Annotated in this window: 57 protein-coding genes and 1 pseudogene (1 of these 58 cut by a window edge); 34 read left to right on the top strand and 24 right to left on the bottom strand. The window is 68.0% G+C overall.

Annotation, left to right across the window (positions count from 1 at the left end; translation table 11 throughout):
• Positions 1-529: the 3' portion of a pyridoxamine 5'-phosphate oxidase family protein gene (locus AC07OX_RS31090; protein ID WP_495261502.1), read on the top strand. 437 nt of this gene lie to the left of the window's left edge; 529 of the gene's 966 nt are visible here — the last part of the coding sequence; its start codon lies beyond the left edge, outside the window; its stop codon occupies positions 527-529.
• Here AC07OX_RS31090 and AC07OX_RS31085 read toward each other — a convergent pair whose 3' ends face one another.
• On the bottom strand, positions 530-1,693 hold the full coding sequence (locus AC07OX_RS31085) for a cytochrome P450 (RefSeq protein ID WP_495261503.1): 1,164 nt from the start codon (positions 1,691-1,693) through the stop codon (positions 530-532).
• Between the two features lie 83 nt (positions 1,694-1,776).
• On the opposite strand from AC07OX_RS31085, the gene AC07OX_RS31080 reads away from it, so the two are divergent.
• Positions 1,777-2,472, top strand: a complete 696-nt coding sequence (locus tag AC07OX_RS31080) for an ArsR/SmtB family transcription factor (RefSeq protein ID WP_070061854.1) — start codon at positions 1,777-1,779, stop codon at positions 2,470-2,472.
• 12 nt (positions 2,473-2,484) lie between these two features.
• Here the strand turns inward: AC07OX_RS31080 and AC07OX_RS31075 are convergent, their stop codons facing one another.
• The 7 genes from AC07OX_RS31075 to AC07OX_RS31045 form a co-directional block, all read right to left on the bottom strand.
• On the bottom strand, positions 2,485-3,507 hold the full coding sequence (locus tag AC07OX_RS31075) for a Bug family tripartite tricarboxylate transporter substrate binding protein (RefSeq protein ID WP_495261504.1): 1,023 nt from the start codon (positions 3,505-3,507) through the stop codon (positions 2,485-2,487).
• 115 nt (positions 3,508-3,622) lie between these two features.
• Positions 3,623-5,140 (bottom strand): AMP nucleosidase, encoded by a 1,518-nt coding sequence (locus tag AC07OX_RS31070; RefSeq protein WP_062481401.1) that lies wholly within the window; start codon positions 5,138-5,140, stop codon positions 3,623-3,625.
• Between the two features lie 59 nt (positions 5,141-5,199).
• The gene (locus AC07OX_RS31065; RefSeq protein ID WP_062481403.1) at positions 5,200-5,748 is read right to left on the bottom strand and encodes a TIGR00725 family protein; all 549 of its coding nucleotides are present in this window, start codon (positions 5,746-5,748) and stop codon (positions 5,200-5,202) included.
• Positions 5,699-6,520 (bottom strand): ABC transporter permease, encoded by an 822-nt coding sequence (locus AC07OX_RS31060; RefSeq protein WP_062481405.1) that lies wholly within the window; start codon positions 6,518-6,520, stop codon positions 5,699-5,701. The genes AC07OX_RS31065 and AC07OX_RS31060 overlap by 50 nt, the downstream gene beginning before the upstream one ends.
• A gap of 9 nt (positions 6,521-6,529) precedes the next feature.
• Positions 6,530-7,606, bottom strand: a complete 1,077-nt coding sequence (locus tag AC07OX_RS31055) for an extracellular solute-binding protein (RefSeq protein WP_495261505.1) — start codon at positions 7,604-7,606, stop codon at positions 6,530-6,532.
• Between the two features lie 22 nt (positions 7,607-7,628).
• Positions 7,629-8,657: an ABC transporter ATP-binding protein gene (locus AC07OX_RS31050; protein ID WP_495261506.1), complete on the bottom strand. Its 1,029-nt coding sequence runs from the start codon at positions 8,655-8,657 to the stop codon at positions 7,629-7,631.
• Positions 8,654-9,421: an ABC transporter permease gene (locus tag AC07OX_RS31045; RefSeq protein ID WP_070061918.1), complete on the bottom strand. Its 768-nt coding sequence runs from the start codon at positions 9,419-9,421 to the stop codon at positions 8,654-8,656. Before AC07OX_RS31045 ends, AC07OX_RS31050 begins: the two co-directional genes overlap by 4 nt.
• A gap of 187 nt (positions 9,422-9,608) precedes the next feature.
• Here AC07OX_RS31045 and AC07OX_RS31040 point away from each other — a divergent pair, with 187 nt between their 5' ends.
• Together AC07OX_RS31040 and AC07OX_RS31035 are read left to right on the top strand one after the other, a co-directional pair.
• Positions 9,609-10,523, top strand: a complete 915-nt coding sequence (locus AC07OX_RS31040; RefSeq protein ID WP_070061858.1) for a LysR substrate-binding domain-containing protein — start codon at positions 9,609-9,611, stop codon at positions 10,521-10,523.
• A gap of 52 nt (positions 10,524-10,575) precedes the next feature.
• On the top strand, positions 10,576-11,484 hold the full coding sequence (locus AC07OX_RS31035; RefSeq protein WP_495261507.1) for a ketopantoate reductase family protein: 909 nt from the start codon (positions 10,576-10,578) through the stop codon (positions 11,482-11,484).
• Here AC07OX_RS31035 and gorA read toward each other — a convergent pair.
• Positions 11,481-12,839 carry a glutathione-disulfide reductase gene (gene gorA / locus AC07OX_RS31030; protein ID WP_369630487.1) on the bottom strand — a complete coding sequence of 453 codons (1,359 nt, stop codon included), beginning with the start codon at positions 12,837-12,839 and terminating at the stop codon, positions 11,481-11,483. The genes AC07OX_RS31035 and gorA overlap by 4 nt on opposite strands.
• A gap of 223 nt (positions 12,840-13,062) precedes the next feature.
• Between gorA and AC07OX_RS31025 the strand changes: the two genes are divergently transcribed.
• Entirely contained in the window at positions 13,063-13,344 is a 282-nt protein-coding gene (locus AC07OX_RS31025; protein ID WP_307697090.1) for a double zinc ribbon domain-containing protein, read from the top strand.
• A gap of 73 nt (positions 13,345-13,417) precedes the next feature.
• Positions 13,418-15,448 carry a PEP/pyruvate-binding domain-containing protein gene (locus AC07OX_RS31020; protein ID WP_495261508.1) on the top strand — a complete coding sequence of 677 codons (2,031 nt, stop codon included), beginning with the start codon at positions 13,418-13,420 and terminating at the stop codon, positions 15,446-15,448.
• 12 nt (positions 15,449-15,460) lie between these two features.
• Here AC07OX_RS31020 and AC07OX_RS31015 read toward each other — a convergent pair whose 3' ends face one another.
• Positions 15,461-16,372, bottom strand: coding sequence for an MBL fold metallo-hydrolase (locus AC07OX_RS31015; protein WP_495261509.1), 912 nt, complete (start codon positions 16,370-16,372; stop codon positions 15,461-15,463).
• Positions 16,373-16,478: 106 nt separating this feature from the next.
• Here AC07OX_RS31015 and AC07OX_RS31010 point away from each other — a divergent pair, with 106 nt between their 5' ends.
• The 3 genes from AC07OX_RS31010 to AC07OX_RS31000 are packed head-to-tail and all read left to right on the top strand — an operon-like array spanning position 16,479 to position 17,698.
• Entirely contained in the window at positions 16,479-16,802 is a 324-nt protein-coding gene (locus AC07OX_RS31010) for an ArsR/SmtB family transcription factor (RefSeq protein WP_062478840.1), read from the top strand.
• A 2-nt stretch (positions 16,803-16,804) separates the two neighbouring features.
• The gene (locus AC07OX_RS31005) at positions 16,805-17,242 is read left to right on the top strand and encodes a YeeE/YedE family protein (protein WP_369630483.1); all 438 of its coding nucleotides are present in this window, start codon (positions 16,805-16,807) and stop codon (positions 17,240-17,242) included.
• Between the two features lie 15 nt (positions 17,243-17,257).
• Entirely contained in the window at positions 17,258-17,698 is a 441-nt protein-coding gene (locus AC07OX_RS31000; RefSeq protein WP_159279515.1) for a YeeE/YedE family protein, read from the top strand.
• 14 nt (positions 17,699-17,712) lie between these two features.
• Here the strand turns inward: AC07OX_RS31000 and AC07OX_RS30995 are convergent, their stop codons facing one another.
• The 3 genes from AC07OX_RS30995 to AC07OX_RS30985 form a co-directional block, all read right to left on the bottom strand.
• A complete protein-coding gene (locus AC07OX_RS30995) occupies positions 17,713-19,650 on the bottom strand; it encodes a TRAP transporter large permease subunit (RefSeq protein ID WP_095747068.1) in 1,938 nt (645 codons plus the stop codon).
• Positions 19,647-20,315, bottom strand: coding sequence for a TRAP transporter small permease subunit (locus AC07OX_RS30990; protein ID WP_095747756.1), 669 nt, complete (start codon positions 20,313-20,315; stop codon positions 19,647-19,649). Before AC07OX_RS30990 ends, AC07OX_RS30995 begins: the two co-directional genes overlap by 4 nt.
• A gap of 117 nt (positions 20,316-20,432) precedes the next feature.
• Positions 20,433-21,542 (bottom strand): TRAP transporter substrate-binding protein, encoded by a 1,110-nt coding sequence (locus AC07OX_RS30985; RefSeq protein WP_070061869.1) that lies wholly within the window; start codon positions 21,540-21,542, stop codon positions 20,433-20,435.
• A gap of 218 nt (positions 21,543-21,760) precedes the next feature.
• Between AC07OX_RS30985 and AC07OX_RS30980 the strand changes: the two genes are divergently transcribed.
• Positions 21,761-22,171, top strand: a complete 411-nt coding sequence (locus AC07OX_RS30980; protein ID WP_369630479.1) for a rhodanese-like domain-containing protein — start codon at positions 21,761-21,763, stop codon at positions 22,169-22,171.
• Positions 22,172-22,186: 15 nt separating this feature from the next.
• Here the strand turns inward: AC07OX_RS30980 and AC07OX_RS30975 are convergent, their stop codons facing one another.
• Complete coding sequence (locus AC07OX_RS30975) at positions 22,187-22,459, bottom strand: DUF4242 domain-containing protein (RefSeq protein WP_095950262.1); 273 nt, start codon at positions 22,457-22,459, stop codon at positions 22,187-22,189.
• Positions 22,460-22,588: 129 nt separating this feature from the next.
• On the opposite strand from AC07OX_RS30975, the gene AC07OX_RS30970 reads away from it, so the two are divergent.
• Positions 22,589-23,542 (top strand): AraC family transcriptional regulator, encoded by a 954-nt coding sequence (locus AC07OX_RS30970; protein WP_495261510.1) that lies wholly within the window; start codon positions 22,589-22,591, stop codon positions 23,540-23,542.
• A gap of 19 nt (positions 23,543-23,561) precedes the next feature.
• On the opposite strand, the gene lysM is transcribed toward AC07OX_RS30970, so the two are convergent.
• A complete protein-coding gene (lysM, locus tag AC07OX_RS30965) occupies positions 23,562-24,023 on the bottom strand; it encodes a peptidoglycan-binding protein LysM (RefSeq protein ID WP_062478819.1) in 462 nt (153 codons plus the stop codon).
• A 134-nt stretch (positions 24,024-24,157) separates the two neighbouring features.
• Between lysM and AC07OX_RS30960 the strand changes: the two genes are divergently transcribed.
• On the top strand, positions 24,158-24,943 hold the full coding sequence (locus AC07OX_RS30960; RefSeq protein WP_487847428.1) for a type III pantothenate kinase: 786 nt from the start codon (positions 24,158-24,160) through the stop codon (positions 24,941-24,943).
• Between the two features lie 27 nt (positions 24,944-24,970).
• On the opposite strand, the gene AC07OX_RS30955 is transcribed toward AC07OX_RS30960, so the two are convergent.
• From AC07OX_RS30955 to AC07OX_RS30945, 3 genes are read right to left on the bottom strand one after another with little or no spacing between them, the layout of a single operon-like run.
• Positions 24,971-26,329: a serine hydrolase domain-containing protein gene (locus AC07OX_RS30955; protein WP_307581838.1), complete on the bottom strand. Its 1,359-nt coding sequence runs from the start codon at positions 26,327-26,329 to the stop codon at positions 24,971-24,973.
• A gap of 56 nt (positions 26,330-26,385) precedes the next feature.
• On the bottom strand, positions 26,386-27,201 hold the full coding sequence (locus tag AC07OX_RS30950) for a crotonase/enoyl-CoA hydratase family protein (RefSeq protein ID WP_487847427.1): 816 nt from the start codon (positions 27,199-27,201) through the stop codon (positions 26,386-26,388).
• Between the two features lie 37 nt (positions 27,202-27,238).
• The gene (locus AC07OX_RS30945; RefSeq protein ID WP_062478806.1) at positions 27,239-28,087 is read right to left on the bottom strand and encodes a 3-hydroxybutyryl-CoA dehydrogenase; all 849 of its coding nucleotides are present in this window, start codon (positions 28,085-28,087) and stop codon (positions 27,239-27,241) included.
• Positions 28,088-28,268: 181 nt separating this feature from the next.
• Between AC07OX_RS30945 and purT the strand changes: the two genes are divergently transcribed.
• The 10 genes from purT (at position 28,269) to AC07OX_RS30895 (ending at position 39,072) form a co-directional block, all read left to right on the top strand.
• Positions 28,269-29,471, top strand: coding sequence for a formate-dependent phosphoribosylglycinamide formyltransferase (gene purT, locus AC07OX_RS30940; protein ID WP_495261511.1), 1,203 nt, complete (start codon positions 28,269-28,271; stop codon positions 29,469-29,471).
• 189 nt (positions 29,472-29,660) lie between these two features.
• Entirely contained in the window at positions 29,661-30,602 is a 942-nt protein-coding gene (lipP1, locus tag AC07OX_RS30935; RefSeq protein ID WP_495261512.1) for a LipP1 family hormone-sensitive lipase, read from the top strand.
• Between the two features lie 113 nt (positions 30,603-30,715).
• Positions 30,716-31,546 (top strand): helix-turn-helix domain-containing protein, encoded by an 831-nt coding sequence (locus AC07OX_RS30930; RefSeq protein WP_095950254.1) that lies wholly within the window; start codon positions 30,716-30,718, stop codon positions 31,544-31,546.
• 21 nt (positions 31,547-31,567) lie between these two features.
• Positions 31,568-32,443 carry a branched-chain amino acid ABC transporter permease gene (locus AC07OX_RS30925; RefSeq protein WP_070061875.1) on the top strand — a complete coding sequence of 292 codons (876 nt, stop codon included), beginning with the start codon at positions 31,568-31,570 and terminating at the stop codon, positions 32,441-32,443.
• A 7-nt stretch (positions 32,444-32,450) separates the two neighbouring features.
• Positions 32,451-33,527, top strand: a complete 1,077-nt coding sequence (locus tag AC07OX_RS30920) for a branched-chain amino acid ABC transporter permease (RefSeq protein ID WP_062478791.1) — start codon at positions 32,451-32,453, stop codon at positions 33,525-33,527.
• A complete protein-coding gene (locus AC07OX_RS30915; RefSeq protein WP_095747054.1) occupies positions 33,524-34,342 on the top strand; it encodes an ABC transporter ATP-binding protein in 819 nt (272 codons plus the stop codon). The genes AC07OX_RS30920 and AC07OX_RS30915 overlap by 4 nt, the downstream gene beginning before the upstream one ends.
• A 277-nt stretch (positions 34,343-34,619) precedes the next feature.
• Entirely contained in the window at positions 34,620-35,393 is a 774-nt protein-coding gene (locus tag AC07OX_RS30910) for an ABC transporter ATP-binding protein (protein WP_056576626.1), read from the top strand.
• An 8-nt stretch (positions 35,394-35,401) separates the two neighbouring features.
• Entirely contained in the window at positions 35,402-37,258 is a 1,857-nt protein-coding gene (locus AC07OX_RS30905; protein WP_070061877.1) for an AMP-dependent synthetase/ligase, read from the top strand.
• A 32-nt stretch (positions 37,259-37,290) separates the two neighbouring features.
• Entirely contained in the window at positions 37,291-38,457 is a 1,167-nt protein-coding gene (locus tag AC07OX_RS30900) for an ABC transporter substrate-binding protein (RefSeq protein WP_495261513.1), read from the top strand.
• A 153-nt stretch (positions 38,458-38,610) separates the two neighbouring features.
• Positions 38,611-39,072: an EVE domain-containing protein gene (locus tag AC07OX_RS30895; RefSeq protein ID WP_070061878.1), complete on the top strand. Its 462-nt coding sequence runs from the start codon at positions 38,611-38,613 to the stop codon at positions 39,070-39,072.
• A 10-nt stretch (positions 39,073-39,082) separates the two neighbouring features.
• On the opposite strand, the gene AC07OX_RS30890 is transcribed toward AC07OX_RS30895, so the two are convergent.
• The 3 genes from AC07OX_RS30890 to AC07OX_RS30880 are packed head-to-tail and all read right to left on the bottom strand — an operon-like array spanning position 39,083 to position 40,678.
• A complete protein-coding gene (locus AC07OX_RS30890; protein ID WP_056576614.1) occupies positions 39,083-39,736 on the bottom strand; it encodes a MarC family protein in 654 nt (217 codons plus the stop codon).
• Positions 39,737-39,739: 3 nt separating this feature from the next.
• Positions 39,740-40,486, bottom strand: a complete 747-nt coding sequence (locus tag AC07OX_RS30885; protein ID WP_495261514.1) for an SDR family oxidoreductase — start codon at positions 40,484-40,486, stop codon at positions 39,740-39,742.
• A 51-nt stretch (positions 40,487-40,537) separates the two neighbouring features.
• Positions 40,538-40,678 carry a hypothetical protein gene (locus AC07OX_RS30880; protein ID WP_495261515.1) on the bottom strand — a complete coding sequence of 47 codons (141 nt, stop codon included), beginning with the start codon at positions 40,676-40,678 and terminating at the stop codon, positions 40,538-40,540.
• A gap of 12 nt (positions 40,679-40,690) precedes the next feature.
• Here AC07OX_RS30880 and AC07OX_RS30875 point away from each other — a divergent pair, with 12 nt between their 5' ends.
• Positions 40,691-41,290 (top strand): 2-hydroxychromene-2-carboxylate isomerase, encoded by a 600-nt coding sequence (locus AC07OX_RS30875; protein ID WP_095950248.1) that lies wholly within the window; start codon positions 40,691-40,693, stop codon positions 41,288-41,290.
• A 57-nt stretch (positions 41,291-41,347) separates the two neighbouring features.
• Complete coding sequence (locus AC07OX_RS30870; RefSeq protein ID WP_070061880.1) at positions 41,348-42,031, top strand: dienelactone hydrolase family protein; 684 nt, start codon at positions 41,348-41,350, stop codon at positions 42,029-42,031.
• A gap of 49 nt (positions 42,032-42,080) precedes the next feature.
• Here the strand turns inward: AC07OX_RS30870 and AC07OX_RS30865 are convergent, their stop codons facing one another.
• Complete coding sequence (locus tag AC07OX_RS30865) at positions 42,081-42,971, bottom strand: LysR family transcriptional regulator (RefSeq protein WP_070061881.1); 891 nt, start codon at positions 42,969-42,971, stop codon at positions 42,081-42,083.
• A gap of 288 nt (positions 42,972-43,259) precedes the next feature.
• Between AC07OX_RS30865 and AC07OX_RS30860 the strand changes: the two genes are divergently transcribed.
• Positions 43,260-43,628, top strand: coding sequence for a hypothetical protein (locus AC07OX_RS30860; protein WP_062478764.1), 369 nt, complete (start codon positions 43,260-43,262; stop codon positions 43,626-43,628).
• Positions 43,629-43,711: 83 nt separating this feature from the next.
• On the opposite strand, the gene AC07OX_RS30855 is transcribed toward AC07OX_RS30860, so the two are convergent.
• Both AC07OX_RS30855 and hemB read right to left on the bottom strand, forming a co-directional pair.
• Complete coding sequence (locus AC07OX_RS30855) at positions 43,712-44,857, bottom strand: magnesium transporter CorA family protein (protein WP_487847420.1); 1,146 nt, start codon at positions 44,855-44,857, stop codon at positions 43,712-43,714.
• A 75-nt stretch (positions 44,858-44,932) separates the two neighbouring features.
• Positions 44,933-45,946: a porphobilinogen synthase gene (gene hemB, locus AC07OX_RS30850; protein WP_260685269.1), complete on the bottom strand. Its 1,014-nt coding sequence runs from the start codon at positions 45,944-45,946 to the stop codon at positions 44,933-44,935.
• 337 nt (positions 45,947-46,283) lie between these two features.
• Between hemB and AC07OX_RS30845 the strand changes: the two genes are divergently transcribed.
• The 9 genes and pseudogenes from AC07OX_RS30845 to AC07OX_RS30805 all read left to right on the top strand — a co-directional run.
• Positions 46,284-46,712, top strand: a complete 429-nt coding sequence (locus AC07OX_RS30845) for a CopD family protein (protein WP_492744782.1) — start codon at positions 46,284-46,286, stop codon at positions 46,710-46,712.
• A 13-nt stretch (positions 46,713-46,725) separates the two neighbouring features.
• On the top strand, positions 46,726-47,853 hold the full coding sequence (locus AC07OX_RS30840) for a VanZ family protein (RefSeq protein WP_307697110.1): 1,128 nt from the start codon (positions 46,726-46,728) through the stop codon (positions 47,851-47,853).
• Between the two features lie 9 nt (positions 47,854-47,862).
• On the top strand, positions 47,863-48,216 hold the full coding sequence (locus AC07OX_RS30835; RefSeq protein WP_062478851.1) for a (2Fe-2S) ferredoxin domain-containing protein: 354 nt from the start codon (positions 47,863-47,865) through the stop codon (positions 48,214-48,216).
• Between the two features lie 70 nt (positions 48,217-48,286).
• Positions 48,287-48,919 (top strand): alpha/beta hydrolase, encoded by a 633-nt coding sequence (locus AC07OX_RS30830; protein ID WP_369645459.1) that lies wholly within the window; start codon positions 48,287-48,289, stop codon positions 48,917-48,919.
• A gap of 40 nt (positions 48,920-48,959) precedes the next feature.
• Complete coding sequence (locus AC07OX_RS30825; protein WP_070061890.1) at positions 48,960-50,129, top strand: D-alanyl-D-alanine carboxypeptidase family protein; 1,170 nt, start codon at positions 48,960-48,962, stop codon at positions 50,127-50,129.
• 204 nt (positions 50,130-50,333) lie between these two features.
• Positions 50,334-50,711, top strand: a complete 378-nt coding sequence (gene rpsL, locus AC07OX_RS30820; RefSeq protein WP_013543948.1) for a 30S ribosomal protein S12 — start codon at positions 50,334-50,336, stop codon at positions 50,709-50,711.
• Between the two features lie 148 nt (positions 50,712-50,859).
• Positions 50,860-51,333 (top strand): 30S ribosomal protein S7, encoded by a 474-nt coding sequence (rpsG, locus tag AC07OX_RS30815; RefSeq protein WP_007829591.1) that lies wholly within the window; start codon positions 50,860-50,862, stop codon positions 51,331-51,333.
• A gap of 97 nt (positions 51,334-51,430) precedes the next feature.
• The gene (fusA, locus tag AC07OX_RS30810; RefSeq protein ID WP_062478855.1) at positions 51,431-53,533 is read left to right on the top strand and encodes an elongation factor G; all 2,103 of its coding nucleotides are present in this window, start codon (positions 51,431-51,433) and stop codon (positions 53,531-53,533) included.
• A 141-nt stretch (positions 53,534-53,674) separates the two neighbouring features.
• Positions 53,675-53,746, top strand: a pseudogene (locus AC07OX_RS30805) (GTP-binding protein); the annotation flags it as partial.

Raw genomic sequence — 53,746 nt, 5'->3', positions numbered from 1 at the left:
GCGCGAGCCGGTGTTCGCCGCGCCGCCGGCCAACGAGCCCGCCGTGCAGTGGCTCGACACGCTCGACCTCGCGGCCGAACGGCTCATCGGCGCGGCCGACACGCTGTTCATCGCCACGGCGTACCCCGACGCGGTGGCGGTGGGCGACGCGGCCGATGCGCGTTCGCACGGTGTCGACGTGTCGCACCGCGGCGGTCGGCCGGGCTTCGTGCGCGTCGATGCGGGCGGCGTGCTCACGGTGCCCGACTTCAACGGCAACCACTTCTTCAACACGCTCGGCAACCTGCAGGCGCACCCGCGCGCGGGCCTGCTGTTCGTCGATTTCGACACCGGCGAGCTGTTGCACCTGAGCGCCACGGCGGAGATCGTCACGGACGGCCCCGAGGTTGAAGCGTTCGAGGGCGCGGAGCGGCTCATGCGCTTTCACGTCACGCGCGCGCTGCGCCGTCCGGCCGCGCTGCCGCTGCGCTGGGGCGAGGCCGCGTTGTCGCCGCACCTGGCGGGCACGGGGCGCTGGGCCGCGCACTGACTAGTCGAAGACGGGAATGCGCCCGTTGACTGACGGGCGGTAGTGCCAGCCGAGCGTGTCGAGGTTGGGTGCGCGCTGCGAGTGCAGCAGCGCTTCAAGACCCGCCGCAGCCAGCGTGCAGGCCAGCGCCTGCCCCGGACACGCATGCAGGCCATGGCCGAAGCCAAGCACGCGGCGCTGCGCGCGCATCGGCATGAAGCGGTCGGGCTCGGGGTTGAACGCCGGATCGCGCTGCGCCGAGGCCAGCAGCACCAGCACCGCATCGCCCGCCGCCAGCGAGGTGCCGGCAATCTCGACGGGCTCGATCGCGAAGCGGCGCGTGTTCTGCACCGACGGATCGTGGCGCGACGTCTCCTCGACGATGGCGAGCAACCCGTCGCGCGTGCGTGCCAGTGGGCGCAGCGCAGGCTCGCGCGCCAGTGCGATCAGGCTGTTGCCCAGCAGGCCCGCCGTGGCGTCGCAGGTCTGCGAGAGCAGGCCCACGAGGTTCGCCAGCAGCGCGCGCGAGAGCGGCGCGCTCGCAGCGCTTTCGGCCAGCACCGCCGCCAGCAGCGTGCCGTCGCGCGGCGAGGCGTTCGCGCTCAGGGTTTCGAAGCGGTTCATCAGCGCGCCGGCCGCCATGCTCGCCGCCTGCAATTGGTCTGCGTTCGACAGCGGCGAGAGGCAGGCGACGAAGTCGCGCATCCAGCGGTCCACCTGCGGCAGTGATGCACCGTCGAAACCAAGCAGGTGCGCCATCGCCCGCACGGGCAGCGAAAACAGCGCGTCGGACAGCGGCGCCTGCGCAGGCAGCTGCCGCGCCACGTCGAGCGCGGCGGCGTGCGCCGCATGCAGGTCGAGCCCGGCCAGCGCGCGCTGCAAGGCCGGCCGGTGCGCCTGGTGCGCGGGGCCGTCGTTCATGCGCACGAGGTGACCGAACACCTCGCCCGCCGGGCTGCCCACGATCGCGCGCGGCACGGGCTCGGCGGCGGGGCGCACGCGCAGCGCGCCGTGGGCCTGCAGCACCTGCATGACCACATCGGCGCGGCTCGCGACCCACACGCGCAAGCCGGCGTGCCACGCGAGCGGCGGGCCGTCGCGCAGGGTGGCGTAGTACGGATAAGGGTCGGCATGCGTGGCGGCGGCGACCGGGTCGGCGGGATGAGTGAGCGTGGCGGTAGTCATGGCGCGCAGTGTGCGTTCGCCGCCGCCGACACACTTCGGTCGCGAACGAAGTGTGGGATGCGGCGTCGCTTTAGGATGGCCGCATGGACGACACCACCGCTTCCGACTTCCAGCTCGCCCGCCTCGCCGGCGCCATCGCCGAGCCGGCGCGCGCCCGCATGCTGAACTGCCTGATGGACGGCCACGCCCGCACCGCGACCGAGCTGGCCACGGTGGCCGAGGTGGCGGCCTCGACCGCGAGCGCGCACCTTGCGCGCCTGAAGGAAGAGCGGCTGGTCGAGGTGCTCGTGCAAGGCAAGCATCGCTACTTCCGCCTGGCCAGCGACGACGTGGCCGCCGCGCTCGAAAGCCTCATGGTCGTGGCCGGCGCGCCGCGCCCTGCGGCCACCGCCTTCCAACCCAACACGCCGAGCCGCCTGCGCAGCGCCCGCACCTGCTACGACCACATGGCCGGCACCGCGGGCGTCGCGCTGCACGACCGGCTGCATGCGCAGGGCTGGCTCAGCGGCCTTGCGAGCGGCTCGTACGAACTCACGCCCGACGGCGCCATCGCGCTGGAGAGCCTGGGCGTCGAGGTCGATGCCGTGCGCCGCTCGCGCCGCCGCTTCGCCTGCGCCTGCCTCGACTGGAGCGAACGCCGCCCGCACCTGGGCGGCGCGCTCGGCGCCGCGTGGCTGCAGCTGTCGCTGCGGCGCGGTTGGGTGCGGCAAGAGCTTGACGGACGCGCGCTCACGCTGACGCCGAAGGCGCAGCGGGAGATGCCGGAGTTGTTTGCCTGAGGGCGAAGGCGCTCAGGCCTTGAGTTTGAGCAGATAGATCAGCGGGCCCGCCATGGCGGTGTCGAGTTCGAGAAAGCTCTCGAAGTCCTTGCCCGCCATCCAGTACGGGTCCCAGTTGTTGCGCTTGATGGTCTTCTGCCAGAGGTCGTGCGTGGTGGCGCGTTGCACCGCCTCGAGCAGCTGGCCGCGGCGGTAGGGCGGCACCTTCTTGCCGGTCATCACGCCGCGCCAGTTGGCCAGGTCGGCGTCCACGCCCTGCTGGCGCACCGAGGCGATCCCCTGGAACGGGTGCTTGGACGACACGCCGATGGCGCGCAGCTTGCCGTTGGCGATGTTCTCGGCGAACTCGCTGTAGCCCGAGATGCCGACCGCCGCCTTGCCCGTCTCGAGCGCTTCGACCACCTGCGCGCCGCCCGGGTGCGGCTGGTAGTTCAGCGACGCCGAGGCGCCGGCCACGCGCGCCAGCATGCCGGCGAACATGTGGTCCACGCCGCCGGCCGAGCCGCCCGCGATGACGGTGTTGGCGGCATCGGCGCGCAGCTGGGCGACGAGGTCCTTGGGGGTCTTGATGGGCGAGTCGGCCTTGACGGCGACCACCTCGTAGTCGCTGGTCAGGCGCGCCACGGGCGACACATGCGCCAGCGTGACGGCGGGCTTTTGCAGCGCCACCGCGCCGACCATCACCATGCCGCTGACCAGCAGCGCCTCGGGGTCGGCGTCGTACTTCTCGACGTACTTGGCCAGCCCGATGGTGCCGCCCTTGCCGCCGATGTTCTCGTAGGTGACGGTGCCCACGGCGCCCGAGGCCAGCAGGGCGGCGCCGAGGGCGCGGCCGGTCTGGTCCCAGCCGCCGCCTTCGTTGGCGGGAATGACGATGCGCAGCTTGCTGCTCAGCGGCGCGTCGGCCGCGCGGGCGTGGCCGGCCCACAGCGCGGCCTGGCCCGCACCGGCGGCAGCGGCCGAGGCTGCCAGCCAGGTGCCGAAGCGGCGGCGGGACAGGGGAAGGGCGGCGGCAGGCGGCGAAGACGGGCGCATCGTGTTTCCAGTTGTGTACGTGACAGCCAATGATGTCCGCGAAACAAGGCAAACACGCCCTCGCCCGCACAGGGAGAAACCCTGAGGGGCGCGGAGGGGGAAAAGGCGTCGGAGCCTACTGGAAAGCCACTTCCGCGAAGCTTCGCAGCTTGCGGCTGTGCAGCCGGGTGGTGCCTTCCTGGCGCAGGATCTCGATGGCGCGCATGCCGATGCGCAGGTGCTGTTCCACGCGCTCGCGGTAGAAGTGGTTGGCCATGCCGGGCAGCTTGATCTCGCCGTGCAGCGGCTTGTCGCTCACGCACAGCAGCGTGCCGTAGGGCACCCGGAAGCGGAAGCCGTTGGCCGCGATGGTCGCGCTTTCCATGTCCAGCGCCACGGCGCGGCTCTGGCTGAAGCGGCGCTGCGGCTGGTTGCCGGGCAGCAGCTCCCAGTTGCGGTTGTCGGTGCTGGCCACGGTGCCGGTGCGCATGATCGTCTTCAGGTCGGGGCCCTCGCACTTCGTGACGTCGGCCACCGCCTGCTCGAGCGCCAGCTGGATCTCCGACAGCGCCGGAATCGGCACCCACAGCGGCAGTTCCTCGTCGAGCACGTGGTCCTCGCGCACGTAGGCGTGGGCCAGCACGTAGTCGCCCAGCTGCTGCGTGTTGCGCAGGCCGGCGCAGTGGCCCAGCATCATCCAGGCGTGCGGGCGCAGCACGGCGATGTGGTCGGTGATGGTCTTGGCGTTGGCCGGGCCGACGCCGATGTTGGTCATGGTGATGCCGCTGTAGTCCTCGCGCACCAGGTGGTAGGCCGGCATCTGCGGCAGGCGCGGCGGCGCGGTGCCCTGGCTGCCGTCCAGCAGGTGGGCGAAGGTGTCGCTGTGGCCCGCGGCCAGCCCGCGCCGGCGCGTGATCACGTTGCCGGGCTCGATGAAGGCGATGTACTCGCTGTTCTCGTCGGCCATGGCCTCGTGGCCCAGGCGCACGAACTCGTCGATGTAGAACTGGTAGTTGGTGAACAGCACGAAGTTCTGGAACCACTCGGGCGCCGTGCCCGTGTAGTGGCGCAGGCGGTGCAGCGAGTAGTCGACGCGCGCCGCCGTGAACAGCGACAGCGGCTGCGGCTCGCCGGGCAACGCCTCGAAGGTGCCGTTGGCAATGCCGTCGTCCATGGCGCCCAGGTCGGGCAGGTCGAACACGTCGCGCATGAGGGCGCGGCGCTCGGCGCTCATGGTGCCTTCGATGTGGTCGTTCTCGGCGAAGGAGAAGTGGATCGGAATGGGCTGCGTGCTGGTGCCCACCTCGATCTCGACCTGGTGGTTTTCCAGCAGCAGGCGGAACTGGTCCAGGTAGTAGCGCGAGAACAGGTCGGGCCGCGTCAGCGTGGTCTCGTAGCGGCCGGGGCCGGCCACGAAGCCGTAGCTCAGGCCGGCGTTGGCCGGCGGCGTGTGGCGCGAGACGGTGTGCGTGTGCACCCGCACGAACGGGTAGCAGGCCCGCACCCGGCCCGGCAGCGCCTCGCCGGCGACGAAGCGCAGCATCGATTCGCGCAGGTGGGCCAGGCCGCCCTGGTAGATGGCTTTGACCTGGTCGAGCGCCTCGGCGGCGTCGGTGAAGCGGGCGGGAGCGACGAAGGTGGGCATGTAGGGCATGCCGTCATTGTGCAATGCGCCCGTGTCGATGGGGAGGCCGGAAACAGGGTGAGCAGGCCTCAGTCCAGCAGGCAGGCCAGCACCTTGGCCAGCATGTCGTCCACGTCCGTGGCCTGCACCGCGCCGGGCAGCGCGACGTCGCCGTGCATCACGAACACCGGCTTGCCCCATTTCAGGCCCATGGCCATCTCCGACAGCGTGCCCATGTTGCCGCCGATGGCGACCAGGCACACGCCGCTGCGCGCGATGATGCCGTTGCGCATCTCGCCCATGCCGGTGGGAATGGCCACGCTGAGCCATTCGTTGGCGTGGCGGTCGTCGTCCTCGGGCAGGATGCCCACGGCGATGCCGCCGGCCTCCACCGCGCCGCGCGAGGCCGCGGCCATCACGCCGCCGCGCCCGCCGCAGACCACCGCCATGCCCGCGCCGGCCAGCGCATGCGCCACCGCGTAGGCGGCCTCGCATTCGGCCGGGCCGCCGTCGCCCGGGCCGAGCATCGCCACCGGCTGGCGGTGGCGCTGCGGCCCCCACTGCCGTTGCGCCAGGCGCGTCAGCGCCTCAGTGACCGGCGCCGACAGCACCGCGCTCGCGCCTTCGTGTAAAGACATCGCCCACTCCCATCACGACCACACACACCACCATCAGCACCAGCGACAGGGCCGCCGCCACCGCGAAATCGGACCCGCCGTCGCCCACCTGCGCGAGCAGCATCAGCGGCAGGATGTTCAGCTGCGTGCCCACCAGCGCCAGCGCCGTGCCGTAGGTGCCCATGGCAATCGCGGCCACCATGCAGGCGTTCGACAGCACCGAGGGCAGCACCTCGGGCAGCACCGTGTCCCGGAAGGCCCGCGCCTTCGAGGCGCCCAGCGTGCGCGCCGCCTGCGCCGGGCGCAGGTCGAGGTTGGCGAACACGGGGTACAGCGACAGCGCCACGCGCGGGATCAGGTAGTAGGCATACGCCAGCCCCAGGCCCGACACGCTGTAGATCCAGCTCCCAATGACCGCCGGATCGGCGCCCAGGCCCGCGAGCAGCTGCGTCACGAAGCCCGCGCGGCCGAAGGCGAGGATGAAGCCGTAGGCGATCACCAGCCCCGAGAACGCCAGCGGCAGGCCCAGCAGCGTCATCATCCATTGGCGCCGGCCTTCGGGCTGGCGCGCCAGTTCGATGGCGATGCAGGTGCCCACCAGCGCCGAGATCGCGCCCGCCGCCAGGCCCAGGCCCAGCGTGTTGCGCAGCGCGCCCAGGAACAGCGGGTTGCCGAACAGCCGCCCGAAGGCACTGCCGCCCTCGCCGAAGGCCTCGGGCAGCAGCGCCGCCAGCGGCACCGCGAAGAAGAGCGCCATGAAGGCCCAGGCGGGCCAGGCGCCAAAGCGTCGCATCACGGCCTCTTACTTGCCCAGCGCGGCCTGCGCCCAGAGCTTGTCGACCTCGGCCTTGCGCTCCGAGGCCTTCACCACGTCGAGGGGCTTGATCTGCGGCGCGGCCGGCATCTTGGCCGCGACATCGGCCGAGAGCGGCGTGCCAGGCACCGCGGGGCGCACGAAGCCCTGCGCGAACAGCGACTGGCCGGCCTCGCTCATGATGAAGTTGAGCCACAGCTTGCCGGCGTTCGGGTTCGGGCCGTTCTTCACCAGGCTGATCGCATACGGCGCGGCCACGCTGGCTTCCTTCGGGATCACGACCTCGACCGCATCGCCCATGCCGTCGACGTGCTTGGCCTTGAGGCCGTCGTTCTCGTAGCTGATCCACACCGGGATCTCGCCCTTCAGGAACTTGGCATACGGCGTGGTGCCCTCCACGCGCAGCACGTTGCCGGCCGCATGCAGCTTGCCCAGGTAGTCGGTGCCGGGCTGCACGTTGTCGACGCTGCCGCCGTTGGCGTAGGCCGCGGCAAAGGTCAGCACCTGGCCGATGCCGGTGGAGCGCGGGTCGAGGTAGACAACCGTGCTCTTGAACTCGGGCTTGAGCAGGTCGGCCCAGCCCGTGGGCACGTTCTTCACCAGCTTCTTGTTCACGAGAAACGCGATGTTGAGCGTGTGGATGGTGAACCAGCGGCCCTCGGCCTCGCGGAACACGGCGGGCAGCTTGTCGAAGTTGACGGGCTTGAAGGGCGCGACCACGTCCTTCTTCGCGGCATCGACGGCGGAGGCGGCGAAGTAGTAGGCGGTGTCGGCCTGCGGGCGGCGCCTGGTCTTTTCGAGCGCGACCACGGTGGCGGCCGAGCCGATGTCGTTGTAGGTCAGCTCGATCTCGGGGTAGCGCTTCTTGAAGTCGCGGAACAGCGACTTCCAGTTGGCCCATTCGGGGCCGGTGTCGAAGGAGACGCACAGGCCTTCCTTCTGCGCCTCGGCATACAGCGCCTTCTCGCCCGCGTAGAGCTCGGGGCCGTCGAAGGCGAAAGCGGTGCGCGCGAGGGACAGCACGGGCAGTGCGCCGGCGGCCTGGATCAGATGTCTGCGTTGCATGGGGGCTCCTTGAGAGGAAAGGTCAGTGGTCGAGCAGGCGAAGGTGTTCGGGGGCGATGGCGATCGCTTCGGCCGCCGGTGCGGCCGACTCGGCGAGGAAGGGCTTGCCCGCGCCCGCCACGTCGAAGTCGTAGCGCGTGAGCGCGCCCAGGTAGCGCTGCGCGCCGGTGCGGCCGGCCAGGCGGTTCACGCTGTCGGGCGTCGGGTCGGGTTGGATGTGTTCGGGCCGCACCAGCACATGCACCGGCGTGCCGAAGGGCCGGTTGCCGGTCTCGGCGAAGAGCTCGGCAAAACCCATGTCGAGCCGGCCCGGCGACGCCACCTTGGCGGGCAGGATGGTCGAGAGCCCGACGAACTCGGCCACAGCGCGGCTCGCGGGGTGCTCGTAGATTTCGCGCGGCGTGGCGATCTGCAACAGGCGGCCGTCTTTCAGCATTGCCACGCGGTCTGCCATCACCAGCGCTTCTTCCTGGTCGTGCGTGACCAGCAGCGTGGTCGCGTTGAAGCGCTGCTGGATCGACCAGATCTGGTCGCGCAGATGGCCGCGCACGCTGGCGTCGAGTGCCGACAGCGGCTCGTCGAGCAGCAGCGCACGCGGATCGATGGCGAGCGCACGGGCCAGGGCCACGCGCTGCTGCTGGCCGCCCGAAAGCTGCGCCACCGCGCGCTGCGCGTGGTCGCCCAGCCCGACGATGTCGAGCAGCTCCTGCGCGCGCTGGCGGCGCGGGGCCGTGTCCACCTTGCGCAGCTTGAGGCCGTAGGCCACGTTGTCCAGCACGCTCAGGTGCGGAAAGAGGGCGTAGCTCTGGAACACCATGCCGATGTGGCGCTGGTGCACGGGCGTGCGCGACATGTCGTCGCCGCCGAGCACGATGCGGCCCGTGTGGCCGGTCTCCAGCCCCGCCACCAGCTTGAGCAGCGTCGACTTGCCTGAGCCGCTGGGCCCGATCACCGCCACGAGCTCGCCCGTGCGCACGTCGAGCGACACGTCGTGCAGGCCGTGCGTGCTGCCGGGGTAGTTGTAGCTGACGTTGTCCAGGAGGAGGCTCATGCGCGCTGCTTCACCAGAGAGGAAGAAAGAAGGGCCGACGCGCTCGCCAGCACGAGAAGGATCACCGTGGCCGCGCAGGCAAAGCCCGTCGCGCCGTAGAAGGCCTGCAGCAGCACCACCGGGTAGGTGCGGTTCTGGAAGCTCGTGAGCAGGTTCGACAACCCGAACTCGCCCACCGAGATGGCCGCCACCATCACCAGCCCGCTGATCAGGCTCTGGCGCAGGCTGGGCAGCACGATGCCGGTGAACTGCTGCCAGCCCGAGGCGCCGAGCGTGGCGGCCGCCTGCTCGAGCCGCCCGAGGTCCAGGTGGCGCAGGTCGGTGAGCAGCGTGTTGGTGAGGTAGGGCAGCGTGAGGATCGCGTGCGCCGCGATCAGCAGCGGCATCGAGCCCAGCCAGGGTGCGAGGTCGGTGTTGAACACGATCATGTAGCCGAAGGCCAGCGTGATGGTCGGCACCGCCACCGGCGTGGCGCTCACGATGCGCGCCGCGATGCTGCTGCCGCGCCGCGCGCCGTGGTACAGCGCATAGGCCAGCGGCAGCGCCAGCACCGTGTTGATCGCGCAGGCCGCCATCGCCACCACGAGGCTGCTCACGAAGGCCTTGCGGAACGAGGTGTCCAGCCACAGGTCGACATACCACTGCCCGGTGACGCCCGTGGGCAGCAGCGTGTTGGTCCAGTTGCCGCCGAAGCTGCCGATCGCCAGCAGGGCGATGGGCAGCAGCAGGTACAGGCCGTAGACGAGCGAGATGCCGCGAATCAAGGGGGTGTCTCCGAAGGTCTTGCGCACCCGGCATACTTTCCGGATGCTCTACTTTTTGCCCACGGCGGATTGCCGCGTTCCAGCGAATTCTAGGAAGCAGATGCACACTTATGGGTGAAAGTTGGATGACGACACTTGAGCAATCGGCAAGTATTTTTCACACGACTTTCATCAACCGGAGCCAGGCATGAAACGCGACTGCCCCACCATCCAGGAACTGCTGGCCTTCGACGCCGTGGCGCGCCAGCAGAGCATCACGCTCGCGGCCGGTGCGCTGTGCATCACCGTGAGCGCCGTCAGCAAGCAGATCGCGGGGCTCGAGGCATTCCTGGGCCGCGAGCTGCTGCAGAAGAACGGCCGCGGCGTGCAGCTCACGCCGCAGGGGCGTGTGTACTGGCAGAAGATCTCGGGCGGCCTGCGCGCCATCGAGACCGCGACCTTCGAGGCGCGCTCGGGCGATGCCGGCGCCGGCCTGCTCACGCTGGCCAGCGTGCCCACCTTTCTCACCAAATGGCTCATTCCGCGCCTGCCGGCCTTCAGCCAGAAAAGCCGCCACGTGATGCTGAGCTTCAGCCGCCACCTGGAGCCCAGCGACGGCATCCCGGCCGGCGTCGATGCCGCCATCCGCTACGGCCCCGACGGCTGGCCTGGCGTGGTGTCCGAATACATCGCGGGGCGCGAGTTCGTGCTGATCGTGGCGCGCGCGCTGGTCGAGGGGCGCCACCGCATCGTGCAGCCCATCGACATCGTCGGCCACACCTTGCTGCACCACGAGGGCGCGCCCACCGCCTGGCGCCAGTGGGCCGCGCAGCACGGCGTGCCCGAGGTGCAGACCGTGGCCGGCCCGCGCTTCGCGCAGTACTCGGCGCTGATCCAGGCGGCGCTCAACGGGCTGGGCATCGGCCTCGTGCCCAAGCTGCTGGTGCAGGAAGAGCTGGCCGAAGGTGCACTGTTGAGCCCGTGCGGCACGCCGGTGCGCGTGGACCAGGGCCACTACCTGTGCTATCGGCCCGACCGTCTCGACCTGCCGGCCTTCGCGGCGTTTCGCGAATGGATCATGGACGAAGGGCAGAAGTCGCGCGGCGTGGAGACCGAGGCATGAAGCGGCCGTCTTCGCTACGCTCTGGCCACGGAACAACCAAGGAATCGAATCGATGAAAGTCGCAGTCATGGGTGCCGGCGCGGTCGGCTGTTACTACGGCGCCATGCTGGCGCGCTCGGGCCACGAGGTCGTGCTGATCGGCCGGCCTTCGCATGTGGAGGCGGTGCGTGCGAACGGGCTGCGGCTGGAGACCCAGGCCTTCGATGAACAGGTGCGCCTCGAGGCCAGCACCGAAGCGGGCGCCGTGCAGGGCGCCGACCTCGTGCTGTTCTGCGTGAAGTCCACCGACACCGAATCGGCCGCCGCGCAGATCGGGCCGCACCTCGCGCCCGGCGCGCTGGTGCTCACGCTGCAGAACGGCGTCGACAACGACGCGCGCGTGCGCGCGGCGCTGCCGTCGCACGACGTGGCCGCCGCCGTGGTCTACGTGGCGACCGAGATGGCGGGGCCGGGCCATGTGAAGCACCACGGCCGCGGCGAGCTGGTGATCGCGCCCTCGCGCCGCAGCGACGAGGTCGCGCAGGCACTGATCGCCGCCGGCGTGCCCACGCAGATTTCCGGCAACGTGCGCGGCGCGCTGTGGGCCAAGCTGGTGCTCAACTGCGCCTACAACGCGCTGTCGGCCGTGTCGCAGCTGCCGTATGGCGAGCTCGTGCAGGGCACGGGCGTGACGGACGTGATCCGCGACGTGGTCGCCGAATGCCTCGCAGTGGCGAAGGCCGAGGGCGTGGTGATTCCGGGCGACGTCGACGCGGCGGTGCGCGGCATCGCGCAGTCGATGCCCTCGCAGTACTCGTCGACCGCGCAAGATCTCGCACGCGGCAAGCGCAGCGAGATCGACCACCTCAACGGGCTGGTCGTGCGGCGCGGCGAGGCGCTGGGCGTGCCGACGCCGGCGAACCGGGTGTTGTTCGTGATGGTGAAGCTGCTCGAAGGCAAGCAGCCCCAGGCCGGCGCCTAGCCGGGCATGGGTTCGCGCATCGTCACGAACTCTTCAGCAGCCGTCGGATGGATGCCGATCGTGCTGTCGAACAGCGCCTTCGTCGCGCCCGCGCGCATCGCCACCGCAAAGCCCTGCACCACCTCGCCCGCGTCCGCGCCCACCATGTGCAGGCCCACCACGCGGTCGCTCTTCTTGTCGACCACGAGCTTCATGAAGGTGCGCTCGCTGCGGCCCGAGAGGGTGTGGCGCAGCGACTTGAACTCACTCGAGAACACGGTGACCTCGCCGAACTTCGCGCGCGCGTCGATCTCGCTGTAGCCGCAGGTGCCGATGTTGGGGTGGGTGAACACGGCGGTGGGAATGAACTCGTAGTCCATGCCGCGCTTGCCCTTGCCGAACAGCGCATCGACCACCACCATCGCCTCGGCCAGCGCCACGGGCGTGAGCTGCACGCGGGTCGACACGTCGCCCACCGCGTAGATCGACGGCACCGAGGTGCGGTAGTGCGCATCGACCGCGATGGCGCCCTTGGCGTCGAGCTTCACGCCCGCGGCCTCGAGGCCGAGGCCCTGCGTGTTGGGCACGCGGCCGGTGGCGAAGAGCACGGTGTCGGCCTCGATCTGCTGGCCGCGCGCGAGCGTGACCACGAGGCCGTCGGGGCCGCGCGCGATCGACGAGGCCTCGCAGTTCAGGCGCACGTCGACGCCGGCCTTGCCCATCTCGTTGGCAAGGAACTGGCGCACGTCGTCGTCGAAGCCGGTGAGCAGGTGGGCGCGGCGGTGCAGCTGCGTCACCTTGGAACCCAGGCCGTTGAAGATCGATGCGAACTCGCAGGCGATGTAGCCGCCGCCCACCACCAGCAGGCGCTTCGGGAACGGGTCGAGGTCGAACATCGCGTCGGAGGTCACGATGTGTTCGCGGCCTGGAATCTCGGGCACGAAGGGCGTGCCGCCGGTGGCCACCAGCAGGTGGCGCGCGGTGTGGCGCCTGCCTTCGATTTCCACCGTGTGCGCATCGACCAGCTGGGCCCAGCCGGTGACGAGCGTGACGCCCGAGTTCTTCAGCAGCGAGCCGTAGATGCCGTTGAGCCGGCTGATCTCCTTGGCGCGCTGGGCCTTGAGGTGGGCCCAGTCGAACTGCGGCGCCGACGGGAGCTTCCAGCCGTAGCCTTCGGCTTCCTCGAAAGACTCGGCATAGCCGGCCGCATAGCTGTAGAGCTTCTTCGGGATGCAGCCCACGTTGACGCAGGTGCCGCCGAGCTCGGCGGCCTCGGCCAGCGCGACGCGTGCGCCGGTCTGCGCCGCCATGCGCGCGGCGCGCACGCCGCCGCTGCCGCCGCCAATGACGAAGAGGTCGAAATCGAATGGTTGCATGAGAAAGACGCTCCTTGCGGCCGACTGTAGCGGCGGGGCGGCGGCGGCGCTGCGGGGGCGGGCATGGCCGTGAAGCACCGCGGCCCGCGAGGGTCTTTGCCGAGGGGCGCTTGACCCTGAAGCTGCTTCAGGGAATCCACTGCAGTCAGGCCCGCGGGAATTCATCGCCACCGGCGACGTTGCCACCGGCCTGTTGCACGACGCAAGGGAGAAACACATGGGCATGCTGGAACGACTCTTCGGTGGACATGGCGGCGCGCGCCACGGCGGTGGTGGCGGGCACCATGGTTCGCAAGGTGGCTATGGGTACGGCCGCGACGTACCGCCACCGCCGCCCGGCGGCAGCGCCTGCCCGGCCTGCCGCGCGGTGAACGCCGCCGGTGCGCGCTTCTGCCAGCAATGCGGCACGTCGATGCTGCCCGCGGCCTGCCGGCAGTGCGGCACGGCGATGGCGCCCGGCGCGAAGTTCTGCGCGCAATGCGGCCAGTCGACGCAGGCGACGTAGCGCGGCGAAGCGCGAAAAACGGGGCGGGCCGCCAGCGAGAATTCGCGCTTGTCGGCAATGAAGGAGGAGCCCCATGAAGAACGATTCCAACAGGCAGAAGAAAAAGGACGGCGCGGCACTGGCGTGGCTGCCGGTCCTGGCGCTGTGCGCGATGGCCGTCGCGCCGGCCGGCGCGCAGCTCGCGCGCAAGCCGTCGTACTACCAGCAGCAGAACCAGTCGCAGCCCGAAGGCCCGGCTGCGCAACTGGTGCCGCGCCCCGCCGTGCCCGCCTCGTTGCCGGCGCTGCGCAGCCAGGGCGATTTCGACACGCTGGCGCGCGTCTACGACGCCGGCACGCCGATGCAGCTGGCCCATGTGCTGTTCGCGATCGACCGGCAGGCCAAGCCGGCGCGCATGCACTACATCGACACGCCGCGCTTCCAGCTGCATGTGCGCTTCCTGCGCGACACGCGGCTCACGCCGAACACGATCAAGCGCGAGATCGATCGCAACTACCTCGTGCCCGACCGCCGCTTCCTGTTCGGCACGCTGAGCTGGCAGCAGAACATCGGCACCTTCACCTACGAGTTCTGGGAAGGCGACCGGCTCACGGTGCCGCTGCTGCGCGAGGCCGAGGCGCAGGTGAAGGCCAGTTTCTTCGCGCCGGTGAAGTTCAAGACCAACTCCACGCTGCACGAGCGCATCGCGAAGGAGGCCGGCATCGACTTCGTGAGCCAGGAGGCGCTGATCCGCGAGCAACCCTTCCTGCCGATGAACCTGGGCACCGCCACGGGCCGCGTGCGCATCGTGAACGACGCCTCGGGCCTGAACGCGCTGTTGCCCGACGACATCGCCGTGCTGCGCGAGGTGCCGATCAACCTGCCGCCGGTGGCCGGCGTGCTCACCGAGCGGCCGTCCACGGCGCTGTCGCACGTCAACCTGCTGGCCAAGGGCTGGGGCATTCCGAACGCCTACGTGCGCGACGCCGCCACCGTGCTGAAGGCGCACGCGGGCCAGTGGGTGGCGCTGAAGGTGGCGGCCTCGGGCTACCAGCTGCGCCGCCTCACGCCGGAGGAAATCGCCGCGCTGCCGCCGCGCGCCGTGCGTGCCGCCGCCACCGGCGCGCTGCCTGGTAGCAAGGCAGCGAAGCCGGATCTGCGCGAGACGCGCCTGCTGCCCCTGGCCTCGCTGCGCGCGCGCCACAGCGTGCAATGCGGCTCGAAGGCGGCCAACCTCGGCGCGGTGCTGGCCGCGCGCATTCCCTCGACCACCGTGCCCGACGGCTTCTGCATTCCGTTCGCGCACTACGACCGCTTCATGCGGTCGAACGGGCTGGCCGAGCGCATCGCGCGCATGCAGCAGCAGCCCGGCTTCGCGGGCGACCCGCAGGTGCGGCAGAAGGCGCTGGCGCAGTTGCGCGACGAGATCGTGCAATGGCCGGTCGAGCCCGCCACTGCGGCGGCCTGGCGCGCGGCGTGGCAGGCGCAGCTGGGCGGGGGCGGCGTGTTCGTGCGCAGCTCGTCCAACTCGGAAGACCTGCCGGGCTTCAGCGGCGCGGGGCTCTACACGACGGTGCCCAACGTGAAGACGGGCGACGCGCTCGAACTCGCGGTGAAGAAGGTCTGGGCCTCGGTGTTCAACCCCGAGGCCTGGGAGGCGCGCAGCGCCGCGGGCTTCGGCGCCGAGTCGGTGCTGATGGGCGTGTTCGTGCAGACCGCCATCGACTCGACCAACGCCGGCGTGATGATCACGCGCGACCCCTTCGACGCGGGCCACCCGCACGTCACCTACATCTCGGCCAAGCGCGGCATCGGCATCCGCGTGGTCGAGGGCAAGCGCGTGGCGGAGCAGGTGATGTACTCGAGCTGGTCCAAGGCCATCCAGGTGCTCAGCCGCTCGGCCGAGGAGACGGCGCTGCAGCTGGACAAGGACGGCGGCGTGAAGGAAGTGCCCGTGGAAGTGGGCCGCCACGTGCTGACCGACGAGCTGGTGGTGCGGCTCGCCAACGTGGGCGCGGCGGTGAAGCGCACCTTCAACGCGGTCGACCAGGACATCGAGTGGGCGACGGTGGGCGACAAGATCGTGCTGCTGCAGGCGCGGCCGTATGTGGAGCGGCGGCGCTAGTTCACGCAGGCCTCAGGCCGTCGTGGTGCGCGGGCGGTGGCCCGGCAGCGTGTTCAGCGGAATGCGCAGGTAGGCCACGCCGTTGTCGTCGGGCGGCGGCAGGCGGCCGCCGCGCACGTTGACCTGCATCGACGGCAGGATCAGCGTCGGCACTTCGAGCGTGGCGTCGCGCGCGGTGCGCATGCGCACGAACTCGTCTTCGCCGATACCGTCGCGCACGTGGATGTTGTGGGCGCGCTGCTGCGCCACCGTGCTCTGCCAGCGGGGCTCGCGCGTGGCGGGTGGGTAGTCGTGGCAGACGTACAGCGTGGTCTCGGGCGGCAGCGCGAGCAGCCGGCGCATCGAGCGGTAGAGCTCGCGCGCGTCGCCGCCCGGAAAGTCGGCGCGCGCGCTGCCCAGGTCGGGCATGAAGAGCGTGTCGCCGACGAAGACCGCGTCGTCCACGAGGTAGGCCATGTCGGCCGGCGTGTGGCCGGGCACGCGCAGGGCCTGCGCCTCGATCTCGCCGATGTGAAAGCGCTCGCCGTCCTTGAACAGGTGGTCGAACTGGCTGCCGTCGGGCAGGAAGTCGCGTTCCAGGTTGTAGAGGCTGCGGAAGGTGGCCTGCACCGTGCGGATGTGCTCGCCGATGGCGATGCGCCCGCCGGCCTGCGACTGCACATGGCGCGCGCCCGAGAGGTGGTCGGCGTGCGCGTGGGTCTCCAGGATCCAGTCGACCTGCAGCGCCTGCGCGTGAACGTAGGCCAGCAGGCGGTCGGCCGAGGCGGTGTCGGTGTGGCCGGAGCGGAAGTCGTAGTCGAGCACCGGGTCGATGACGGCGGCGCGCTTCGTCGCACGGTCCCAGACCACGTAGGACACCGTGCCCGTCGCGGGATCGAAGAAGGCCTGGGTGGTGGCGCGTGGGGGCATGGGGGTCGGGGTCATCGGCGCTCCTTCTGCGGTGCCTGGAGGCCAGGCCGTCGTTCATTCAATCAAGCGACAAATATTATATGAATTCATATAATGTTATTTCGCGAACTGTCATTTCCCCATGAAGACCCCGACCCACGCCATCGACCCCCAACTGCTGCGCAGCGCTGCCGGCCAGGCCGTCGCCGTGCTCAAGCTGCTGGCCCACGAGGCCCGGCTGCTGCTGCTGTGCCAGCTCTCGCAGGGCGAGATGTGCGTGAGCGACCTCGAGAGCACGCTGGGCATCCGCCAGCCCACCCTGTCGCAGCAGCTGTCGGTGCTGCGCACCGAAGGCGTGGTGGACACCCGCCGCGAGGGCAAGAACATCTACTACCGCGTGGCCGACCCGGCCCTGCTCGAGATCCTGGCGGTGCTGTACCGCCTCTACTGCCCGAAGGAGAACTGAAGATGCCCACCATCGACTGGCCTCATTTCACGCCCTGGGCCGCACTGGCCGGCGGCGTGCTCATCGGACTTTCCGCCGCGATGTTCGTGCTGCTCAACGGGCGCATCGCCGGCGTCAGCGGCGTGCTGGGCGGCTTGCTGCGCCCCATGAAGGGCGACATGGCCTGGCGCGCGGCCTTCGTGCTCGGGCTGGTCGGCGCACCACTCGTCTACGGGCTGTTCGCCGTGCTGCCTGCGGCGCAGATCGACGCGGGCTACGGCACGCTCGCGCTGGCCGGCCTGCTGGTGGGCGTGGGCACGCGCTATGGCGCGGGCTGCACCAGCGGCCACGGCGTGTGCGGGCTGGCGCGGCGCTCGCCGCGTTCGCTGGTCGCCACGCTGGCTTTCATGGCCGCGGGGTTCGCCACGGTCTTCGTGGTGCGCCACCTGTTGAACCTCTGAACCGGGAGACCTGCCATGTGGACCGCCATTGCTTCCTTGCTCGCCGGCCTTGTCTTCGGGCTCGGCCTCATCGTCTCCGGCATGGCCAATCCGGCCAAGATCCTGGGCTTTCTTGACGTGGGTGGGGCCTGGGACCCGTCGCTCGCCTTCGTGATGGCCGGCGCGGTGGCGGTGAGCACCGTCGGCTTCCTGCTGGCCGGCCGTCGCAAGGAGTCGCTGCTCGGCGGGCCGCTCACGCTGCCCAGCCTGCGTCACATCGACCGCCGCCTGGTCGGCGGCAGCCTGCTGTTCGGCGTCGGCTGGGGCATCGCGGGCTTCTGCCCCGGGCCTGCGCTGGTCTCGCTCGGCACGGGCGAGGTCAAGGCGCTGGTCTTCGTGGGCGCCATGCTGCTGGGCATGGGCCTGTTCGAGCTGCTCGAGCGCCGCCGCTTCGCACGGCGCCCGGCCTCAGCCTGAGAAGGCGCGCGCGTTCAGCCGTACAGGTACTGCGGCAGCCACAGCGTCAGTCCCGGCCAGATGTACATGAACACCATGCACAGGATGACGATCAGCATGTACGGCATCATCCCCGCGAAGATCTGGTTGATCGTCACGTGCGGCGGCGACACCCCCTTCAGATAGAAGGCCGACATCGCCACCGGCGGTGACAGGAATGCCGCCTGCAGGTTCACGAACACCAGCACGCCGAACAGCAGCGGATCGATCTGGAAGTGCGCCAGCAGCGGCAGGAAGATGGGCACGAAGATCACGATGATCTCGGTCCACTCCAGCGGCCAGCCCAGCACGAAGATGATCGCTTGCGACAGCAGCAAAAACTGCAGCGGCGACAGGTTCATGCTCAGCACCCACTCCTCGACGATGCGCTGGCCGCCCAGCAGCGCGAACACCGCCGAGAACAGCGCCGAGCCCACGAAGAGCCAGCAGACCATCGAGGTGGTCTTGAGCGTGAGGAACACCGCCTCCTTGATCTTCTTGAAGTTCAGCGTGCCGGCCTGCCACGCCATCAGGAAGGCGCCGGCCGCGCCGACCGCCGCCGACTCGGTGGCGGTGGTGATGCCGAACAAAATCACGCCCAGCACCACCAGCGTGAGCGTGGCCAGCGGCATCACCGACGACACCAGCATGCGCAGGATCTCGAACTGCTCCGCGTCCATGCGCCAGTAGTACCAGCCCAGCAGCGCGAGCGTGAAGAGGCAGGCCACCCAGAAGCCGGTGTAGAAAGCATCGGGCACCGCGGCGGTCTTGGGTGCCTCGACCGCGTCGCCCAGCTGCTGCAGGCCGCCTTCACTGGCAGGGGCTGCGGCGGGCTCGCTGCCGGGAGGTTCCTCGACCCCGCCGGGGGGCTCCTGCAGACCGCTGCTTTCGGTGGTGTTCGCGGGTTCGTCGGTGCTCGGCGGCTCGGCCAGACCGGTGCCTGACGGCTCGGCTGCAGCCGGCGCGGCGGCTGCGGGATCGCCGGTCTTCTGCGTCGCCTGCTGCGTGGCCACGGGGGCCGCCGCGTTGTTGTCCTTCTGCGAGTAGATGGTCACGTACCACCACACCGAGCCCAGCGTGACCGCGGCCAGCGCCAGCGGCACCAGCGCGCTCAGCAGGCCGCGCAGCAGCATCCACCAGCTCAGGCGCACGCCTTCGACCGCGCCGCGCAAGGCACGCCCCGGCGCCACCACGGCCGCGGCGAGCGCGGGCAGCATGCGCGGGGAGTAGCTGGCCGCGAGGTGGGCCACCCAGGGCGTGATGGGGGCACGCTGCTGGTCGATCGGCATCTTGGGCGCCACCTTCGGTTGCAGCACGGCCCAGCCGATCACGTAAATCAGGTACAGCAGGGCGAGGAAGAAGCCCGGGAACATCGCCGCCGCATAGAGCTTGACCACCGACTGCCCGGCCACGGCCGCGTACACGATGATCATCACCGAGGGCGGAATGAGAATGCCCAGCGTGCCGCCGGCCGTGATCACGCCGGCCGCCAGCCGCGTGTCGTAGCCCGCGTTGAGCATGGGGCGCATCGCGATCACGCCCATCAGCACCACCACCGCGCCCACCAGGCCGCTCGCGATGCCCCAGAAGGTGCACACGATGAGCGTGGTCACCGCCAGCGAGCCCGGCACGCGGCGGAAGGCGAGCTGCACGCTGTGGAACATCTTGTCGACCAGCGCGCCGCGCTCCATCACGTAGCCCATGAGCACGAAGAGCGGAATGGACAGCAGCGTCTCGTTGGTCATGGCCCCGAAGGCGCGCTGCACCATCAGGTCGAAGACCTTGTTGTCGAGCCAGGGCGAGGCGGGGTCGTAGAAGGCAATGAAGCCGAAGAACATGCCCAGCCCCATCAGCGTGAACGCCGTGGGAAAGCCGAGCATGATCACGAAGACGATCAGGCCCAGCATCAGCAGGCCGAGTGCGGGCTCGCTCATGCCGCACCTCCCGTCGTGTCGCTCTTGCGTTGCTGCGCAGCCTGTTCGATGGCGTGGGCTTTTTCGATCACCTCGCGCTTGTCGGCCTCGTTCACGTAGCTGCTGCTGGCGAGCTGGTCGCCGACCACGTCCATTTCTTCGGCGTCTTTCAGGCGCGGCGTCCATACGCCGGTCTTCAGGCACAGCACGCAGCGCACCATCTCGGCGAGGCCCTGCACCAGCAGCACCGCGCCGGCCACGGGGATCACGAACTTGAAGGGGTACACCGGAATCGGGTCGGCGTTGAAGGTCTGTTCGCGCATCGCGAGCGATTCACCGAAGTAGGTCCAGCCCGACCAGGTGAGCGCCACCACGCCGGGCAGAAAGAAAACCGCGAACAGCACGAGGTCGAGCGCGGCCTGCGTGCGCGGCTTCATGCTGCCGTAGAAGAAATCGCCGCGCACATGGCCGGCCTGCGAGAGCGTGTAGGCGCCACCCATCATGAAGAGCGTGCCGTACAGCATGTTGTTGGCATCGAAGATCCAGGCCGTGGGCGCGTTCAGCGCATAGCGCTTGAACACCTCGCCGCACACCAGCAACATCAGCGCGACGATGAGCCACGAGAAGGTCTTGCCCACCAGCATGCTGAACCGGTCGACGGCGTGGAGGAAGCGTTGGATGGTCATGTTGATGCGGGCAAGGCCCATTCCAGGAACACCGTGGAACCGGCAATGCCGGGCCACAGGTGTTGCCCCCTGCAAGGGGGACGGCGCGCGCGACACGGGGCGCGCGAAGACCGGGGCTCAGCTCTTCTTCTTGCCGAAGTAGTGGTTGTAGGCCATCTTGAAGTCGACGCCGTAATCGTTCTGCCACTGCAGCGCACGCTCGGCGAACACGCGCTGCGACTCCAGCACCTTCTTGAAGAGCGGGTTCTCGCCGGCTTTCTTTTCCACCGTCTTGTCCCAGGCCGCGAGCTGCGCGCGCAGCACGGCGTCGGGCGTCTTGTAGAACTTGATGCCGGCCTTCTTCATGTCGGCATAGTCTTGCGAGTTGCGCTGCACCGCCTTCCAGCTCATGTCGGCGCTGGCGGCCTGCACGGCGTAGTCGATGATGGAGCGCAGCTCCTGCGGCATCGCTGCGTACTTGCCCTTGTTGAACAGCACCTCGAACTGCTCGCCCGACTGGTGAAAGCTCTGCAGCATGCAGTTCTTCACCACGTCGGGAAAGCCCAGCACGCGGTCGCTCGAGGCATTGTTGAACTCGGCCGCATCGATCAGCCCGCGGTCCAGCGCGGGCACGATCTCGCCGCCGGGCAGCGGGTTCACCGCGGTACCCATCTCGGTGAACATGTCCACGGCCAGGCCCACGGTGCGGAACTTCAGGCCCTTCATGTCCTCGACCTTGGCCACCGGCTTCTTGAACCAGCCCAGCGGCTGGGTGGGCATGGGGCCGTACAGGTACGACACCACCTCCATGTTCAGGCTCTTGTAGATCTCGTCGAGCAGCGCCTTGCCGCCGCCGTAGTTGTGCCAGGCCAGCACGGTGTTGGCGTCCATGCCGAAGCCGGGGCCCGACCCCCACAGCGCCAGTGCCGAGTTCTTGCCGTAGTGGTAGGCCACCACGCCGTGGCCGCCGTCGAGCGTGCCCTTGTTCACCGCTTCGAGCAGCTGGAAGGCGGGCACGACGGCGCCCGAGGGCAGCACCTCGATCTTCAGGCGCCCGCCGGCCATGTCGTTCACCTTCTTGGCGAAGTCGTTGGCGTACTCGTGGAAGATGTCCTTCGCCGGCCAGGTGCTCTGGAAACGCAGCGACGTGGTTTGGGCCATGCTGACCATCGGCGCGGACATCGCGCCTGCGGCCACCGCCGCGCCCTTGAGAAGGCTGCGACGGCGGGGCGATTTGCTGTCTGTCATGTGTCTCTCCATATAGTTCTCTGACCGGAACACCCAGGCCGTCGTCTTCACGTTATGGTTTCGACTGGCCGCGACCGCCATCTTTGGCGCGCCACACCTTGTGACAAACAGGGTTTTCACGAACCGGTGAAAAATTCCATCATCCGGCGTGCAGATCGATCGCCCGCAGCCGCCAAAGGCTCCGGGCTTACCCTAGAGATTCGAGAGAGAAAGCAACCATGAGTGAACCCGTTGGAGAAAAAGGTTACGCCGGCGACGTGACGCCCGAGCAGGCGGCGCAGTGGATGGCGAGCGGCGAGGCCGTGCTGGTGGACGTGCGCACCGACGCCGAGCGCGAGTGGGTCGGCTACGTGCCCGGCGCCGTGCCGCTGGCCTGGAAGCAGTGGCCGGGCATGGCGATCAACCCGGCCTTCGACGACGGCGTGCGTGCCGCCGCAGAGGGCGGCAAGAAGCTGGTGCTGCTGTGCCGCAGCGGCGTGCGCTCGATCGCGGCGGCCAAGCGCGCGACCGAGCTGGGTGCGCAGGCCTACAACATCCTCGAGGGCTTCGAGGGCAACCCGGACGAGAACGGGCACCGCGGGTTGATCGGCGGCTGGCGCAAGCGCGGGCTGCCCTGGCGCCAGAACTAGAGCGCGCCGCCCGCCTCACTCGGCCGTGGCCGGGTCGATCACGCTGTACACCCGGTCCACGCGGTTGGCCGGGAAGCCGCCGAGCTCCGCGTGCCGGCGCACGAGGGCCTCGTCGGTGGCCTGGTAGACGCAGTAGATCCGGTCGTCGGCCACGTAGCTGTGGATCCACTGGATGTCGGTGCCCATGCTGCTGAGCACGCCGCAGGATTTTTGCGAGATGGCTTTCAGGTCCGCCGCGGTGAACTGGCCGGCGCCGGGGATCTCTCGCTCGATGACGAACTTGGGCATGGCGGTACTCCTGTCTAGAATCGGTCGAAGGCGACCAGGATCGATGGTGCCGACGCGAAGCCGTCCTGTATTGCCCGTCTCGCCGGACTTGTTGTCCGGAACCCCGCCCTCGCTTGCCGGGAGGTGACCATGGATGTCTTGTCGGACGTGCTGCGGACCATCCGCCTGGAGGGCGCGCTGTTCCTGAACGGGGACATGTATGCACCCTGGTGCTTCAAGGTACCCAGGGGCGCGGACATCGCGCAGGTGCTCAGGCCCGGCGCACAGCGGCTGGCCATCTGCCACCTCGTGCTGCAAGGCGAATGCTGGGCCCAGGTCGAAGGCGAGGCGCCGGTGCGCGCGCACGCCGGCGACGTGATCGCCGCGCCGCATGGCGATTCGCATGTGCTGGGCAGCGGCTTGCAGCATGCGGCGGTGGACATGTCGCATGTGGTGAGCCCGCGAGCGCCCGAACTGGCGCGCGTGCGCTACGGCGGCCAGGGCGACCGCACCTTGCTGGTCTGCAGCTGGTTCGCGTACGAAGGCGATGCGCCCAACCCCGTCATGGCGAACATCCCGCGCCTGTTCACCACACCCTTGCGCAGCAGGCCGGCAGGCCCGTGGATCGAGCAGTCGGTCAACTTCGTCCTGGGTGATGCGGCTTCGCACACGCCCGGCTCGGAGATGGTGGCCGCGAAGGTGGCGGAAGTGCTGTTCACCGAGGTGCTGCGCGGCTACATCGAATCCATGCCCGCCAACAACCCGGGCTGGCTGGCGGGCCTGCGCGACCCCCACGTGAGCCGCTGCCTGGCGCTGATGCACGCCGAGCCCGCGCGCAACTGGACGGTCGATGCACTGGCACAGGAAATCCACGTCTCGCGCAGCGTGCTGGCGGACCGCTTCACCGAACTGGTGGGCGCGCCGCCCATGCATTACCTGGCGCGCTGGCGCATGGTCCTGGCCGCCGGCATGCTGCGCAAGGACCAGGGCAACCTGGCGCGCATCGCCGAAGGCGTGGGCTACGAATCGGAAGCCGCTTTCAACCGCGCGTTCAAGCGCGAGTACGGCGTGTCGCCAGGGGCCTGGCGGCACAACGGCGCCTAGCGAGGCGCCGTTGCGGTGGTCAGAGCGCCGGAATGCGCAGCTTCTGTCCCGGATAGATCTTGTCGGGGTGCGACAGCATCGGCTTGTTCGCTTCGAAGATCGCGTTGTACTTGTTGGCGTCGCCGTAGTACTTCTTCGAGATGGCCGAGAGCGTGTCGCCGCGCACCACGTCGTGGTACTGGGCGGGCGGCGCGGCCGGGGCGACGAGGTTGTTGTCCACGCTCGTCACGTTGGCCACGTTGCCCGCGGCGAGCGCGGCTTTCTCGCTGGCTTCCTGCGAGGGCGCCTGGCCCGCGAGGGTGACGACGCCGCTGCTGGCGGTGTAGGTCACTTCCAGTCCGGTGAGGCCGAGGTTCTGGGTCTCGATGTAGGTCTTGATGGCCGCGGCGGCTGCCGTGTTCGCATCGGGCGTGGCCGCCTGGGCCGACGAGCCGCCGAACAGTTTTTCACCGGCTTCCTTGATGAAGCTGAGCAATCCCATGGTTTTCTCCTTGTGCCGTGGTGGATGGAAAAGGCGAATGTAGCGGCGGAACCGGGACCCTCCGCGTAGGCCCGCGCCGCGACTGTCAAAGAGGCGCCAGCAGGAATAACAACAAAGTCGCAATAATCGCGCGCATGTCTTCCCCCTTCCTCGCCATCGACATCGGCAACACCCGGCTCAAGTGGGCGCTTTACGAGGGGGCCTTCCCCGGTGCGGCACTGCAGGCCCATGGTGCCGAGTTTCTCGACCACATCGAACGCCTGGCCGATGGCCCCTGGGCCGACCTGCCGGCGCCCGGTTCCATGCTGGGCTGCGTCGTGGCCGGCGACACCCTGCGGCGGCGCGCCGAAGAGCAGATCACCGAGCGCTTCGACTGCGCCCCGCGCTGGGTGGTGTCGAGCGCGGGCGAGGCCGGCATCGTCAACGGCTACGACCATCCGACGCGGCTGGGCGCCGACCGCTTCGTGGCCATGATCGGCGCGCGCCACCGCATGCTGTCGCAGGGGCCCGAGCGGCCGATGGTGGTGGTGCTGATCGGCACGGCCGTCACCGTGGAGGCGATCGATGCCAGCGGCAAGTTCCTGGGCGGCCTCATCTTGCCGGGCCACGGCATCATGCTGCGCGCGCTCGAATCGGGCACGGCGGGCCTGCACGTGCCCACCGGCGAGGTGCGCGAATTTCCCACCAACACCAGCGACGCGCTGACCAGCGGCGGCACCTACGCCATCGCGGGGGCGGTCGAGCGCATGGTGCAGCACGTGCGCTCGCACTGCGGCGCCGAGCCGGCCTGCTTCATGACCGGCGGCGCGGGCTGGAAGATGGCGCCCGCCATGAACGGGGACTTCGAACTGGTCGAGAGCCTGATCATGGACGGCCTGCTCGTCATCGCGAAGGCACGGGCCCCGGCGGCGGCCGGCTGACCCGTCTTCCTTCTTCTCACCGCCTCATCAGGGCTCGGGCTTCATCAGCGCCTCGCCCATGGCCTGGAAGGCGGGCAGGGTGAGCGGGTCGTTGCCCGCGTTGGCGGCGATCGGGTGCGCGGCGTAGCGCACGATCACCATCTCGGCCTTCGGGTCGACGTAGATGCTCTGGCCGTGAATGCCGCGCGCCATGTACGCGCCGTGCGGGTTGTGCGAGACCCACCACATGTTCCGGTAGCTCCAGCCCGGCAGCAGCGCATAGCCCGCCTTCGCGAACTTGGCCGGGTCGGCGCCGCGCTGGATGTCGTCGACCACGGCCTTGGCGATCGCCTGCTGCCCGTTGGGCGCGCGCCCGCCGTTGCGCAGCGTTTCGCCGAAGCGCGCGATGTCGCGCAGCACGGTGTTCAGGCCGCCGCCGCCCGACTCGGTGCCGATGCGGTCGACCATGAAATACGCGTCCTGCTCAGCGCCGATGCGGCGCCAGATCTTCTCGCTCAGCAGGTCGGCCAGCGAGCGGTTGGACGCGCGGCGCACGATCCAGGCCAGCACCTCGGCGTTGACCGTCTTGTAGGCAAAGGCGTCGCCGTGCGTGCCTTCCTTCTTGAGCGTGGCCAGGAACTCGTAGAACGACTTCGGGCCCGTGTAGTTGGCGCCCTGCGTGAGCATGCCGCCGGCGCGTGCATAGTCCCAGACCTCGGCCTTCGGGTCGGCGTAGTTCTCGGAGTAGCGCACGCCGATGGTCATGTCCATCACCTGGCGCACCGTGGCGTCGCCGTAGGCCGTGTCCTTGAGCTCGGGCAGGTACTTGGTGACCGGCGCCGACGGGTCGAGCGTGCCTTCCTGCGCGAGGATGGCCGCCAGCGTGCCCACGAAGGACTTGGTGACCGACATCGCCAGGTGCGGCCGCTCGGGCGTGAGCGCGCCGAAGTACTTCTCGTAGACCACCTGGCCGCGGTGCAGCACCAGGATGCCGTCGGTGTAGGTGCGCGCGATCATCTGGCCGAAGGTCTGCGCCTCGCCGCCGCCCATGGGCTGGAAGCGCACGGCCTCGATGTCGAAGCGGGGCTTGGCCGCCGGCAGCGGGCTGGCGGCGCCGGGGCCGCGCCACACGTTGGCCGTGGGCACCGTCTCGCGCACGTGCGAGAAGCTCCAGCGGATGCGCGGGTACACGCCGCCGACCGGGTTGTCGAAGGTGATCTGCTTGTCGGGCGGCGGCGGAAAGCCCTGCATCCAGCCCAGCGCCTCGACCGAGGTGGCGGCGGGATCGGGCAGCGCGGGCGCCGGCGGGGTCTGGGCGAGGCTGGTGTTCACGGCAAGAAGGGTGAAGGCGGCGGCCAGCGCCGTGCGTTGAAAGAAGAGAAACGACGACACAGAAGAAGAGGGCATGCAACGGGCTCCAGTGGACGACAGAAACGGAACAGAAATCAACAGCTTCAATGGCCTCAGCGGCCGCTGAAACGCGCAGGCCGGCGCTCGATGAACGAGCGCACGCCCTCGGCCGCGTCCTCGCTGTTCGACAGGCGTTTCTGCGTCTCGATGAATTCCGCCACGGCCGCCAGCGGCCCGTGTTCGATCGCCTTGAGCACGTTGAGCCGCGTGGCCTGCACGGCCAGCGGCGCCTGGGCCGCGATGCGCTGCGCGATCTGCAGCGCCGCGTCGAGCTCCTGGCCGGCCGGCACCACCTTCTGCACGAAGTTCAGGCGGTAGGCCTCGGCGCTGCCGAACTCGTCGGCGGTGAGCAGGTGCAGCATCGCGTTGCCCAGCCCCGCGCGCTCGGCCATGCGCAGCGTGGCGCCGCCCGTGGCCATGATGCCGCGCTGCACTTCCATCTGCGAGAAGCGGCAGTTGTCGGCCGCCACCACGATGTCGGCGCCCAGCATCAGCTCGATGCCCACCGTGAAGCAGATGCCCTTGACGGCCGCCACCATCGGCTTGGTGCGGCGGCGGTAGCCCTCCAGGCCGAAGTCGTGCGGCTCCACCAGCCCGGCCGGGATCGCCTTCTCGCCGCGCTTCATGTACTCGGTGACCGCCGGCAGGTCCAGGCCCGCCGTGAAGTGGTCGCCGAACGCATGCAGCACGCCCACGCGCAGGCTGGGGTCGTCGTCCAGCCGCGTGTAAGCCTCGGCCAGCTGCTTGAACATCGGCGGCGTCCAGCCGTTGCGCTTGGCGGGGCGGTTGATGCCGATCAGCAGCACGTGGTCGAGCACCTGCGTGTCGATGCAGCCTTCGGCGGGCGGGGTGGTGGGGGTGGCGGTCATGGCGTTGCTTGTCTCCTTGTTTTTATGGAATGCCGGATCAGTACGTATAGACGCCGCGGCCGGTCTTGCGACCGAGCTGGCCGGCGGCGACCATTTCCTTCAGCAGCGGGCAGGGGCGGTACTTGGAATCGCCGAACTGCTCCAGGTACACCTCCATCACGGCCAGGCACACGTCCAGGCCGATCATGTCGGCCAGGGCCAGCGGGCCGATGGGCTGGTTGCAGCCCAGCTTCATGCCGGCGTCGATGTCCTCGGCCGTGGCCAGGCCCTCGGCCAGCACGAAGAAAGCCTCGTTGATCATCGGCACCAGGATGCGGTTGACCACGAAGCCCGGCGCGTTCTTCACCGTGATGGGCGACTTGCCCAGCTTCTCGGCCAGCGCCTTCACGGCGTCGTGCGTGGCGTCGCTCGTGAGGTAGCCGCGGATCAGCTCCACCAGCGCCATCATCGGCACCGGGTTGAAGAAGTGCATGCCGATGAAGCGGTCGGCGCGCGAGGTGGCGGCGGCCAGCTGCGTGATCGAGATCGACGAGGTGTTCGACGCGATGATCACCTCGGGGCCCACCAGCTCATCGACCTGCTTGAGGATCTTGAGCTTGAGCGCGTGGTTCTCGGTGGCGGCCTCGATGACCAGCTGCGCGCCCTTGAGGTCGTTGTAGTCGGTCGAGCCCTTGATCAGCGCCAGCGCCGCGGCCTTCTGCTCGGCCGTGAGCTTTTCCTTCTTGATCAGGCGGTCGAGGCTGCCCGAGATGGTGGCGATGCCCTTGTCGACGGCGGCCTGGGCCACGTCGATCATCACCACGTTGACACCCGACACCGCGCAGGCCTGGGCGATGCCGTTGCCCATGGTGCCGGCGCCGATGATGCCCACAGTCTGAATCGTCATGAAAAATGCTCCTTGAAACAAAAAAAGAAAATCGGAGGCGAGGGCGGGCGCAAGGCCGCCGTCGCGCAATGGCGGTCATTGTGAATCAGCCCGGAGGGGTCGCCGTTCCCGTGGGCGACACCGGCCCGGGGTGGCTTACAGTGCTGCGATTGTTTTCAACCCCATTTTTTCGAGCCCTCGCATGACCACCCTCGGCACCCCCCTGTCCCCTTCCGCCACCCGCGTGATGCTGCTCGGCTCCGGCGAGCTCGGCAAGGAGGTGCTGATCGCCCTGCAGCGCCTGGGCGTCGAGACCATCGCCGTCGACCGCTACGAGAACGCCCCCGGCCAGCAGGTGGCGCACCACGCGCGCACCATCACCATGAGCGACCCCGACCAGCTCAAGGCGCTGATCGAGGCCGAGAAGCCCACGCTGGTGGTGCCCGAGATCGAGGCCATCGCCACGCCCATGCTGCAGCAGCTGGAAGACGCGGGCGTGGTGCGCGTGATTCCCACGGCCCGCGCCGCTCGCCTCACGATGGACCGCGAAGGCATCCGCCGCCTGGCGGCCGAGACGCTGGGCGTGCCCACCAGCCCCTACAAGTTCTGCGACTCGCTGGCCGAGCTGCAGGCCGCCATCGACGGCGGCATCGGGTATCCCTGCATCGTCAAGCCCGTGATGAGCAGCTCCGGCAAGGGCCAGAGCAAGATCGACGGCCCCGCCGACGTGCAGAAGGCCTGGGACTACGCCATGGCCGGCGGCCGCGTGAGCCATGGCCGCGTGATCGTCGAGGGCTTCATCGACTTCGACTACGAGATCACGCTGCTGACCGTGCGCGCCAAGGGCGCGGCGGGCGCTGTCGAAACCAAGTTCTGCGACCCCATCGGCCACGTGCAGGTCAGCGGCGACTACGTGGAAAGCTGGCAGCCGCACCCCATGGCGCCGGCCGCGCTGCAGAAGGCCCAGCAGATCGCGCAGGCCGTCACGGCCGACCTGGGCGGGCAGGGCCTGTTCGGCGTCGAGCTGTTCGTGAAGGGCGACGAGGTCTGGTTCAGCGAGGTCAGCCCGCGCCCGCACGACACCGGCATGGTCACCATGGCGACGCAGTGGCAGAACGAGTTCGAGCTGCACGCGCGCGCCATCCTCGGCCTGCCGGTCGACACCTCACTCAAGAGCCCGGGTGCCAGCGCCGTGATCTACGGCGGCGTGGACGCCACCGGCATCGCCTTCGACGGCGTGGCCGAGGCGCTGCAGGTGCCCGGCAGCGACATCCGCCTGTTCGGCAAGCCCGAGAGCTTCGTCAAGCGCCGCATGGGCGTGGCGCTGGTGCATGCGGCCGACACCGACACGGCCCGCAAGCTGGCCAAGGAAGCCGCCTCGCGCGTGAAGCCGCGCACGGTCTGAGCGACCCAACCCTCCGGGTGAACCCGCGAGCCGGGCCCCGGTAGCCAGTTTTCGCAAGCGACCCCGCAGCGGTGCGGGCATGGTGCAGGTCTTGTCGCCAGGACGCCGGTCGGGTGCGGGTGCATGCGGATACCCCGCAGGCACCCCGCCCTCCACACTGAGCGCTCCGTTCGATTCACCGGAGACACCATGCTGCATCCCCAGGCGCGCGCCTTGCTGGATTTCATCGAAGCGCGCGGCATTCCGCCGACCCACACCCTGTCGCCCGCCGACGCGCGGGCCTACTACCGCGAGCGCCGCACCGCCACGCAGCCGCTGCCGGCCGAGGTCGCCGAAGTGCGCGACCTCGCCGCCGACGGGCCGCACGGCACCATTGCGGTGCGGCTGTACAAGCCGCTCGGCGCAGGCCCGGGCCCGCTGCCCGTGCTCGTGTACTACCACGGCGGCGGCTGGGTCATCGGCGATCTCGACACGCACGACGTGCTGTGCCGCGAACTGGCCAACGGCGCGGGCTGCGCGGTGGTCGCGGTCGACTACCGCATGGGCCCCGAGCACCGCTTTCCCACCGCCGTGGACGACGTGCTCGCCGCCACCCGCTGGGTGCGCCGCGAAGCCGCCGCGCTGGGGCTCGATGCGAGCCGCCTCGCGGTGGGCGGCGACAGCGCGGGCGGCAACCTCGCGGCCGTGGCGTCGATCGCGGCGCGCGATGCGGGCGACCTGCCGATCGTGTTCCAGCTCCTGATCTACCCGGCCACCGACATGCGCCGCGGCCATCCGTCGCACCAGGCGAACGGGCAGGGCTACCTGCTCACGCGCGACACGATGACCTACTTCCACGACCACTACATCACCGACGCGAAGCACGACCTCGACTGGCGCGCCTCGCCGCTGCTGCACACCGACCTGGCGGGCCTGCCGCCCGCGCTCGTGCTCACGGCCGGCTACGACCCGCTGCGCGACGAAGGCGCGGCCTACGCCGAGGCGCTCACGGCCGCAGGCAACCGCGCGAACTACGTGTGCTTCGAGCGCCAGATCCATGGCTTCATCACCATGGGCAAGGTGCTCGACGAGGCCCACACCGCCGTCGCGTTGTGCGCGGCGGAACTGCGCCGCGCGTTCGCGCTGGCCTAGGGAAAGTCCCCGCGCAAATGGATGCCGCGCGCAAGGCCCCCGCCGCTACGATCCAGCGAACACGACGCCACCCCCCGGTCGGACGTCGTCGACCGATGCAGGAGACAGACACCATGCAGCGAACCAGGACGTCGACGCCTTCGGGCGGCGATGCACGGCAGGGCGAACGCCTCATGTGGCTCACGCCGCAGCGCGTCTTCTACGCCGGGCTGCTCGGCGCCGCGGCCGAGCGCGCCATGGGCGGGCACGGCGTGTACGTGTCGCCCGCCGGTGCGCCGCCCAACCGCATTCGCATCGGCGGCGGGGCCTGGCAGAGCGGCGAGTTCATCGTGGTGCCGCCGCACGTGCCGCACCAGGTCGAGAGCGCCTGCCCGCTGATCTTCAACCTGCTGATCGAGTCGGAGTCGGTCGATCCCGCGCGCATGCCGGCCTTCCTGCAGCACTGCGGCCCGGTCGATGCGCCGGCCTTCGTGCAGCGCATGCGCGAGGTCCATGCCCACCTGCTGGCGGCCTCGGCGCGCGGCATCGACTTCGACGGCTTCGATTTCGACGCGCTGTTCTTCGACGGCCCGCTCACGCCGCGCCCGCTCGACGCGCGCATCCGCAAGGTGGTCGACATGCTCGTGGCCGACCCGGCCGCGCCGGCCTCGGCGGAAGACTGCGCGGCCTCGGTGCACCTGTCGTTCTCGCGCTTTTTGCACCTGTTCAAGCAGGAGACGGGCATGGCCTTTCGCGGCTTCCGGGCCTGGAAGCGTGCGCGCAGCCTGCTGCGCTACGTGCACCAGAGCGGCACGCTGACCGACATCGCGCTGGACACCGGCTACCCCGATTCCACGCACTTCAGCCATTCGATCCGCCAGGTCTACGGGCTCAAGCCCAGCGACATCGTGGCGGGCTCGCGCCGCCTCGCGCTGCATGACGCGGCCGGCGGGTTCCGGCAGTAGGCGCAGGCGGGACGGCATCGCATGCAGATCCTCCAACTCCTGCTCTCGGGCATCGCGCAAGGGTGCATCTACGGCCTCATCGCGCTGGGCTTCGTGCTGATCTACAAGGCCACCGAAACGGTGAGCTTCGCGCAGGGCGACCTGATGATGCTCGGCGCGTTCGGTGCCTTCGCGGGCATGTCGCTCTTCGGCATGCCGTTCTGGCTTGCGGCGCTCTTGGCCGTGGTGGCCATGGCGGCCTTCGGCGTGCTGCTCGAGCTGGTGGTGATCCGCCCGATCCTCGGGCAGCCGCAGTTCTCGATCGTGATGCTGACCATCGGCATCGCCTACGTGGCGCGCGGCCTCATCACCATGGTGCCGGGCATCGGCACCGACACCCATACGCTGGCCGTGCCCTACAAGGACCAGATCTGGAAGCTGGGCGAGCTGGTGGTGAACCTGGAGCAGTTCGTGATCATCGTGGCCACCGCGATCCTGTGCGGCCTGCTGTACGCCATGTTCCGCTACAGCAAGCTGGGCATCGCGATGCAGGCCTCGTCGCAGAACCAGCTGGCGGCCTACTACATGGGCATTCCGGTGAAGCGGCTCAACGGGCTGGTGTGGGGGCTCGCCGCTGCGGTGGCGGCCATCGCCGGCATGCTGCTGGCGCCCATCACCTTCGTGCACGCCAACATGGGCTTCATCGGCCTGAAGGCCTTTCCGGCGGCGGTGGTGGGGGGCTTCGGCAGCCTGCCGGGCGCGATCGTCGGCGGGCTGGTGATCGGCATCGTCGAGTCGTTCGCGGGCTTCTATCTGCCCGACGGTTTCAAGGACACGGCGCCGTACATCGTGGTGCTGCTGATGCTCATGATCAAGCCGAACGGATTGTTCGGCGAAAAGCTGCGCAAGAAGGTCTGAACATCCCATGCGCTTCATCTTCAAGACCAGCTACGACCAGGACATCCGCCTTGCGCGGCACGGCGGCCACGTGCTCTGGTACAGCCTGCTCGTGGCCTTCCTGCTCGTCGCGCCGTGGGTCATCGACGAGTACTGGCTCGCGCAGCTGACCTTCGTGCTCATCTACGGCATCGTCGGCCTGGGGCTGATGCTGCTGGCGGGTTTCACGGGGCAGTTCTCCATCGGGCATGCGGCGTTCCTCGGAACGGGCGCGTACACGCAGGGCGTGCTGACGAACATGGGCGTGCCGTTTCCGCTCGCGCTGCTGGCGTCGGCGGCGCTGTCGGCGGCGGTGGGCGTGGTGGTGGCGATGCCGGCGCTGCGCGTGAAGGGCATCTACCTGGGCATCGCGACGCTGTCCTTCGGCTTCATCGTCGAGGAGGTGTTCGCACGCTGGGAAAGCGTGACGGGCGGCAACGCGGGCCTGCATGTGAAGTCGCCGCAGCTGTTCGGCTGGTCGCTGGGCTCGGGCGAAGGCTTCTACTTTCTGTGCCTGGTGGTGGCGGTGGTGTCCACGCTGGGCATCCTGAACCTGCTGCGCTCGCCGACGGGGCGTGCCTTCGTCGCGATCCGCGATTCGGAGATTTCGGCGCAGAGCATGGGCATCCACCTGGCGCGATACAAGACGATGTCGTTCGCGATCTCGGCCGCGCTCGCGGGCTTGGGCGGCGCTCTGTATGCGCACAAGCTGAGCTTCATCTCGCCGGATCAGTTCAACATCCTGCAGTCGATCGACCTGCTGCTGATGGTGGTGATCGGTGGGCTGGGCTCGGTGCACGGCGCGTTCCTCGGCGCGATTTTTCTCATCGCGATGCCGCAGCTGATCTCGATGGGCAAGGACTGGCTGCCGGCGGTGGTCGGGCAGGCGCCCGGCCTGCAGGGGCTGGTGTACGGGCTGGTGCTGATCGCCTTCGTGCTGTTCGAGCCGCTGGGGCTGTACGGGCGCTGGCTCAAGATCCGCACCTGGCTGCAGCTCTTCCCGTTCTACCGCAAGGGTTTGTTCAAGCGGCAGAAGTCGTTCACCAAATCGGATCGGCTGAGATGAGCAACGACGTCCTTCTTTCCGCGAAAGACCTGAGCGTGCGCTTCGGCGGCGTGCTGGCGGTCAACAAGGTGAGCTTCGACGTGCGGCGCGGCGAGGTGTTCACGCTCATCGGCCCGAACGGCGCGGGCAAGACGACGGTGTTCAACCTGATCAGCCGCATCTACACGCCGACCACGGGCGAGATCACCTGGCATGGCGAGGCGGGCGGGGCGATCGCGCTCACGCAGCAGGCGCCGCACGCGATTGCCGCGCTGGGCATTGCGCGCACCTTCCAGAACATCGAGCTGTTCGAGCATGCGACGGTGCTGCACAACCTGCTGATCGGGCGCCACACGCACCGGCAGACAGGCTTCTGGAGCGAGGTGTTCTTCACGCCGGCCACGCGCCGCGCCGAGATCGCGGCGCGCGAGAAGGCGGAGCAGGTGATCGACCTGCTCGACCTGCAGCACTACCGCGACTCGATGGTGGCGGGGCTGCCCTACGGCGTGCGCAAGGTGGTAGAGCTGGCGCGCGCGCTGTGCACCGAGCCCAAGCTGCTGCTGCTCGACGAGCCTTCTTCGGGGCTCAATGTCGAGGAGACGGCGGACATGGCGTTCTGGATTCAGGACATCCAGCATGAGCTGGGGGTGTCGGTGCTGATGGTCGAGCACGACATGTCGCTGGTTTCCAAGGTGTCGGATCGCGTGCTTGCCATGAATCAGGGCGAGGTGCTGGCTACGGGGTCGCCTCGCGAGGTGCAAGCGGATTCGCGTGTCATCGAGGCTTACCTTGGGACTGTGGATGACGTGAGCAGTTTGCGGAGGGTGGTGGCGTGACTTGCTTCTTCGTTACCTCTTTGGAGACGCCCGGTGCGCGGCACGGCGCGGTCGCCCCCACTGCGCCGGCCGCTTCGCGGCTTCCCTGCGGTGCTCGCGTTTCGCGGGGGCTCGCAGAACTCGCTTCGCTCAAACAGCTGCGAGCCCTGATCCGCGAAACGCTGCGCTCCTCGGCGGCACAGAGGGGGCGCCCGCGCCGCACCGCGCACCGGGCTTCGTCGTGGCGTGAGTGTTCTGTGCGTTCTGAATGTTCCGCCTCGAACCAGGGAGTGCGCGCATGAGCGACGTCGTGCTTCAACTGCTCAACGTCGAGAGCGCCTATGGCCCGATCAAGGCCATCCGCGGCGTGAGCCTGAAGGTGCGCAAGGGCGAGATCGCGACGGTGCTTGGCTCCAACGGCGCGGGCAAGACAACGATCCTCAAGACCATCTCGGGGATCATCGATCCGCGCAAGGGCAGCATCGAGTTCCAGGGGCAGGACATCACGGCGAAAGACCCGGCCTTCATCGTGCAGCAGGGGCTGAGCCACGTGCCCGAAGGGCGCGAGGTGTTCCCGCTGCTGTCGGTGAAAGACAACCTGCTGATGGGCGCCTACACGCGCAAGGACCGCGACGGCGTGGCGCGGGACATCGAGACCGTCTTCACCTATTTCCCGATCCTGCGCGAACGCGCCACGCAGGACGCCGGCCTGCTCTCGGGCGGGCAGCAGCAGATGCTGGCCATCTCGCGCGCCATCATGGCGGCGCCGCACCTCATTCTTCTGGACGAACCGAGCCTGGGCCTGAGCCCCAAGCTCACCAAGGAGATCTTCGAGATCGTGGTGCGCATCAACCGCGAGCGCGGCACCACCATCCTGCTGGTGGAGCAGAACGCGAACATGGCGCTCAACGCCGCCGACCACGGCTACGTGCTGGAGAACGGCCGCATCGTGATGGAAGACTCGTGCGAACGCCTGCGCGAGAAGGACGACATCAAGGAGTTCTACCTGGGTGTCAAGGACGACGGCGTGCGCGGCGAGCGGCGCTGGAAAAAGAAGAAGACCTGGAGGTAGCCGTCGCCATGCAAGGACTCTGGGATCTGCGAACCATCGAACCCGGCCACGACATCCTCGTGCCCGGCGAGACGCTGTCGGCCATGTTCTGGAACGCCGTGCGCCAGCGCGGCGACAACATCTGGATGCGGCAGAAGGAGCTGGGCATCTGGCGCAGCTGGAGCTGGCGCCAGACGGCCGAGGCCGTGCGCGAAATCGCGGCCGGGCTGCAGGCCATCGGCTTCACGCGCGGCGAGTGCGCGTCCATCCTTTCGAACACCGTCATCGAGTGGGTGCTGGCCGACCTGGCGGTGCTGAGCTGCGGCGGTGTGTCGAACGGCATCTACCCGACCGACGCCGCCTCGCAGGTGCAGTACCTGTGCGAAGACTCGCGCACCACCGTGCTCTTCGTGGAAGACGACGAGCAGCTCGACAAGGCGCTCGAGGTGCGCGCCCGCCTGCCCGGTCTGCGCCGCGTGGTCGTGTTCGACATGGAAGGCCTGCGCGAACTCGACGACCCGGGCGTGATGAGCCTGGACGCGCTGCGCGCCCTCGGCCGAACGCACCTGGCGGGCGACCCGCAGGCGGTGGAGCGCAGCGTGGCGGCCTGCCGGCCCGAAGACCTGGCCATTCTTGTCTACACCTCGGGCACCACCGGCAAGCCCAAGGGCGCCATGCACAGCCATGCGGGGCTGGTGTACACCGCGCGCGGCTACAACACGCTCATCGCGCAGGACGAGAAGGACGAGCGCATGTGCTTCCTGCCGCTGTGCCACATCGCCGAGCGCATGGGCGGCGAGTACTTCGCGATGTACACGGGCTCGATCCTCAACTTCGTCGAGAACCCCGAGACGGTGCCCGAGAACGTGCGCGAGATCGCGCCCACGGTGTTCACCGGCGTGCCGCGCGTGTGGGAGAAGTTCTATTCGGGCGTGATGATCGCGCTGAAGGAGGCCAGCCCGCTGCAGCAGGCCGCCTACCACTGGAGCATCGGCGTGGGCGAGACCATCGCCAACAGGGTGCTCGCGGGCCAGGAGATCGGCACGGGGCTGCGCCTGAAGTTCCGGCTGGCGCGGCTGCTGGCGCTGGACAACGCGCGCAAGCTCATCGGCATCCACCGCGCGCGCTTTCTCGTGACCGGCGCGGCGCCCATTTCGCCCGAACTGGTCAAGTGGTACCTCGCGCTGGGCGTGCCCATGCTCGAGGTGTGGGGCATGACGGAGTCGTGCGGCGCTTCCACGGCCGTGCCCGTCACCCGCATCAAGCCCGGCTCCATCGGCCCGGCCACGGGCTACAACGAGGTGCGCATCGATCCGGCCACGAGCGAGATCCTGGTGCGCGGCCCCAATGTCTTCATGGGCTATTTGAATCTGCCGGAGAAGACCGCCGAGACCATCGACGCCGACGGCTGGCTGCACACGGGCGACGTGGGCGTGATGGACGAGGACGGGTATTTCCGCATCACCGACCGGATGAAAGACATCATCATCACGGCAGGCGGCAAGAACGTGACCCCGAGCGAGCTGGAGAACGAGCTCAAGTTCAGCCTCTACATCACCGATGCCGTGGTGATCGGCGACAAGAGGCCCTACCTCACGGTGATCGTCATGATCGACCAGGAGAACGTCGAGAAATTCGCGCAGGACCACGACGTGCCGTTCAGCAACTACGAGAGCCTGACACGCACGCAGGAAGTGCAGGACCTGATCCAGGGCGAGATCGATCGCGTCAACGCCAAGTTCGCGCGCGTCGAGCAGATCAAGAAGTTCTTCCTGCTCGAGACGCAACTGAGCGCCGAGGACGAGGAGCTCACGCCCACGATGAAGCTCAAGCGCAAGCTGGTGCAGACCAAGTACGCGCAGCGCATCGACGCCATGTACCGCTGACCTCTTTTTTGCCAACCCGAGGAGACAACGCTATGACGAAGCTCAAGACATTGACGACGCTGGCCGTGCTGGGCTTGATCGCGACGCTCGCGTCCGCGCAGCAGCAGGGCGTGAGCAAGGACGAGATCCGCATCGGCACCATCCAGGACCTGTCGGGTCCGCTGGCGGGCTTCGGCAAGCAGGCGCGCAACGGCATGCAGCTGCGCGTGGACGAGCTCAACGAGCAGGGCACGCTCAACGGCCGCAAGCTCAAGCTCTTCGTCGAAGACTCGGGCTACGACCCGAAGAAGGCGGTGCTGGCGGCGCAGAAGCTGGTCAACCAGGAAAAGATCTTCATCATGGCCGGCCACATCGGCACGGCACAGAACATGGCGGCGATGCCGGTGCAGTTCGACAAGAACGTCGTCAACTACATGCCCATCACGGCGGCGCGCGAAATGTACGAGCCGCTGAACCGGCTGAAGTACTCGTTCGCGGCCACCTACTACGACCAGATCCGCCTGGCGCTGCCCAAGATGATCAAGGACAAGGGCGCCAAGAAGGTCTGCACGATCTACCAGGACGACGAGTTCGGCCTCGAGGTGCAGCGCGGCGCCGAGGCCGGCCTCAAGGCCGCGGGCATGGAGCTGGCCGAGAAGACCTCGTTCAAGCGCGGCGCCACCGACTTCAGCTCGCAGGTCGCCAAGATGAAGGCCGCCAACTGCGACCTCGTGGTGCTCGGCACCATCATCCGCGAGACCATCGGCACGGTGGGCGAGTCGCGCAAGACCGGCTTCAACCCGACCTTCCTGGGCTCGAGCGCGGCCTACACCGACCTGATCCACAAGCTGGGCGGCAAGGCCATGGACGGCGTGTACGCCACCATGACGGTGCAGAACCCCTACACCGACGAGCAGTCGCAGCCGCTGCGCTTCTGGGCCAACAAGTACAAGACCAAGTTCAACGAAGACCCGACCGTGTTCTCGGTGTACGGCTACGTGATCATCGACTCGTTCATCAAGGCCGCGACCAAGGCCGGCCAGAACCTGACGACCGACAGCTTCATCAAGGCGATGGACAGCATCACCTTCGAGCCCGACATGTTCGGCAGCCCGAAGAGCACCTACACCGCCACCAAGCGCCTGGGCAACGACCAGTCGCGGCTGTCGCAGATCAAGGACGGCAAGTGGGTGGTCGTCTCTGACTACGTGACGCCGTAACTGGTACTCCCCCAGGCTTCGCGCACTGCGTGTCGCTTCTCCAACCCCCTCGCCGGGGGCAACACCAGCGGCCCGGCAAAGCCGGTTCCGCGGTGTTCCACGATCTGGGCGCGCAGGTTTATATTTGCGGCGAACTCTCAGCGTGAGCCCGCCATGCCCCAGTACTGGTTGATGAAATCCGAGCCCGACGAGGTCTCGATCGACGATGCCCTCGCCGCGCCCGGTGCCACCGTGGCGTGGACCGGCGTGCGCAACTACCAGGCGCGCAACTTCATGCGCGACGGCATGAAGGTCGGCGACGGCGTGCTGTTCTATCACTCGAGCTGCCCCGAGCCCGGCATTGCCGGCATCGCGCGCGTGGCCTCGGGCATCCAACCCGATCCGACGCAGTTCGACCCGAAGTCGCCGTACTACGACGCCGGCGCGAAGAAGGAAGACCCGCGCTGGCTGCTGGTCGACGTGCAGGCGCTGCGCAAGACGCGGCTGCTGGCGTTGCCCGAGCTGCGCGCCAAGCCCGAGCTGGCCGATCTGGTCATCCTGCGCAAGGGCAACCGGCTGTCGATCACGCCGGTGGAGCCGGCGCACTGGAAGGTCATCGAGAAGATGCTGGCCTGAACGAACCTGTTCAGGCGACTTTCGACAGGATCGGGAACAGCTTGCCGAGCCCGTCGGCCATCACCTCGACCGCGAGTGCCGCGAGGATCAGGCCCATCAGCCGCGTCATGATGTTGATGCCGGTCTTGCCGAGCACCCGCGCGATCGGCTGCGCGAGAGAAAACGCCAGCGCCGTCGCCAGCGCTACGACCACGCCATAGCCGACCAGCAGCCCCAGCTCCCACAGGTGCTGCGTCTTGTCGGCGTAGATCACCACGGTGGAGATGGCGGCCGGGCCGGTGAGCAGCGGAATCGTGAGCGGCACCACCGCGATGGAGGCGCCCATCGACGCCTTCACTTCGACCGCGCGCAGCTCGTCGACGTTGGTCTTGCTCTCGGCCGGTTGCGCGTTGAGCATCGAGATCGAGCTCATGAGCAGCAGCAGCCCGCCGCCGACCTGGAAGCTCGCGATCGAGATGCCGAAGAAGGACAGCAGCTGCAGCCCGATGAGCGCGCTCACGGCAATGACCACGAAGGCGCTGAAGGCCGACATGCGCACCGTGCGCTTGCGCTGGGCGTCGGAATAGTCCTGCGTGTAGTGGATGAAGAAGGGCACGATGGCCAGCGGGTTGACGATGGCCACGAGCGTGACCAGCGGCTTGATGAGGTCCATGGAGGTGCTCATGGCTTACCTTCCACCGGTCACGTCGAGCAGGGCCATGGTGGTGTAGCTGGCCTCGGGCGAGAGCAGCCACAGGACGGCGCCGGCAATTTCTTCGGCGGTGCCGCTGCGCTTCATCGGCACGCCTGGGCCCATCTCGGCGGCGCGGCCAGGCTGGCCGCCGGAGGCGTGGATGTCGGTGTCGATCACGCCGGGGCGCACCGCATTCACGCGGATGCCTTCGTCGGCCACTTCCTTGGCCAGGCCGATGGTCAGGGTGTCGATGGCCGCCTTGCTGGCCGCGTAGTCGACGTACTGGCCGGGCGAGCCGATGCGCGCGGCGCCGCTGGAGATGTTGACGATGGCGCCGCCTTCGCCGCCGTGCTTCGTGCTCATGCGGCGCACGGCTTCGCGTGCGCAGACGAAGCTGCCGATCACGTTGATGCGGAACATGCGCTCCAGGCGCGCCACGCTCATTTCGTCGACGCGCGCCTGCACGTCGACCACGCCGGCGTTGTTCACGAGCGCGGTGAGGCGCCCCAGCTTGGCGTCGACCTTCGCGAACATCGCGAGCACCTGGGCTTCGTCGCCCACGTCGGCCTGCACCGCCATGGCGGTGCCGCCGTCCGCGCGGATGGTGCGCACCACCTCGTCGGCGGCCAGCGAGTTGCTGGCGTAGTTCACGGCCACGGCGTAGCCGCGCTTCGCGGCGAGCAAGGCCGTGGCGGCACCAATGCCGCGCCCACCGCCGGTGATCAAGAGCACCTGGTCCAAATCCCACCTCCTGCAGAGAAACTGTGCGTCAGTTAAAACCGACGGCCTGGATTACATCACCGAGGGCTGGCGCACGAGCACGAGCACGAGCACGAGCACGAGCACGAGCACGAGCACGAGCACGAGCACGAGCACGAGCACGAGCACCGCGCCGCGCCGCCCCAAGCCAGCTCGCACCGCAGTGCGCAGCACGGAGGTTACTGAATGCACAAGACCATCGACTATTACTTTGCGCCACAGAGCCCGTGGACCTATCTGGGGCATACCCGCTTTGCCGCCATCGCAGCTGCCGCCGGTGCCACCGTGCGCGTGCGGCCCATCGACATGGGCAGCGTGTTCCCGGTGTCGGGCGGCCTGCCGCTGGGCAAGCGCGCACCGCAGCGCCAGGCCTACCGGCTGCTCGAGCTGGCGCGCTTCTCGAAGCACCTGGGCCTGCCGCTGAACCCGAAGCCGAAGTTCTTTCCGGTGGCCGGCGACGATGCGGCGCGGCTGATCATCGCGGTCGACATGCACGACGGCACCGAGGCCGCGATGCGCATCAGCGCGGCGGTGTTCGCGGCCGTGTGGGTGCAGGAGCGGAACATCGGCGACCCGAACCTGCTCGAAGCCCTGGTCTCGGAATGCGGCCTGCCGGCCAAGCGCGCCGAGCAATCGCAGAGCCAGGCGGTGCAGGAGCGTTACGAGGCTTACACGCAGGAAGCGATCGACATCCAGGTGTTCGGCGCGCCGAGCTACGTGATCGACGGCGAGATCTTCTGGGGCCAGGACCGGCTCGATTTCGTCGAGCGGGCGCTGCGCGCTTGACGGCGCGCAAGCCGACCTGCTTTTTCTTTTTTCATTCCATCGTTTCAGGAGAACCCCATGGGCCAATTCATCGACCTCACCGCCAAGGATGGCTTCACCTTTCCCGCCTACGTGGCCGAGCCCGCGGGCACGCCGCGCGGCGCCGTGGTGGTGGTGCCGGAAATCTTCGGCGTGAACTCGCACATCCGCTCGGTGGCCGACGGCTACGCGGCCGACGGCTACCTGGCCGTGGCGCCGTCGACCTTCCACCGCGTCAAGCCCGGCGTCGAGCTGGGCTACAGCGACGACGACATGAAGACCGGCTTCGGCTACAAGACCGCGGTCGAGGCGCTGCCCGCGCCCGGCGTGCTGCAGGACCTCGAAGCCGCGATCGCCTACGCCTCGAAGGCGGGCAAGGTCGGCATCGTCGGCTACTGCTGGGGCGGCCTGCTGGTCTGGCGCGCCGCGGCCCTGCTGCCGGGCCTGGCCGCCGCCGCGCCGTACTACGGCGGCGGCATGACGACGCCGGAAGAAAGCGCACGCCAGCCGAAGGTGCCGGTGCTCGCGCAGTTCGGCAACCGCGACCACTGGATTCCGCTGGACACCATCGAGGCCTTCAAGAAGGCGCACCCCGAGGTGGAAGTGCATGTCTACGAAGCCGACCACGGCTTCAACTGCGACCAGCGCGGTTCGTACAACGCCGAGGCGGCGAAGCCGGCGCGTGAGCGTGTGCTGGCCTTCTTTGCCAAGCACGTCGGCTGATCCGGCACGTCTCAAGAAGAAAGCCCGGCAGTGCCGGGCTTTTTCATTTCTATTTCTTGGCGCCGACCCGGGTCTGCAGGAAGTCGAGCAGCGCGCGCAGCGCCGCGCTGTTGTGGCGCCGCTGCAGGTAGGCGGCCGACAGCCACATGTCCTTGCGCGCATAGCCTTCGAGCACCGGCACCAGCTCGCCGCTGTCGATGTGCGACTGCACGAGCAGCGAGGGCAGGTAGATCACGCCGAAGCCGCGCATCGCGACGCGGATCAGCGGTGCGCCTTCGGTGCAGTCCATGCGGCTCTTGACCTGCACGTCCAGGGGCTGGCCGTTGTCATCGAAGCGCCACGCGGGCTGCGTGCCCAGCAGCGAATGGGTCAGCGCCTCGTGGTGGGCGAGCTCCTGCGGGTGCGCGGGCTTGCCGTGCTTCTTCCAGTAGACCGGCGAGGCGCAGACCACCATGTGGATGAGCCGCAGCTTGCGCACGATGAGGTTGGCGTCTTCCACCGGGCCGCTGCGGATGTCGACGTCGATGCCTTCCTCGGCGAGGTCGACGGTGCGGTTGGTCAGCTGCAGGCTGATGCTCACGTCGGGGTAGTGGCGCATGAAGTCGGCCAGCAGGTCGGGGAACTCGCCGTTGCCCATGCCGTGCGGCGCCGAGATGCGCAGCCGGCCACCGGGCTGGCTGGCGCGCTCCTGCAGTTCAGCCTGCGTGAGCTCGACCATCTCGAGCATCGGCGTGCTGCGCTCCAGTAGCAACTGGCCGGCGTCGGTGAGGCTGACGGAACGCGTGGAGCGGTTGAGCAGGCGCACGCCGAAGCGGGTCTCGAGTTCGGCGACGTACTTGCTGACCGTGGCCTTCGACATGTCGAGCCGCTTGGCAGCCTGGGAGAAGCTGCCGTGCGAGGCGACTTCCCGGAAGGTTTTGATCAGATCGAGACTGTCCATGTCAGTGAAACCCGTTGTTTTTCGCGAGGGAGCGCGGTGTGCCGATTCTCGGGGGGTTTTGCCGGATAGGACCGGCGCGGGGTTCTGGTGTAAGCCGGAAGCAGTCAGGCGCCTTGTGCCCGGTTTTTTTGCGTGCACGACTTTGTTGACTGATTGTTTCGCTACAGGAAACACCGTGTCTCTGAACCGAGTGTTTTCCCGAAGGAATTCCGGCTGACACTCGCCGCACAGGCGAGCCAACGTGCAAGCCTGGTGGACATCCCATCTAGCCGAACACAAGGAACAGACATGAAGACCTCGCACATTTTCGCAGCCGCCGCCCTGACCCTCCTGGCCGCCACCGGCGCCCAAGCCGAGACGTACCAAGGCGTGACCCAAGTGATCTCGTCCAAGAGCCGCGACGAAGTCAACGCCGAAGCCCAGCGCACCGCCGCAGCCCCGAACCAGAACGTCGTGCGCGGTTCGCGCGGCGCGGAAACCGTGGCCGTGTCGAAGGACCGTTCGATCGTCGAAGCCGAAGCCATCCGCACCGCCTACGCTCCCGACCAGAACGTGACCTCGGGTTCGCGCGTCAACAGCAAGGTCATCTCGACCATGGTGAACCCGATGGACGCACGCGTTCAAGCCCAGCAAGGTTCGGGCGCCGTCGCCAAGTAATTGGCCGCGAAGCCAGCCGCCTTCCGGGGCGGTCAGAGCTGACTAAAAAAGCCACGCATCCGCGTGGCTTTTTTCATGGGCGCTCAGCGCGTGCGGGCGAGGTAGCGCTTGCGCCAGAAGATCAGGACCAGCAGCACCGCGATGACCAGCATGGCCGACATCGCGATCCAGAAGCCGTCCGCCTTGTGCACCAGCGGGATGAACTCGAAGTTCATGCCGAAGATGCCGGCGATGAGGTTCAGCGGCAGGAAGATGGCGGTGAGCACGGTCAGCACCCGCATGATGTCGTTGGCCCGGTGGCCCTGGACGCTGAAGTGCATCTGCACGGCCGTCTCGGCGTTTTGCTCGAGCCGGTGCACGTGGTGCACCACGCGCTGGATGTGCTCCAGCACGTCGCGGCTGCGCACCATGATCAGGTCGCGCTCGCGCTGCGCGGTCTCGCCCTGCGGCACGGGCAGGGTTTCGAGCGAATCGATCCAGTCCTGCATGGCGGCGCGCTGGTCTTCGCAGATTTCGTCCAGGCGGTGCAGCGACTGGCGCGCCTCCATCAGCGCGCTCCAGTTGGTGAAGCGGCTGCGCGGGTCGATGAGCTCGGTCTGCCAGTGGTCGAGCTGCTTCGTGAGCTCGCGCCGCATGTCGAGGTAGCCGTCGACGATCAGGTTGACGATGCGCAGCATCAGGTCGGCGGGGCTCGCCGGCAGGCGGGCCGAGGTGGCGCGCACGTCGAGCGCGGGCGTGCCGCGGTCGTCCGACGAGGCGGCCGCCAGCAGCCGGGCGGCGAAGGCGTCGCGCACCGTGCCGTCCTCGGGGTGCACCGACAGCAGCACGCGGTCGAACACCGCGAAGCCGACGGGGCGGGTGTCGATGCGGCGCAGCACCGGCGGGCCGCCGCGCGAGGGGCGTTGCGGCAGCGAAGGCTCCCCGCTGTTGCCGGTTTCAGCGCCGTTGCCTGTGGCCAGGCGGCGGAACACCAGCACGTCGTACAGCGAGGTGTAGTCGTAGTGCGAGGGCAGCTGGTCGTTGAGCAGGTCGGCCACGTGCAGGTCGACCAGCTGGGTCTGGCACAGCGTCTGCAGGATCTGCTGCACCTCGGGCTGGGCGGCGCGGAATTCGTCGCGCGTCAGCGAAATCCAGAGGTAGCTGGCGGCGGCGCAGGCGCCCGGCACGGCCAGCGGCGCCAGCGAGGCGTGCTCGCTGACCTGCGAGCGGCTGATTTCGAAGATGCGCATGGACACTCGCCCCCGGTGGTTCTTCTCCCACGCCAGAAGTGCCGTGGAGGTGCGGCAGGCATGCCGCAACAGCTATTATTTTTGTAGCAGCCGAGCGGCGTCAAGCGCGAAGTAGGTCAGCACGCCGTCGGCGCCGGCGCGCTTGAAGGCCAGCAGGCTTTCGAGCACCACGGCGTCGTGGTCGAGCCAGCCGTTCTGGGCGGCGGCCTTCAGCATGGCGTACTCGCCGCTCACCTGGTAGGCGAAGGTCGGCACGCGGAACTCGTCCTTCACGCGGCGCACGATGTCCAGGTAGGGCATGCCGGGCTTCACCATGACCATGTCGGCGCCTTCGGCGATGTCGATGGCGACCTCGCGCAGAGCCTCGTCGCTGTTGCCGGGGTCCATCTGGTAGACCTTCTTGTTGCTCTTGCCGAGCGTGGCGGACGAGCCGACGGCGTCACGGAAGGGGCCGTAGAAGGCGCTGGCGTACTTGGCGCTGTAGGCCATGATGCGCGTGTGGATGTCGCCGCGCGCTTCGAGCGCGGTGCGGATCGCGCCGATGCGGCCGTCCATCATGTCGCTCGGCGCCACAATATCGACGCCAGCTTGCGATTGTGTGAGTGCCTGCTTCACCAGAACTTCAACGGTGGCGTCGTTGAGGATGTAGCCCGTCTCGTCCAACAGGCCGTCCTGGCCGTGGCTGGTGTAGGGGTCGAGCGCCACGTCGGTCATCACGCCCAGCTCGGGGAAGCGCGCCTTGAGCGCGGCCACCACGCGGGGAATCAGGCCGTCGGGGTTGAAGGCCTCGTCGCCCGCGGGCGTCTTGAGGCTGGCGTCGATCACCGGGAACAGCGCCATCACCGGAATGCCGGCCTGCACGCACTGCTCGGCCACGGGCAGCAGCAGGTCCAGGCTCAGGCGGTCCACGCCGGGCATCGAGGGCACGGCGTCGCGGCGCTTCTCGCCTTCCTGCACGAACACCGGGTAGATCAGGTCGTTCGTCGTCAGCGCATGCTCGCGCACGAGGTTGCGGGTGAAGGCATCGCGGCGCAGCCGTCGCGGGCGGCCGGCGGGGAACATCGCGAGCGGGGAAAATGGTGACGTCATATATCTAAAATTGTGCCTGAAGCGCGAAATCGCAGCCCAGCGCTGCTGGAGGCAAGTTGTCTGACAACTACGGAAATTAATAGAACTTAAGTTCTAGATTTTTGTTGTAAAAGTCAAAGAAACTGCCTCAATCGCTTGAAACCTTGTTTCGTCTTTGTTAAATTCTGAAGCGGGCGGCTTGCCGCTCCCCGCTTTTCCTCCCTGAGCGGGTGCCTTGATGTGTGACAGCAAAAGGGCTTCCCAGCCCGACGTGAAGACGTCGGGCTTTTTTTTGCCCGAAACCTTGGCAAAGGGCCCCGAAGAGGGGTCAGTGTGCAGCCACCACTAAACTGCCGCCATGCTCTGGGTCAAATCTCTTCACATTGTTTTCATTGCCAGCTGGTTTGCCGGGCTGTTCTATCTGCCGCGCATCTTCGTCAACCTGGCGATGGTGCCCCCCGAGTCGGTCGCGGAGCGTGAGCGCCTGCTCCTGATGGCGCGCAAGCTGCTGCGCTTCACCACCTTCCTGGCTGTGCCGGCACTGGTGTTCGGCGCCTGGCTCTGGCTGGGCTACGGCATCGGGCGCGGCCCGGGCAACGGCTGGATGCACGCCAAGCTGGCCCTGGTGCTGCTGGCCATCGGCTACCACCATGGCTGCGGCGTGCTGCTGCGCCGTTTTGCGGCGGGCGGCAACCGCCGCAGCGACCGCTGGTACCGCTGGTTCAACGAGTTGCCCGTGCTGCTGCTGCTGGGCATCGTGATCCTGGTGGTGGTGAAGCCCTTCTGAGCCCGTGTCGACGGTGGACACGCCGCACAAGTCTGCCGCGCTCCCCCTGGCGCTGGCCTATGCGGCGCTGATCGTCTATGCCAGCCTGTACCCCTTCGCCGACTGGCGTGACCAGGGGATCGCGCCCTGGGCCTACCTGTCGGCGCCCTGGCCCAAGTACTGGACGGGTTTCGATTTCGGGGTGAACGTGGCGGGCTACGTGCCCTTCGGTTTTCTGTGTGCGCTGAGCGTGCTGCGCACGGGCAGCAGTCACAGTGTGTGGCGTGCGCTGTTGCGCGCCACGGTGGCGGGCGCGGCGATCGCCTTTGCCATGGAGACGCTGCAGAGCTATTTGCCGGCGCGCATTCCTTCCAATGTCGACCTGGGGCTGAACACCGCCGGCACGGTGCTCGGCGCGGTGCTGGCCGCGGCGCTGGAGCGGCTCGGTGCGATCGCCCACTGGAGCCGCGTGCGCTCGCAGTGGTTCGTCGAGGACGCGCGCGGCGGGCTCGTGCTGCTCGCGCTCTGGCCCTTTGCCTTGCTGTTTCCCGCGGCGGTCACCTTCGGCCTCGGCCAGGTGTTCGAGCGGCTGGAGACGACGATTTCCGAGTGGCTGCTCGACACGCCCTTCATCGACTGGCTGCCGGTGCGCCAGTTCGAGCTGGAGCCGCTGGTGCCGGCCGTGGAGCTGCTGTGCGTGATGCTCGGGGCGCTGGTGCCGTGCCTGCTGGGCTACCTGGTGGCGCGCAACGTGGTGCAGCGCGCGGTGCTGCTGCCGCTCATCCTGCTCGCGGGCGTCGCGGCCTCGGCGCTGTCGGCGGCCATGAGCTACGGCCCCGAGCATGCGTGGGCCTGGCTCGATCTGCCGGTGCAGGTCGGGCTGGCCGCGGCGGTGTTCGCGGGCGTGCTGCTGCTCTTTGCGCCGCGCCGGCTGTGCGGAGCGCTGCTGCTCATGGGGCTCGTGCTCCAGCTGAGCCTGCTGAACCAGGCGCCCGAGAGCGCCTACTTCGCACAGACCCTGGCCACCTGGGAGCAGGGCCGCTTCATCCGCTTCCACGGCCTGGCCCAGTGGCTGGGCTGGGGTTGGCCCTTTGCGGTGCTGGTCTACGTGGTGGCCGCGCTGTCGCGGCGCCGCCCTCGGCCTGAGCACGCACGCTCATAAAATCGGTCGATGCCCAGCACCACTCCCGCCGCGCCGTCCGGCTACTACGGCCGCCACATCTTCTTCTGCCTGAACGAACGCAAGAACGGCGAAGACTCCTGCGCCCTGCACAACGCGCAGGAAGGCTTCGACCGCTGCAAGGCCAAGGTGAAGGAGCAGGGGCTCGCCGGGCCCGGCAAGGTGCGCGTCAACAAGGCCGGCTGCCTCGACCGCTGCGCGGGCGGGCCCGTCGCAGTGGTCTATCCGGAGGCGGTCTGGTACACCTTCGTGGACGCCGAGGACATCGACGAGATCGTCGAGTCGCACCTGAAGAACGGCCAGGTCGTCGAGCGGCTGCTGCTGCCGCCCGACGTCGGCCGCTGAACTTTCCTGCGGACCCCGTGCTCGTACCGTGCACGTTGCCGGCATCGCCGGCCCAGCCAACCCCAGCGCCATGAACTCCCAGACCGAAAAAATCAGCCTCCAGGGCGCCGCGGGCGTGATCGAGGTGCAGCGCGATTTGCCGGCGGGCGACGCGCGCGGCATCGCGGTGATCGCCCATCCGCACCCGCTGTTCGGCGGCACGATGGACAACAAGGTCGTGCAGACCCTGGCCCGCGCCTTCGTGTCCTGCGGCTGGACGGCCGTGCGCTTCAACTTCCGCGGCGTGGGTGCCAGCGAAGGCGCTCACGATGAAGGGCGCGGCGAGCTCGAGGACATGCTGCATGTCGTCGGCCAGCTCGCGCCCGAAGGCCAATTGGCCATTGCCGGCTTTTCCTTCGGTGCCTTTGTGGCCAGTTGCGCGGCCGAGAAGCTCTGGGCCGCGCGCGACGTGCGGCAGCTGGTGCTGGTCGGCACGGCTGCCTCGCGCTTCTCGGTGGCTACGCTGCCGGCCGAAGCGCACGAGCGCGCGCTGGTGGTCCATGGCGAAGCCGACGACACCGTGCCTCTCGCCGCCGTGATGGACTGGGCGCGTCCCCAGTCACTCCCTGTCACGGTTATTCCCGGGGGCGGCCATTTCTTTCACGGACAATTGCCGCTGCTCAAAAGCCTGGTCGCCCGCCATCTGCGCGCGGGCACCGAATGAAAGCCTTGCAGGCTTGTCCTCGTCTCTTCTTATCTTCCCCATGAATCGTTTTTTCACTGCGCTTCGCGCACTGGTGCTGACCGCTGCTGCCTCGGTTGGTGTGATCGCCGCCGCCCAGATGCCGGCCCCGCCTGAAATCGCCGCGCGCAGCTACCTGCTGCTGGACGTGACCGCGAACCAGATCCTGGCGCAGAAGGACATCGACAGCCCCGTCGAGCCGGCCTCGCTCACCAAGCTGATGACCGCGTACGTCGCGTTCGACGCGCTGCGCGCCAAGAAGATCACGCTGACCCAGACCCTGCCGGTGAGCCCGCGCGCCTGGAAGATGCCCGGTTCGCGCATGTTCATCGACCCCAAGATGCAGGTGCCGGTGGAAGACCTGATCAAGGGCGTGATCGTGCAGTCGGGCAACGACGCCACGGTCGCGCTGGCCGAAGGCGTGGGCGGCACGGTGGAGCACTTCGTCGAGATGATGAACGCCCAGGCCAAGGTGCTGGGCATGAAGAACACCACCTACAAGAACCCCGAAGGCCTCACGGCGCCCGGCCACACGACCACGGCGCGCGACCTGAGCATCCTGGCCACGCGCCTGGTGCGCGACTTCCCGGAAGAAGCCAAGTACTACGCCATCAAGAAGTACCGCTACCCGGGCACCCCGTCGACCAACGACACCAACCGCAACCTGCTGCTGTTCCGCGACCCGACCGTCGACGGCCTGAAGACCGGCCACACCGACGCCGCCGGCTACTGCATGATCGCCACCGCCAAGCGCGACTTCCCGAACCTGACCGGCGGCCGCCGCCTGCTGTCGATCGTGCTGGGCGCCAGCAGCGAAGCCGTGCGCGCCAACGAGTCGCAGAAGCTGCTGAACTGGGGTTACACGGCCTACGACGCCGTGCGCCTGTTCGACGCCGGCCAGCCGGCCGCCACGCCCGCCGTCTGGAAGGGCAAGGCCAACGTGCTGAAGCTGGGCCGCCCCGAGGCCATCGTGGTCGCCGTGCCGACCGGTTCCGCCAGCAAGATCAAGACGCAGGTGTCGCGCCCCGATCCGCTGGTCGCGCCGTTCACCAAGTACCAGGCCGTCGGCTCGCTCAAGGTCACGCTGGATGACCAGCCCCTGGCCGACGTGCCGCTGGTCGCCCTGGAGCCGGTCGAGCAGGCCGGCGTCTTCGGCCGCGCCTGGGACGCCGTGCGTCTCTGGATCAAGTAAGAGACAGGAAAAAAACGGCCTTGAAACAGGCGGTGGCGGGCGCTCCAGGCGCCTGACATTGCCATTTCAGACCTGCCTGCTATACTCGTGGGCTTTTCGGAATTTTCCGAAGGGTTTCACGTTTTCGTTATTCCCGGCTTCCTTGAGTCACGACCAAGGGCGGTTTCACCACCAAGGCTGGGTTGTTTTGGGACTAATTCATTCATGCCAACCATCAATCAACTGGTGCGTCAGGGTCGAACGGTCGAAAAGATCAATTCGAAGAGCCCTGCCATGCAGAACTCGCCGCAGCGTCGCGGTGTCTGCACCCGCGTCTACACCACGACGCCCAAGAAGCCCAACTCGGCGCTTCGTAAAGTTGCCAAGGTCCGTCTGACCAATGGCTTCGAAGTCATCTCCTACATCGGCGGCGAAGGCCACAACCTGCAAGAACACAGCGTCGTGCTGGTTCGCGGCGGTCGTGTCAAGGACTTGCCCGGTGTGCGTTACCACATCGTGCGCGGTTCGCTGGACCTGCAAGGCGTGAAAGACCGCAAGCAGTCGCGTTCCAAGTACGGCGCGAAGCGTCCCAAGAAGGCTTAAGCCTTCCTGTCAGAAAACAAAGCGGTGTTCGATGGCCTTGGCGGGCTTGTCGAACGAAGTGACCCAATGTCGGGTCGAGTAAGTGAGAGTCCTGACTGGCTCTCGCGGTATCGGAAACGATGCCAACTGAAGCAAAGAGGTTAGAAAAATGCCACGTCGTCGCGAAGTCCCCAAACGTGAAATCCTGCCGGATCCCAAGTACGGCAATGTCGAGCTGTCCAAATTCATGAACGTGATCATGGAAGGCGGCAAGAAGGCTGTTGCCGAGCGCATCATCTACGGTGCCCTCGACTTCATCGAGAAGAAGAACCCGGACAAGGACCCCCTCGAAGCGTTCACCGTTGCCATCAACAACGTGAAGCCGATGGTCGAAGTGAAGTCGCGCCGCGTCGGTGGTGCGAACTACCAGGTGCCGGTCGAAGTCCGTCCCGTCCGTCGCCTCGCTCTGTCGATGCGCTGGATCAAGGAAGCTGCCCGCAAGCGCGGTGAGAAGTCGATGGCCCTGCGTCTGGCCAACGAACTGATGGAAGCCACGGAAGGCCGTGGCGGTGCCATGAAGAAGCGCGACGAAGTGCACCGCATGGCAGAAGCCAACCGCGCCTTCAGCCACTTCCGCTTCTAAAAAACACACGTCTCTTGAGCGTTGGGGGTTGAGTACCGGGCGAAATCGCCCGTGCTCGACGCCCAGCGCTCAACGCATTTAAACCCGAAAGTACATCATGTCCCGCAAGACCCCCATCGAGCGCTACCGCAACATCGGTATCTCCGCGCACATCGACGCCGGCAAGACCACCACCACCGAACGTATCCTGTTCTACACGGGCGTGACCCACAAGCTCGGCGAAGTGCACGATGGCGCGGCAACGACCGACTGGATGGAGCAGGAACAAGAGCGTGGCATCACGATCACCTCGGCTGCCGTGACCTGCTTCTGGAAGGGCATGGACCACTCGCTGCCCGAGCACCGCATCAACATCATCGACACTCCCGGCCACGTGGACTTCACCATTGAAGTCGAGCGCTCGATGCGCGTGCTGGACGGCGCCGTCATGGTGTACGACTCGGTCGGCGGCGTGCAGCCCCAATCGGAAACCGTCTGGCGCCAGGCCAACAAGTACAAGGTGCCGCGTCTGGCGTTCGTGAACAAGATGGACCGCATCGGCGCCAACTTCTTCCGCGTTCGCCAGATGATGGTCGACCGCCTGAAGGCCAACCCCGTGCCGATCGTGATTCCGATCGGTGCCGAAGACAAGTTCCAGGGCGTGGTCGACCTGCGTCTGATGAAGGCGATCTTCTGGGACGAAGCCTCGCAAGGCATGAAGTTCGAAACGCGCGAGATCCCCGCCGAGCTGGTCGAGCTGGCCAAGGAATGGCGCGAGAAGATGGTCGAAAGCGCGGCCGAAGCGTCGGAAGAGCTGATGAACAAGTACCTTGAAGAAGGTGACCTGACGCTCGAAGAAATCACCCACGGTCTGCGCACGCGCACGATCGCCGGCGAAATCCAGCCGATGCTGTGCGGCAGCGCGTTCAAGAACAAGGGCGTGCAGCGCATGCTCGACGCCGTGATCGAACTGATGCCTTCGCCGCTGGACATTCCTCCGGTGCACGGCACGGACGACGACGAGCAAGACGTGACCCGCAAGGCCGACGACGGCGAGAAGTTCTCGGCGCTGGCATTCAAGCTCATGACCGACCCGTACGTCGGCCAGCTGACCTTCGTGCGCGTGTACTCGGGCGTTCTGAGCAAGGGCGACACCGTCTACAACCCGGTCAAGGGCAAGAAAGAGCGTATCGGCCGTATCGTGCAGATGCACGCCAACGAACGTCTCGAAATCGAAGAAATCCGTGCCGGCGACATCGCCGCTTGCGTGGGCCTGAAGGACGTCACCACGGGCGAAACCCTGTGCGACCCGAACGCCATGATCACGCTGGAGCGCATGGAATTCCCCGAGCCCGTGATCTCGCAGGCCGTCGAGCCCAAGACCAAGGCCGACCAGGAAAAGATGGGCATCGCCCTGCAGCGCCTGGCTTCGGAAGATCCGTCGTTCCGCGTGCGCACCGACGAAGAATCCGGCCAGACCATCATCTCCGGCATGGGCGAACTGCACCTCGAAATCATCGTGGACCGCATGAAGCGTGAATTCGGCGTGGAAGCCAACGTGGGCAAGCCGCAAGTGGCTTACCGCGAAACGATCCGCAAGACCGTCGAAGAAGCCGAAGGCAAGTTCGTTCGCCAGTCGGGTGGTAAGGGCCAGTACGGTCACGTCATCCTGAAGATCGAGCCGCAGGAAGCCGGCAAGGGCTTCGAGTTCGTCGACGCCATCAAGGGCGGTGTGGTTCCTCGCGAATACATCCCCGCCGTGGAAAAGGGCGTTGTGGAAGCACTGACGCAAGGCGTGCTGGCGGGCTACCCCGTCGTCGACGTCAAGGTCACGCTGCACTTCGGTTCGTACCACGACGTGGACTCGAACGAAATGGCGTTCAAGATGGCCGCGATCTTCGGCTTCAAGGAAGGCGCCCGCAAGGCCAGCCCGGTCATCCTCGAGCCGATGATGGCCGTGGAAGTCGAAACGCCTGAAGACTATGCCGGCAACGTGATGGGCGACCTGTCCAGCCGTCGCGGCATGGTGCAGGGCATGGACGACATGATCGGTGGCGGCAAGCTCATCAAGGCTGAAGTCCCGCTGTCGGAAATGTTCGGCTACTCGACGACGCTGCGCTCGGCCACGCAAGGCCGCGCCACGTACACGATGGAGTTCAAGCACTACGCTGAAGCTCCCCGTAACGTCGCCGAAGCCATCGTGGCCGCTCGCTCGAAGTAAGTTTCAAGAATGTGGGGCTGCGCAGTGCGCGGCCCTTCTTGTCTGCGATCCGGTGCCGCCCTGTTCCCGTGCGGGGCGAACCAGCAATCGGATGCAGACATAAAACCAACACACGGGACATGCTCTTTCAAGGATTGAAAAATGGCAAAAGGTAAATTCACCCGCACCAAGCCGCACGTGAACGTGGGCACGATCGGTCACGTTGACCACGGC

Source organism: Variovorax sp. GW821-FHT09D07 (genome assembly GCF_059416345.1).
The sequence above is the reverse complement of the archived record's forward strand: the minus strand, read 5'-3'. Positions and strand labels throughout refer to the sequence as shown.

Excerpts from the sequence above, each read along its gene's own strand:
- AC07OX_RS31085 (WP_495261503.1), bottom strand. The coding sequence starts at position 1,693 with ATGACTACCGCCACGCTCACTCATCCCGCCGACCCGGTCGCCGCCGCC.
- AC07OX_RS31080 (WP_070061854.1), top strand. The coding sequence starts at position 1,777 with ATGGACGACACCACCGCTTCCGACTTCCAGCTCGCCCGCCTCGCCGGC.
- AC07OX_RS31075 (WP_495261504.1), bottom strand. The coding sequence starts at position 3,507 with ATGCGCCCGTCTTCGCCGCCTGCCGCCGCCCTTCCCCTGTCCCGCCGC.
- AC07OX_RS31070 (WP_062481401.1), bottom strand. The coding sequence starts at position 5,140 with ATGCCCTACATGCCCACCTTCGTCGCTCCCGCCCGCTTCACCGACGCC.
- AC07OX_RS31065 (WP_062481403.1), bottom strand. The coding sequence starts at position 5,748 with ATGTCTTTACACGAAGGCGCGAGCGCGGTGCTGTCGGCGCCGGTCACT.
- AC07OX_RS31060 (WP_062481405.1), bottom strand. The coding sequence starts at position 6,520 with ATGCGACGCTTTGGCGCCTGGCCCGCCTGGGCCTTCATGGCGCTCTTC.
- AC07OX_RS31055 (WP_495261505.1), bottom strand. The coding sequence starts at position 7,606 with ATGCAACGCAGACATCTGATCCAGGCCGCCGGCGCACTGCCCGTGCTG.
- AC07OX_RS31050 (WP_495261506.1), bottom strand. The coding sequence starts at position 8,657 with ATGAGCCTCCTCCTGGACAACGTCAGCTACAACTACCCCGGCAGCACG.
- AC07OX_RS31040 (WP_070061858.1), top strand. The coding sequence starts at position 9,609 with ATGAAACGCGACTGCCCCACCATCCAGGAACTGCTGGCCTTCGACGCC.
- AC07OX_RS31035 (WP_495261507.1), top strand. The coding sequence starts at position 10,576 with ATGAAAGTCGCAGTCATGGGTGCCGGCGCGGTCGGCTGTTACTACGGC.
- gorA (WP_369630487.1), bottom strand. The coding sequence starts at position 12,839 with ATGCAACCATTCGATTTCGACCTCTTCGTCATTGGCGGCGGCAGCGGC.
- AC07OX_RS31025 (WP_307697090.1), top strand. The coding sequence starts at position 13,063 with ATGCTGGAACGACTCTTCGGTGGACATGGCGGCGCGCGCCACGGCGGT.
- AC07OX_RS31020 (WP_495261508.1), top strand. The coding sequence starts at position 13,418 with ATGAAGAACGATTCCAACAGGCAGAAGAAAAAGGACGGCGCGGCACTG.
- AC07OX_RS31015 (WP_495261509.1), bottom strand. The coding sequence starts at position 16,372 with ATGACCCCGACCCCCATGCCCCCACGCGCCACCACCCAGGCCTTCTTC.
- AC07OX_RS31010 (WP_062478840.1), top strand. The coding sequence starts at position 16,479 with ATGAAGACCCCGACCCACGCCATCGACCCCCAACTGCTGCGCAGCGCT.
- AC07OX_RS31005 (WP_369630483.1), top strand. The coding sequence starts at position 16,805 with ATGCCCACCATCGACTGGCCTCATTTCACGCCCTGGGCCGCACTGGCC.
- AC07OX_RS31000 (WP_159279515.1), top strand. The coding sequence starts at position 17,258 with ATGTGGACCGCCATTGCTTCCTTGCTCGCCGGCCTTGTCTTCGGGCTC.
- AC07OX_RS30995 (WP_095747068.1), bottom strand. The coding sequence starts at position 19,650 with ATGAGCGAGCCCGCACTCGGCCTGCTGATGCTGGGCCTGATCGTCTTC.
- AC07OX_RS30990 (WP_095747756.1), bottom strand. The coding sequence starts at position 20,315 with ATGACCATCCAACGCTTCCTCCACGCCGTCGACCGGTTCAGCATGCTG.
- AC07OX_RS30985 (WP_070061869.1), bottom strand. The coding sequence starts at position 21,542 with ATGACAGACAGCAAATCGCCCCGCCGTCGCAGCCTTCTCAAGGGCGCG.
- AC07OX_RS30980 (WP_369630479.1), top strand. The coding sequence starts at position 21,761 with ATGAGTGAACCCGTTGGAGAAAAAGGTTACGCCGGCGACGTGACGCCC.
- AC07OX_RS30975 (WP_095950262.1), bottom strand. The coding sequence starts at position 22,459 with ATGCCCAAGTTCGTCATCGAGCGAGAGATCCCCGGCGCCGGCCAGTTC.
- AC07OX_RS30970 (WP_495261510.1), top strand. The coding sequence starts at position 22,589 with ATGGATGTCTTGTCGGACGTGCTGCGGACCATCCGCCTGGAGGGCGCG.
- lysM (WP_062478819.1), bottom strand. The coding sequence starts at position 24,023 with ATGGGATTGCTCAGCTTCATCAAGGAAGCCGGTGAAAAACTGTTCGGC.
- AC07OX_RS30960 (WP_487847428.1), top strand. The coding sequence starts at position 24,158 with ATGTCTTCCCCCTTCCTCGCCATCGACATCGGCAACACCCGGCTCAAG.
- AC07OX_RS30955 (WP_307581838.1), bottom strand. The coding sequence starts at position 26,329 with ATGCCCTCTTCTTCTGTGTCGTCGTTTCTCTTCTTTCAACGCACGGCG.
- AC07OX_RS30950 (WP_487847427.1), bottom strand. The coding sequence starts at position 27,201 with ATGACCGCCACCCCCACCACCCCGCCCGCCGAAGGCTGCATCGACACG.
- AC07OX_RS30945 (WP_062478806.1), bottom strand. The coding sequence starts at position 28,087 with ATGACGATTCAGACTGTGGGCATCATCGGCGCCGGCACCATGGGCAAC.
- purT (WP_495261511.1), top strand. The coding sequence starts at position 28,269 with ATGACCACCCTCGGCACCCCCCTGTCCCCTTCCGCCACCCGCGTGATG.
- lipP1 (WP_495261512.1), top strand. The coding sequence starts at position 29,661 with ATGCTGCATCCCCAGGCGCGCGCCTTGCTGGATTTCATCGAAGCGCGC.
- AC07OX_RS30930 (WP_095950254.1), top strand. The coding sequence starts at position 30,716 with ATGCAGCGAACCAGGACGTCGACGCCTTCGGGCGGCGATGCACGGCAG.
- AC07OX_RS30925 (WP_070061875.1), top strand. The coding sequence starts at position 31,568 with ATGCAGATCCTCCAACTCCTGCTCTCGGGCATCGCGCAAGGGTGCATC.
- AC07OX_RS30920 (WP_062478791.1), top strand. The coding sequence starts at position 32,451 with ATGCGCTTCATCTTCAAGACCAGCTACGACCAGGACATCCGCCTTGCG.
- AC07OX_RS30915 (WP_095747054.1), top strand. The coding sequence starts at position 33,524 with ATGAGCAACGACGTCCTTCTTTCCGCGAAAGACCTGAGCGTGCGCTTC.
- AC07OX_RS30910 (WP_056576626.1), top strand. The coding sequence starts at position 34,620 with ATGAGCGACGTCGTGCTTCAACTGCTCAACGTCGAGAGCGCCTATGGC.
- AC07OX_RS30905 (WP_070061877.1), top strand. The coding sequence starts at position 35,402 with ATGCAAGGACTCTGGGATCTGCGAACCATCGAACCCGGCCACGACATC.
- AC07OX_RS30900 (WP_495261513.1), top strand. The coding sequence starts at position 37,291 with ATGACGAAGCTCAAGACATTGACGACGCTGGCCGTGCTGGGCTTGATC.
- AC07OX_RS30895 (WP_070061878.1), top strand. The coding sequence starts at position 38,611 with ATGCCCCAGTACTGGTTGATGAAATCCGAGCCCGACGAGGTCTCGATC.
- AC07OX_RS30890 (WP_056576614.1), bottom strand. The coding sequence starts at position 39,736 with ATGAGCACCTCCATGGACCTCATCAAGCCGCTGGTCACGCTCGTGGCC.
- AC07OX_RS30875 (WP_095950248.1), top strand. The coding sequence starts at position 40,691 with ATGCACAAGACCATCGACTATTACTTTGCGCCACAGAGCCCGTGGACC.
- AC07OX_RS30870 (WP_070061880.1), top strand. The coding sequence starts at position 41,348 with ATGGGCCAATTCATCGACCTCACCGCCAAGGATGGCTTCACCTTTCCC.
- AC07OX_RS30865 (WP_070061881.1), bottom strand. The coding sequence starts at position 42,971 with ATGGACAGTCTCGATCTGATCAAAACCTTCCGGGAAGTCGCCTCGCAC.
- AC07OX_RS30860 (WP_062478764.1), top strand. The coding sequence starts at position 43,260 with ATGAAGACCTCGCACATTTTCGCAGCCGCCGCCCTGACCCTCCTGGCC.
- AC07OX_RS30855 (WP_487847420.1), bottom strand. The coding sequence starts at position 44,857 with ATGCGCATCTTCGAAATCAGCCGCTCGCAGGTCAGCGAGCACGCCTCG.
- hemB (WP_260685269.1), bottom strand. The coding sequence starts at position 45,946 with ATGACGTCACCATTTTCCCCGCTCGCGATGTTCCCCGCCGGCCGCCCG.
- AC07OX_RS30845 (WP_492744782.1), top strand. The coding sequence starts at position 46,284 with ATGCTCTGGGTCAAATCTCTTCACATTGTTTTCATTGCCAGCTGGTTT.
- AC07OX_RS30835 (WP_062478851.1), top strand. The coding sequence starts at position 47,863 with ATGCCCAGCACCACTCCCGCCGCGCCGTCCGGCTACTACGGCCGCCAC.
- AC07OX_RS30830 (WP_369645459.1), top strand. The coding sequence starts at position 48,287 with ATGAACTCCCAGACCGAAAAAATCAGCCTCCAGGGCGCCGCGGGCGTG.
- AC07OX_RS30825 (WP_070061890.1), top strand. The coding sequence starts at position 48,960 with ATGAATCGTTTTTTCACTGCGCTTCGCGCACTGGTGCTGACCGCTGCT.
- rpsL (WP_013543948.1), top strand. The coding sequence starts at position 50,334 with ATGCCAACCATCAATCAACTGGTGCGTCAGGGTCGAACGGTCGAAAAG.
- rpsG (WP_007829591.1), top strand. The coding sequence starts at position 50,860 with ATGCCACGTCGTCGCGAAGTCCCCAAACGTGAAATCCTGCCGGATCCC.
- fusA (WP_062478855.1), top strand. The coding sequence starts at position 51,431 with ATGTCCCGCAAGACCCCCATCGAGCGCTACCGCAACATCGGTATCTCC.